This is a genomic window from Deinococcus sp. Arct2-2 (assembly GCF_004801315.1).
Taxonomy (GTDB): Bacteria; Deinococcota; Deinococci; order Deinococcales; family Deinococcaceae; genus Deinococcus.
In genome coordinates, this window is sequence record NZ_SSNW01000022.1 from 1 (window position 1) to 56409 (window position 56409).

A 56409-nucleotide genomic window follows, 5' to 3' on the forward strand; every position below is an offset into this window, starting at 1 on the left:
CTTTTCCGGACGGTGCTGTAGGGGGCGATGCCACTCACACTGGTGGCACGGTTCAGCAACGCGGTGACGATGCTGAGCGGTAGGCTGGAGGAGCGAGGCATAGACACTTCGCATGAAGGCCCATGAGACCGGGGAATTTCAATCCCCACCTCTTGGGCCTTCGTTGGTGTCGCCATAAATCCCTGCGTGGAAACTCTTGTTATCACCTCTTGGGTGAGCATTTGCACGCTTACGAGCAGCGTTTGCCTTTGCCCGCTGCCGAACCCCGCGAAATCGTGCGGTTTCTGATGGATCAGCACGGCCTCAAGCAAAGAGAATTGCCCGAAATCGGTTCGCAAGGCGTGGTCAGTGAAATCCTGAGCGGAAAACGCGCCCTGAATATGCGTCAGACACAGGCATTGGCGGGGCGCTTTGGGGTGGATGTCGCCGTGTTTCTGGCTACCCCGGCAACGTAAACACCAGCGTCGTTCCCTGTCCCGGTACGCTCTCCACGTCCAACTCACCGCCTGCCAACGCCACCCGTTCGCGTAGCCCGATGAGGCCCAAATGTCCGGCCTGAGCGCGGGCCTGTGCCTGATCTGGCGTGAAGCCTTGCCCGTCGTCGGTAATGGCGACGCGCACCCCATCCGGCGTGTACTGCACGCGTATGGCGGCACTGAGGGCGCGGGCGTGCTTGTCTACGTTGTTCAGGGCTTCTTGGGCCAATCGGAACACGGTCAGTTCGATGGTGGGCGGCAGGCGGCGGTCTTGCCCCGCGACTTCTAGGCGGGTATCGGTGACGGCCTGAGTTGCCAGCCATTCCAGCGCGGGCAGCAGCCCAAGGTCGTCTAGGACGCTGGGGCGCAGGTTGCGGGCAAAGCGGCGCACGCTTTCTATGGCGTTGTCGAGGTCGGCGCGAATATCGTCGGCGCGGGCGCGTTGCTCTCCGGTGAGGTCGCGGGCGAGGCGGGCCACGCGGCGGGTCGTAGCGGTCAGCACCTGCGCCGTATCGTCGTGCAGTTCGCGGCTGATGCGGCGGCGTTCTTCTTCTTGTGCCTGCGTAAACAGCGTCAGGTAAGTACGGAGTTCGCTTTGACGGCTGGTGGCCGCTTCCAGCGCCTGCCCGCGCCGGGTAATTTCGTCGGCCAGCGTTTGCAACTCGCTGAGGTCGCGGGCCACCATCAGCACCGAGGGCGCGGCAGCAGGTTGTCCGGGGGTTCGCACGGCGCTCAGACGCACTTCCAGCCGGATCGGGTGATCGGTGCCGCCCACCTCGATTTCGGCGCGGCCCCCCACGGCACGCACGCGGGCGGCGTCCAGCGCGGCGTGCAGGGCGGGGCGGGTGGCGGGGGTCGCCAACGTCAGCAGTGGTTGCCCGGTCAGTGGCCCCAGCAGCGGCCCCAAGAGTGCGGTGCTGGCGGGATTGGCGTAGGTAATCACGCCGCCCTCATCGGCAGACAGGATCAGGTCGTGTGCGCCCTCCGCGAGTTGACGGTAACGGGCTTCCTCGCGGGCCAGTGCCGACAGCAGGCGCTCGCGGGTCAGGGTGAGGGCGATCTGGTCGGCCACGCTGCGGGCCAGTTGCAGCACGCGGTCACTCGGCGGGTCGGTGCCGGGGTCGTCAGCGTACAAAAAACCCAGCACATCGTCCGCGCTCCGCAGAGGCACGATCAGGGCGCTTCCGGCCACGGGCAAGGCGTATTTGCGGGTCAGCGGGCGTGGCCCCCGGCCCAATTGCGCGGTCAGGCCCGCCAAGTCTGTGTCGTTGGGCGAGTGCAGATTGAAGGCGGCGCAGCGGCTGATGCTTCCTGCTTCACTGGTCAGGGCGATCAGGCCGCGTGTGGCGTTCATCGCCAGCACCGACAGACGCACCGCTTCACTTAGGGTGGCGTCCGACTGGTCTTCGGCCAGCAGGCGGCCCACGTTCAGCAGCACGGCGGCTTCTCGCTCGCGGCGCAGTTCTTCTTCGTACAGGCGGGCGTTGGCAATGGCAAGACTGGCCTGAGCCGCAAACACTTCGGCCAGCGCCAAATCGTCGGCGTCCAGCGGCAACGGCTCACGGAAATACAGCGTAAGAGCGCCAAAAATGCCCGCTCCCGTTTGCAGCGGCAGGCCCACCACGCCCCGGAACGGGTACGCCCCCTGCGCCAGCAGTTGCCGGGTATATCGGCTGCCTCCACCGAGGCCTCCGGTAATCGCGCCCTCGGTTTGGGGATCGGCGTGATCGCGGGGCAAGTCGCGGGCGGCCACCATCGCGCGGCGCTCTACCGCTCCGCCCGTCACGCCCGCCCCCACTTTGGCCCGCACCCGCAAGACGTATTCGCTGGGCAGGCCCACAGCATTACGAATAATCAGCGTTCGTCCATCGGGCAGCAGTTCCGAGACGCCCGCTGCATCGGCGCGGAACAGGGTCACGGCCCGCTCCAGCAGTTGCGCCAGCGTATCGGCCAGATGCAGGCTGCCCGCCAAGGCCGCGCCCGCTTCGCGCAGGGCTTCGGCGGCCTCGCGTTTGCGGGTTTCTATGCCGTACAAGCGGGCATTGTCTATGGCGAGGCTGGCTTGCTCGGCCAGCGCCAGCACCAATCGGGCGTCGTCTTCGGTGGCACTGGCTCCGGGCGTGCGGCTGTCGACGTACAGGAGTCCCAAGGGCCGCCCCCGCGCCGTGAGGGGGGCAATGACTGCAGCCACCGGATTCAGTTCCGCCAGCCCTGCCGCGAGGGGCGTGCCCGCATCCCGCCCGCGCTCGAAGCGGATGGCCTCGCCGCGCTGCACCAACCGCTCGAAGCTGACCGGGCCGACGCCGATGCCGCCCGAAAACTCGCCCTCGAAGCCGTGCGTAAAAATCTCTCCGGTGCGTGCGCCCGCTTCCCCAAATTCGCTGAACAGGCCCACGAAGGCCCGCCCGAACCCAAGGGCCAGCGCCGCGCTACGGGCCGTGACGGTCAGCACTTCCGGCAAATCGAGGCTTCCGCCGAGGCTGCGAACCAGACCTTCCACCGTTTCGGCCACACGCCCTCGCCCGCGCCGGGCTTCCCGCGCCTGCACGCCCTCCAGCGCCAGTGCCAGCAGCGGCGTCAGCCCCTGCAGACTCTCTACGCCCGCCGGGTCAGCGCCCACGAATTCCAGCACACCCGCCCCAAACGGCAAGCAGGCCAACATGCCTTCTTCCAGTACCACGCCGCCCGCCAATGCCCGCGCCGCCAAGGTTCCGTCGCTGAGGGCCAGCCCGCTCCCTTCTTCGGCCACTGGAATCAGCGAACCACCCGATACCGCCCACACCCGCACGCCGTGTGCCCGCACCGTGCGGCAAGCGTACTCGGCCAGCGCCGCGCCGTAAGTTTGCACGTCCAGCGCGGCACTCAGGCTGGGCGGAAAAGCAGGCAAAGCAGCAGGAGACGGCGCGGGGGCGGGCATGATGGCCCTGAGTGTAGATCAGACTTGCCCACCCTGAACCCCTCCTGAGTGCGTCCTCATCTGTTCATGAGAAAGGCGGGTTAGGATTTCTCATATGTTTGACCGCGATGACCGTCATTTCCCCGTAAAACGCCTCTTGCTGCTGGGCGCACTGATTGGCGCAGGCGCGTACTACCTGAGCCGCGAACAAAACCGCAAGGCGCTGGATCAAAAACTGGCCGATTTGGGTCTGAAAGACACCGTGCACGACATGGGCGATAGCGTCGCCAAAGGCTGGGAGAAGACCAAAGACGCCGCCCAGCACGCAGGCGACGTGATTGCCGACAAAGCCGGTGACGTGAAGGACGCCGCCGCTGGTGGTGCAGAGGCCGCCGCAGCCAAAGCCAAAGAAGTCGCGGGCGACGTGAAGGTGGCTGTGACCGGAGCCGCCGACAAGGCCAAGGATGCTGCCGCTGACGTAGCTGCCGACGCGAAAGACAAAGCAGGCGACGTGAAGGCCGCAGCAAGCAAAGCCGCCGACTCGGCCACCGATAAAGCTAACGACGTGAAAGCCGATGCCCAAAAAGAAGGTCAGAAGTTTGTGGACACGGCCAAAGACAAAGCAGGCGACGTGAAAGCCGACGCGGGCAAAGCCGTAGACGCTGCCAAAGACAAAGCGCAGGACGTGGCCGCAGGCGCTCAGAAGGCTGCTGACAACGCCCAGAACAAAGCCGCCGATGTGACCGCCGACGCCAAAGCCAAAGCGAACGAAGTCAAGGCCGATGTGAAGGGTGCAGTGCAGGACGCCAAGAAGGGCTAATCAGCCAGCAATTCAGTTGTCTACCCCCTCTGCTCCGTAGGTGAGTGGAGGGGTTTTATTTGTGGGCTGGGGAGGGCGAAGGGCAATCGCTGGCGCTCATTAACCCCCTCTACTGCGTAGCTCTGCGAGTCCCAACCTCCCCCCTCAAGGGTGAGGGGCTAACACCACCACACTGCCACCCCAGATCGTCCCCGCCCCTCTCCGTGTGAGGCCGTCATCCGCGCAGCGGGTGGGCCAATTCCAGTGTCAAGACGACTGGCAATTCCGCTTCAAATGGACGGGCTAGGCGAGTTTGGACGCGACAAGATCAATCCTCCTCAGCGGAGCGACCAACTCCCCTGCACCCTTTGGGGGCGGGGGCTGGGGGGTGGGGGAAAACGTGGGAGCAACTCCAAATCCCCTCACCTACAGCCTCGACAGCCACACACCGTAACCCCTGCCCCGCCCCCCTCCGGCCAACTTCGCTACACTGCGCCCATGACGCGCCGGAACACTCCAGACAGCGGCACGCAAACGCTAGACCGCACGACGACGCAGCGCCCGCGCCTTTACCGGGTCTTGCTCATCAATGACGATTACACCCCGATGGATTTCGTGGTGATGGTGCTGGAACGCTATTTCCGCAAGGGCGAGCAGGAAGCGCAGTTGGTCATGCTGGCCGTGCATCACAAGGGGCGCGGCGTGGCGGGCGTGTATACCCGCGAGGTGGTCGAAACGAAGGTGGCGCAGGTGACGGCCCACGCCCGGCAGGAAGGCTTTCCGCTGATGCTGGTGGCCGAGCCAGAGGGAGAAGAATAGTGATCGGAGATCATTTACAGATAACGATTGGCCGCGCCGCCGACTATGCGCGGGAAGCCGGGCACGAATACGTGACGCTGGAGCATCTGCTGCTGGCCCTCACCCACGACCCCGAAGGCCGCGAGGCGCTGCTGGCACTGGGCGCAAATGTGGAACGCCTGCGCGACACGCTGCAACAGACGCTAGATACCTTCGAGGTGCTTCCAGCCGACGAAACCGACCCAGATGACGGCCCTGATTTCACACTTGCTGTACACCGGGTGGTGCAGGGAGCGGTGCTGCAACTGCACGCCAGCGGCAAAGGCAAAGAGGCCGCCGATGGAGCGCGGGTGCTGGTGGAACTCCTGGAAGAGGAAGATTCGCCCGCCCGCGCCGCGCTGGAGGCTCAGGGGATTACGCGGCTGGATATGCTGGGCTACGTGTCACACGGCACAGCCAAGGTGGCAGGCCGCAGCCGCGAACGCCTGACCGCTGGTATAGACGGCCCCGCCGAAACTCCTGCCGAAGACGTACCCCTAGACCCGATGGAAGCCTTTACGACCGACCTGACCGCGCAGGCCCGCGCCGGAGAATTTGACCCGGTGGTTGGCCGCGACGCCGAATTGACGAGGGTGGTGCATGTGCTGGCGCGGCGTGGGAAGAATAATCCGGTGCTGGTGGGCGAACCCGGCGTGGGCAAAACGGCGCTGGCCGAAGGCTTGGCCCAGCGAATCGCCGACGGCCAAGCGCCCGGATTCCTGCGCGGCGCATCGGTGTACGCGCTGGATTTGGGAGCGCTACTGGCGGGCACGCGCTACCGGGGCGATTTCGAGCAACGGCTGAAAGGCGTGCTGGCCGCGCTGGACGGTCAAAACGCGGTGCTGTTTGTAGACGAGCTGCATACGGTGGTGGGGGCCGGAGCCACCGAGGGCGGCAGCATGGACGCCGCCAACCTTCTCAAACCTGCACTGGCACGCGGCAAACTGCGGCTGATGGGGGCCACCACGCCCGCCGAGTTGCGCCACCTCGAAAAAGATCGGGCGCTGTGGCGGCGCTTTCAGCCGGTAGATGTGCCGGAACCGTCCGAGGCCGACGCCATCGCCATTTTGCGGGGCCTCGCTCCCAAGTACGCCGCCCATCACAAAGTCACCTACACCGAAGCCGCGTTGGACGCTGCTGTGCGCCTGAGTGCGCGGCATCTGCGTGACCGCTTTTTGCCCGATAAGGCCATAGACGTGATTGATGAGGCGGGCGCGGCGCGGTCTTCGGTGGGCACGGGCGGCGAAATTGCCGAGGCCGACATAGAGGCGACGGTGGCGCGAATGGCCCGTGTGCCGGTGGGCGCGGTGAAGGCCGAAGAAGTGCAGTCGTTGGCGACGCTGGAAGCCGATTTGGGCAAGCGGGTGCTGGGGCAGGCGGCAGCCGTGACTGCCGTTGCCAGCGCCGTCAAACTGGCCCGCGCTGGCCTGCGCGATCCGCAAAAGCCGCAAGCCGCCTTCCTGTTTGCTGGCCCCACCGGAGTCGGCAAAACCGAGCTGGCCCGCGCCCTCGCGGAGCGCCTAGGCGTGCATCTGGCCCGCTTCGACATGAGCGAGTATCAGGAAGCGCATACGGTGGCCCGCCTGATCGGAGCGCCTCCCGGCTACGTGGGTTTCGATCAGGGCGGCCTGCTGACCGATGCCGTCGCCAAAAACCCTCATGCGGTGGTGCTGCTGGACGAGATAGAAAAGGCCCACCCCGACATCTACAACCTCTTTTTGCAACTGATGGATCACGGCACGCTGACCGACCACACGGGCAAAAAGGTAGACGGGCGCGGCCTGCTGCTGATCTTTACGACCAATGCCGGAGCCGCCGACGCCAGCCGACCCGGTTTAGGGTTTTCGCAAGTGTCCCGCACGGGCGAGAGTGCCGAAGCCGTGAAGCGCACCTTCAGCCCAGAATTCCGTAACCGCCTTGACGCCGTGCTGCACTTTTCGCCGCTGGCCCCCGAAATTATGGCCGGGGTGGTGGACAAGTTCCTGCGCGACCTGACCGCGCAACTGCTGGAGCGGAACGTGGCGATTACAGTCACGCCCGCCGCCCGCGCACTCTTGGCAAAATTGGGTTACGACCCGCAGATGGGCGCACGCCCGCTGGCCCGCGTGATTGAGCAGAAGCTGAAGCGCCCACTGGCCGACGAACTGTTGTTTGGACGCTTGAAGGGCGGCGGCAAAGTGACGGTGGGGGCGAGCGGCGAGACGCTGACCTTCAAGTGACATCAAGCATGAACCCTTCCTCGCTGTTGCTGCGGCCCGCGCTTCTGCCATGATGCGCCCGTGACCCTGCCGCCCTCCGCGCCTCTTCCTGCCCCCCAAGCTGTGTCCATTCGGGGCCGCCGCCCCCGCGACCTGCCCACGCTGCGGCGCTGGCTGACCGACCCGCAGGCGCAGTGGCGCGAGTGGGACGCGCCGTATTTTCACGCGGCCAGCACGACGGAAACGATGAATGCCTACGTAGACCAACTGGCGGTCACTCCCCCCCATCCCGATGAGCGCGTGATTGACGTGGGCGGCGTGTGCATCGGCATGGTCAACCGCTCTGAGGAAGCTCCGGCAGGCGGCGGCTGGTGGGATTTGGGCATTTTGGTGTACGACCCGGCCCACTGGGGGCGCGGCGTGGGCACGCGGGCGCTGGAGCTGTGGGTCACGGCCACTTTCGAGGAAACCAACGCGCATGTCGTCACTTTCACCACTTGGAGCGGCAACGAACGCATGATCCGGGCGGCTCTGCGGCTGGGCTTCCGGGAGGCGGGGCGGGTGCGGGAAGCGCGTGTAGTGCGCGGTCAACGCTACGACAGCGTGCGGCTGGACATGCTTTGTACCGACTGGGAGAAGGCTGACCGGGAAAGGGTCAAACGACATGAGCGCCAAGCCTGAGAAGCAGCCCCTGAACCCTGCTGGATATCTGGCGACGCAAGACCTGAAGGAGCGCGGCTGGACGGCGGCCCTGATTGCCAAATTTTTGGGCACACACGACGGCACGCGGCCCAACGGCCTGAAGATGGGCCGCCGCAAATTGCCCCCGGTGAAGCTGTACACCGAAGCGAGGGTAGAAGAAGCCGAGCGCGACGAAAACTTTTTGATCGGTCAGGCCCGCGCCGCCGATGCCCGCGAACGCGCCGAGAAAGCCAAAGCCGCCCGCACGCTGGCCCGCGCCGCATTGCTGGAAGCCGCCGCCACCTCTTACCGCCCCGTTATTCACCCCGAGCCGCTGAGGAAAGGCGCGGTGAAGATGGCCCGCGAGCCATATTTGCCCAAACTGGAGGAACTGCGGGCCAGATTAGAAGCCGAGATCGGCAAGGTCAGCGCTGGGGAATCGGCAACGCTCGCTGCCCTCTTGCGGGCAAGGTTGGATACCGCTTTGGCCGCCGCTTATGAATGGTATCCAGACCCAGCCGCCAAAAAACCGGAGACCGAATCCAGCAAAGCCAAAACGAGCAACGCTAAAGCAAGCGACTGGCGCAAGTGGGACTGGGACTGAATTTGGTCATTTCCATGCCCTGCGAGACGGGCCATCAAGAGCGTCCTAGCCGCCATTTGACTGCTACTCTCAAAAACCAGACGCCAACAAAAGCCAGTGGGCCGGAAGCAAAAGCCCCGGCCCACAGACACTTACAGCCAGTCTACTTCAGCAGTTCCAGCGCCTTCTTCACTTGGGCGTCGGCCACGATGTCTACGCTGGCTTCACCCTGAGTCGTGCTGCGAACTGGCCGCTTCGCCTCACCTGTGTAGGTAAATTTGCCTTCTTTATCGGCAGTCACGGTCACGGGCTTTCCGGCCACCGTCAGCGTGATCTTGCTGCCCGCCGCGATGCCGCCGCCGCTGAAGTTCAGGGGCGTGACAGAGCGGGTGTCTTTGACCAGGACATCCGGCGTGATGCCCTTTTTGTGAATCTCGCGGCCCAACGGCGTCAACCACGAACTGTTCACGATAGCGACTTTGCCGCCGTCTACCGTGGTGATCGGAATCTGGGCCACGCCTTTGCCAAAAGTCTGCTCGCCCAAGATGGTGGCCCGCTTTGCATCTTGCAAGGCTCCGCTGACGACTTCGCTGGCGCTGGCGCTGTTTTTGTTGACCAGCACGATCAATTTGCCCGTGTAGTCGCTGTTGCGCTTGGCCGCTTTGCCGTACACGGTGGTTTTGCCGCTCCGCTCGCGCAAACTCACGATGTTGCCCGTTTGCAGGAATTGATCGGCTACGTCTACTCCCGCACTGAGCAGGCCACCGCCGTTGTCGCGGAGGTCAAGGATCAACTTGGTCACGTTCTTCTTCTTCATATTGGCGACGGCAGCGGCAAATTGATCGCTGGCCTTCTCGTTGTAAAAGGTGTTCAGAGCGATGTACCCCACGTTTCCGGGCAGCATGGTTTCTTCCACACTGACGATCACAACGGGCTGGCGCTCCATCTTCACGTTGTAAGTTTTGCCGCCCCGCGCAAAGGTCACATTGACGAACGTGCCTTTGGTCCCACGTACCAACCGCACGATTTCATCGAGCTTGCTGTTCAGCACGTCTTTGTCACCGATCTTAACGAACACATCACCGATTTGGACGCCGTTGGCCGCCGCCGCGCCGTTTTTGTACACGTTGTCGATCTTGCCGCCCGTGCCGTCAGCGTTGGCGGCATTCAGCGTCACGCCGATGCCGTAAAACTCACCGCTGAGATTCTGCTGGTCTACGGCGTTGTTGGCGGGTTCGCTGTAGTAGGTGAACTCATCGTTCAGACTGCCGATTGCGCCGTTGATTGCGCCGCGTAGCAGTTTTTCTTGGTCTACGGGGTACAGGTAGTACTGGTTCAGGTCGCCGATGACCTGAAGCAGCGTCTTGCCTGTGGCCGTTTTGGTGAGGTCCGATTGCGTATAGCCGCCCAGTTGTGCGTAGGCGACGGCGGCAGTGGCAGCGAGCGTTCCGGCCACGAGCGTCAAGCGTTTTGCGTTCACAGGGTCAAGATAGTGCGTGCGGGTGAAGGGCGTTTGAGGCGGAAGTTACCACCTGACGCGCACTCATGAGGCCGCCTTCATGGTTCGGTGAAGAGGCTGGGTTATGCTGCACCGCGAGCATGACTCTATTCTTCCCTTTAACGCTGCCCAGCATCTTTGTTGCCGGGGAACGCACATGATCGATTTCAAACACGTGACCCTCGAATATCCCGTGACGCGCACGCTGGCCCTAGACGACGTGAGTATGCATGTCGGCAAAGGCGAATTCGTGTATCTGGTCGGCCATTCCGGGGCCGGAAAGAGCAGTTTTATGAATCTGGTGCTGAAGCGGGCGCTGCCCAGCAAGGGGGAAGTGCGTGTGGCCGGAGAGCCGCTGGCCCGCTACCGGGGGGGCCGCACCGCCCTGCTGCGCCGCCGCATGGGAACCGTATTTCAGGAAAACCTGTTGCTGCCGCACCTGAATGCCTACGACAATGTGGCGTTTGCCCTGCGCGTGACTGGGGTAGCGCAGCGGGAATGGCCTGCACGAGTCACGACGGCCCTGCGAACCGTAGGGTTGGAACACAAGAAGTACGCGCTGCCGCTGCAACTGTCTCAGGGCGAGCAACAGCGGGTGGCGATTGCCCGCGCCATCGTGTCCGATCCGCCGCTGCTGCTGGCCGACGAACCCACCGGAAACCTTGACCCCGACAACAGCCGAGAAGTGCTGAAGGTGCTGCAAAACGTGAACTTGCGCGGCACAACGGTGGTAGTCGCCACCCACGCCCGTGACCTCGTGGAAACCTTCCGGCACCGCACGCTGACGCTGCGGAAGGGCAAGCTGGTGCGCGATGATCCGTATGGCGGGTACGCGCTGTGACCTACCACTTCCGGCAAGCCTTAGTCGCCATGCGCGGCAACTTTACGGCCACCCTCGCCACCCTGATGACCATGACCCTGACCCTGCTGATGCTGGGCTTCGTGCTGCTGCTCACGCTGAACGTGAACCGCACGCTGGAGCAGTTGGAATCTCAGGTGGAAGTGGCGGCCTTTCTGAATGCGGGCACCGATGGCGCGGCCCTGCTGAAGCAGGTGCAGGGCTTTCCGCAGGTGCGCGAGGCCCGCTTGGTCAGCAGCGAGCAGGTGCTGGAAGAAATGACCCGCGACTCGCCGTATGCCCGCGACGCCGTATCGTTGGTGGGCAACCCATTTCCGACCACCGTGAGGATGAAAGTGGGCCGGGTCGAAGATTCGCGGGTGGTGGCCGCCGCTGTAGCGCGGTTGCCGGGCGTCGGTGACGTGGAATACGGCGCGGGCTACGTCGATCCCACCGTGCGGGCGCTGACCGCCATTCGCGCTGCCGGATACGGCTTGGTGGGGCTGCTGCTGCTCGGCACGCTCTTCAACATCCTGAATGCCGTGCGGGTCGCCATGTACGCCCGCCGCAACGAAATCAGTGTGATGCGCCTGCTGGGGGCCACACGCGGCTTTATTCGGATGCCGCATGTAATTGAAGGCGTGCTGCTGGGCGTGCTGGCCGGAGCAGTGGCGCTGGCCGTCCTGACGCCCGCCTACTTCGGCTTGGCCCGCCGCGTGCAACTGCTTGCGCCCGTGTTTCCGGTGGTCACCGACCCCGCCATTCTCGCGCCGATTTTGGGCGGCGTGGCGCTGCTAGGCATCACGATTGGCCTGCTGGGCAGTCTGTTTGCTTCTCGCCGCTATTTGCAGGAGTTGGAATAGTGCGGGTAGGACGGCGAGTTGCTCTGCTGTTGGTGTCGGCGGCGCTGTTGGCTGGGGCGCAAACCACTTCTGAGCGTCTAGAGCAGTTGCAGCGCGACCTTCAGCAGCAGCGGCGACTGAACGCAGCGCAGGCGCAGGAGCTAGAGCAGGTGCGGAACACGATTCAGAACCTGACCGTGCAGCAAAAGGCCACCCTGACGCGCCTAGATGGACTGGGCCGCAACGTGACGCAACTGGTGAACGAAGTAGCGACTGTGGCCGCCCGCACCCGACTGGCCGAGCAACTGCTGGCCGATACCACCGCCGCCAAAGGCCGCACCGAAACGCGGGTGTCGCGCCTGCAAGAAGACGTGCGCCAAATTCTGAATACCCTCTACCGCGAGCGGAGCGGGCGCTACCTGCAACTGCTGTCTCAGTCCCGCAGCCTGTCCGATTTGCTGATTCGGCTGAATTACAACAACATGGCGGGGAAATACAACGTCAAAATCATAGAAACGCTGCGCTCCGAAGTGGCCTCGCTGAAGCAGCAAGAGGCGCAGCAGGCCCAGCAGACCGCCGCCCTGAAGGACTTGCAGACGCAGCGGGCCGAGGTCTTGGCGAATTTGAAAGAGCGCCGCCAAGAGCAACAAACGCTGCTGGCAAGTCTGAGGAAATCCGAGCAGGGCCAGCGCACCATTGCGGTCCAAACTCAGGCCGAACAAGTGCTGACTGGGCGCACGATAGACAATTTGGTGGGCGCAGTGGTGCAGGAACGCGCCCGCATAGAGGCCGAACGCCAACGCCGCCTAGAAGAAGAACGCCAGCGCCGCTTGGCCGAGTTACGCCGGATTCGGGAAGCTCAGGAACGCGCCCGCATAGAAGCGGCACGCCTCGCCGCCGTGCGTGCTGCACAGGAACGAGCCGCCAGAATAGAAGCGGCACGCGTAGAAGCTGCACGAATTGAAGCGGCGCGTGTACAAGCTGAACGCCTCCGCGCTGCCCAAGCTCAGGCCGCCCGAACTCAGATTCTCCGCGAGCAGCAACAACGCGCCCAAGCCGAGCGTGACCGCCTTGCGCGGGAACAAGAAGCGCGTGCGTTGGCCCAACGCAACTCTGAAGCCACCCAAGGTGCCCGCCGCGCCGCTGTGCAGCAAGAGCAGGAGCGGCTGGCCCAGCAGCGCCAAGAAGCCGAAGCCGCACAGGAAAGAGTTGAGCAGGAGCTTGCGCCGCTGCCGCCTGCCAGTGGCCCCAGCGGATTTCCTTTGCCGGGCGGATCGGTGTCGCAGGGGTACGGGGCCAATGGAGCGCAGTGGGTGGTCCTCAGTGCGCCGGGAGGTACGCAAGCTGCCGCCACCGCTGCGGGCAACGTGATTGCGGCCACCTACTACAACAGCCTAGGCTGGGTCATTCTGGTGGATCACGGCACTACCGTCAGCGCCTACTTTGGGCTGCAAGACCCGCAAGTCAGCGTCGGCAACCGCGTAGCACAGGGCACGCCGCTAGGCGCAATCGGTGGCAGCCCTATTTTTGGCCCAGACCGGATGGCTTTTCAACTGAACAGAGTCAACGGGAGTACCCGTCAGCCGGTGAATCCGGGGTTCTAGGACGCCTTAGCTGTTGCCGCAGCCCTCCTTGCCGCGTTCATACTTGCCCCACCCGCCCCGGTCTGATACTCTTCCTCGGTGCGCTCCCGGTTGGCTGCTGACGGGCGTATGAACCCTGCCATCCTTGCAGGCGCTTTACCCTCAGTACATCTACTTTCAGAGGTTCTTCTCATGGTCAAGATTCGCCTTTCCCGCTTTGGTTCCACCCATAACCCTCACTACCGCATCGTTGTTACCGACGTTCGCCGTCCCCGTGACGGTGGCTACATCGAGAGCTTGGGCCACTACGACCCCCGCAAAACCAGCGAAACCTTCCTGAAGATCGACGCCGAACGCGCCGCCTACTGGATCGCCAACGGCGCTCAGCCTACCCAGACGGCCCGCCGCCTGCTGAAGTCTCAGGGCGTCAAGGTCGCGTAAACCGGCCCCTTCCGGTTTTAATCAAAGCTCCTTCGGGGGCTTTTTTTGTTGCCTGAGATGGTAGGGGCTTGGTCTAAGGGTCTAAGCGTCTGAGGGGAGGGCGATCGCTGGCGCTCACTCACCCCCTCTGCTTCGCAGCTCTACGAGTCCCCAACCCTCCCCCATAAAGAGGGAGGGAGCTAAAACCATGACACCGCCACCGCAGATCGTCCCCGCCCAACTCCGTGTGAGGCCGTCGTGCGTGCAACGCGCAGGCCAATTCCATGTTCGAGACGGCTGGCGATTCCGCTTCAAACGAACAATCTAGCCGAGTCGGGATGCGACAAGATCAATCCTCCCGAGCGGACTCGCAGAGCTGCGAAGCAGAGCGACCAACTCCCCTGACCCCTGTGGGGGCGGGGGCTGGGGGGTGGAGGAAAACGTAGGAGCCACTCAAAAACCCGAAACAAATTTTGCCGTTCAAACACTGGCCCCACCCGGCGCTTCCAACCTACCAAGCTCCCCACTCTGCCCCCAACACCCCACATTTACCCGTTCTAAGCGTGCAAAAAGCCTGATTCTCCAGCCAAATGCTGTAGACTGCCGCCCATGAAAACCGACCCCGTAGACCTGACGTTGTTTCTGGCACAGAGCGTGGTAGATCAACCCTCGCTGGTGCGGGTTGCCAAGCGTGGGCCGACAGTGGCGGTGCGCGTCGGCCCCGGCGAGGAAGGCCGGTTGATCGGGCGGCAAGGGCGCGTGATTCAGGCCATTCGGACGCTGGTACGGGCGGTCAGTGACCCCCGCGAGCGCCTAAACGTCGACCTAGACGCGCCGCGTAAGCAGCAGTAAACCTCTATCTCCAAACAAAAGTAGGCTGGATGACACACATGACACACACTGGGCGGCAGGTATGACCGCGCCCGCCGACACGACCCGGCTGGGGTACTTTTTGGGGCCACACGGCGTACAGGGCGGCATTAAGCTGTACGTACTGGGCGACGCGGGCCAAATTCTGAGCCTGCCCCGCGTCTACGTGGAGGGGCGTGGGTGGCTGAGGGTGCGCCGGGCCGACCCACTGGCTCCCGGCGTGGCGCTGCAACTGGCCGGGATAACCGACCGGGAAGGTGCGCAACCTCTGCGCGGCGCGAACGTGTACGCCGCCGATGCCGACCTGCCGGGGTTGGAAGCGGGCAGCTTTTATTATCACGACTTGCGCGGCCTCCCGTTGTTGGATGCGGCGGGCACGGTCTTGGGCAAGGTAAGCGATGTGATCGACGCTGGGCCGCAAGATTTGTTGGTGGTGCAGCATGGGGGCAAAGAATCGCTGTTGCCCCTGCAAGCGCCCTATGTGGACGTGCAGACCGAGGCGGGCCGCCCTGTGAGAGTCGTGCTGACTGACGACGCGCCCGCTGGCCTGCTGGACGATGACGCCGAAGAATCGCCCTGACCGTCTATGCTGACTTTCTCTTTTCTCACGCTGTTTCCTGAACTGCTGACCCCGTTTGCCAGTGAAGCGATTGTGGGCAAAGCGCGGGAACGTGGCCTGATCGATGTGCAGTTGGTAAATTTGCGCGACTTTGCGGGCAACCGTCACGCCAAAGTAGACGACACCCCGTATGGTGGCGGCGCAGGCATGGTCATTCGGGTGGATGTGGCCGAGCGTGCGGTGGCAAGCCTGCCCGACTTGGAGGCCGGGACTGATGAAGTCATTTTGTTCAGTCCGGCGGGACAGCCGTTTACACAGGCGGTGGCTGAGGAACTGAGCGGCAAGCGGCATCTGGTGTTCCTGTGCGGGCGCTACGAAGGCTTTGATGCACGGGTAGAAACACGGGTCACGCGGGAACTGAGCATCGGCGATTTTGTGATGATGGGTGGGGAAGCCGCCGCCGCCTGCGTGCTGGAAGCTGTCGCGCGGTTGGTTCCGGGGGTGCTGGGAGACGCCGATTCCCACCGCGCCGATTCCTTTTCCAGCGGTTTGCTGGATTACCCCGAATACACCCGCCCGCTAGACTGGGAAGGCGACGCCGTGCCCGATGTGCTGCGCGGCGGCAATCACGCGGCTATTGCCACTTGGCGCAGGCAAGAGGCGTTGGCCCGCACCCTCGCCCGCCGCCCCGATCTGCTGGCCTCGGCTGGCCTGACGCCCCAAGACACCGCCCACTTGCTGACGCTTGGCGTCTCTGCCGGGCAGTTGGCCGCTTGGAATGCGCCGCCCCCGCCCGTGCCCAAGCGCAAGCGGACAAGCCGGGCCACTCTTGAAGTGACTCCTGAGACCGTTCATGCTGAGGCCCAGAATCATGATCAGAACCATGACCCCACCCCTGAAAAGTAAGCTCTGCCGTAGCTGTTCTGTAGCTTCCGCACAAGTCATCACCCCCGTTCAGGGCGCAGGATAAACGCACCATGTCCGCGCCTCCGGTTGTCCCTCTTTTTCCCTTGCCAAACCTCGTGCTGTTTCCGGGGCAAGTGCTTCCCCTGTATGTCTTCGAAACACGCTACCGGGCGCTGCTGGTGCGCGTGCAGGAAACGGGCGAGCCGTTCGGCATCGTGCGGGTGCGTGAAACCAGCGACGAATCCAATCTCCCCTTTCACGAGCGGGTGTCTATGGTTGGCAGCTACGCCCACCTGATGCAGGCGCAGGGCCACGAAGACGGCACGAGCAGCATCATCGTGGTGGGCGGCGACCGGTTCCGCGTTCAGGACTTTGACCTGACCGAGCCGTTCCTGAGCGCCACCGTGGAAGACTGGCCGCTGGAACCTGACCCCCTCGGCCTGCCCGCCACCGAAGCAGTGGCCCGCCGCCTGCTGGCCGACCTGCTGAGGCTGCGGCCCAGCGACGCCGCCGCCATCCGCGACAATGCCCCCGACGAACCCTTGCTGCTGGCAAGTTTTGCCGCCGCCCTCCTGCCCCTCACGCCAGAACAGCGGGAAGAGGCGCTGGAAGGCAAGACCCTGCTCGACCGTCTGGACGTGCTGATTTCCACGGTTCCAGCCGGGGCGCGGGAACTGAATTAGGTCTGATACGGATACAAACGGCGCTGAGAGTCTTACACTCCAGCGCCGTTTTCATGGCCTTGAGATCAGGCTTAAAACACTACCGTCTTATTTCCGTAGACCAATACCCGGTCTTCTACGTGCGCTTTCACGGCGCGGGCCAGCACTTGCCGCTCTACATCTCGGCCCATTCGCATCAAAGAATCGGGCGTTTCGCGGTGCGTGACCGGAATCACGTCTTGGGCAATAATCGGCCCGGCGTCCAGTTCCTCGGTCACGTAATGGCTGGTGGCCCCGATCAGTTTCACACCCCGCTTGAAGGCGGCCCGGTATGGGTTCGCGCCGATGAAGGCAGGCAAGAAGGAATGGTGAATGTTGATGACGGGGCGGCCAAAGCCCCGCAAAAAGTCGCCGCTGAGAATCTGCATATAGCGCGCCAGCACGGCAAAGTCTGCCCCCGCCTCATGCATCAGGCGCACTTGCTCGGCCTCGGCCTCGGCTTTGTTCTCTTTGGTTACGGGCACCACATGAAACGGAATGCCGAACATATCAGCGTCGCGCCGCAAGTCCTCGTGGTTGGAAATGATCAGCGGAATTTCTATGTGCAGTTCGCCCCGGCGTTTGCGCCACAGCAAATCGAGGAAGCAGTGGTCGTAGCGGCTGACCAAAATCGCCATGCGCTTGGGCTGGGCCGTGTAATTCACGCGCCACCGCATTGCGAAGGGCTGGGCGATAACGCTTTCGAAGGCCCGCTCGAACGCGCCGCGCGCCAAATCGAGGCCGTCTAAATGAAATTCCATTCGCATAAAAAACTGGCCGCCGCTGGGGTCGGTGGTGTGCTGGTCGGAATGCAGGATATTCGCGCCGTGATTGAGCAAAAACTGCGACACGGCGGCTACGATGCCCTTGCGGTCTGGGCAGGCGATGGTCAGGGTGGCCGTATTGTTGGGGTCAAGGCGGGCGGGTTCGGATGCACCCGGAGCGGATTTGACAGAGTTGGAGGGGGTTGGGTCAAGCGGGGCCGTCATAGCCGAGCAGGATAGCACCGGGCCAGATGGTCAGCAGCGGGGCGGGGAGGCTGGGGGCTGGATGTTGAGGGGCGAAGACGCTCAAGTTGGAAGGTGAACCCCCCCGTTGCTGGCGCAACGCCCCCCCTTAAAGGTGGGGACAAAAGCTGTTGCGCTCCCCTTGAGGGGGGCTGGCTGCGCAGCAGACTGGGGGGTTGACACGCAATCGTCAGTATTGAATGCTTACCGCACAACCTTTCCGCCTCCCTACTTTGGCCCGATGCGGTAGGCTGGCCCGCGTGCAGAACAACCCAGAAGCGGCCCCACATGCAACCCTCTTGGCCTACGATCCGCGCCCACACGCCGAATTGTTGGTGGCCTACTGCCTGAATGTGCAGCCGAGCGAGCGCATTCTGATCGCAGGTGGCGTGGCTGGTCTGCCCCTCGTGCGCGAAGTGGCCCGCGCCGTACTGCGGGCAGGCGGGCGGCCAGCAGTGAGGATGGATTATCCGGGCCAAGACGACGACGTGGCGGCGCTGGCGGCTGACGGCGTGCTGGACGTACTTCATGCCGCAGAGTTGGCCGATATGGAGGGCATGGACGGCACCTTACGAATCCTGACGCCGGGGGCGGGCCATGTGGACGCCGTAGACGCCAGCCGACGCGCCCGCCTGACCGCTGCCCGCTCCGCTTTGGCCGCCGCCCGCGCCCGCAAAAAATGGAGCCTGACGCTGTATCCCACCGCGCACGCCGCCGCCCAAGCAGGCATGACCGAGGCCGATTTTGGGGCGTTTGTGATGCGGGCCATCTTCCTAGACCGCCCTGATCCGGTGGCCGCGTGGGGAGAGGTGCGCGAGCTTCAGGCCCGCTTGATCGAGCGATTGAGCCGCGCCGACACGGTAAAAATCGAGGCCCCCGGCACCGACTTGACCCTGCGCGTAGGCGGGCGAACATGGGCCAACAGCGACGGCAAACGCAACATGCCCAGCGGTGAAGTGTTTACCGGGCCACTAGAAGACAGCGCGAATGGATTTATTACGTTTGATGTGCCTGCCGAATATGCGGGCGTAATGGTGCGCGGTGCACGGCTGGAATTTCGGGACGGCGTGGTAGTAGATGCCCGCGCCGACGAAGGCGAAAGCACCTTGCTGGCAGCCCTGAATACCGATTCCGGCGCACGGAAGCTGGGCGAATTGGGCATCGGCTCCAACAGCGGCATTCAAACGCCCACAGGCAACATTTTGTTCGATGAAAAAATCGGCGGAACGGTGCATTTGGCGCTAGGCCGCTCTTATCCGGAAACGGGCGGCCTGAATGCCAGCGCGATTCACTGGGATTTGATTACCGATTTAAGGCAAGGCGGACGGATTTCGCTGGACGGCGAAGTGTGGCAGGAAAACGGGCGATTCTTGTAGAGAAATCAAAAGCTGTCCGGCCTGAATCCTAAGTATCAGATTCCGGCTGGACGGCTTAAAGCGTATTTGTAAAGGCTCAGCGGTTTTTCCAAGTGGCGTGTAAACAGCATTCGCTGCGCTCACTCCCCCCTCCCCAGCCCTCCCCCGCAAGGGGAGAGGGAGCAAGAGACCGATCATCACAGCATTCACAGCATCCTGAGAAGCTGAACGAACCCTTATAAACACTCTACTTATGCAACTGGCTCTTACGTTTACACCCGCGTCAAGTCTTTGGGCAGCGGCAAGAATTCAATTTCGGGGTGCTGCTCCTGCGTGTAGCTCAGGTCGTACTTAGACCGGAACAGCATGACCGGGCGGCCCTGATCGTCTTCCACGTGGCGGGCAAAACGGGCCACAGAGTGGGCATCTCCAGCCAACCAGCGCACCAACTGATAAGACGTGACGTTCATTTCCACGTCTACGGTGTATTCCTCCAGCAAGCGGGCCTGAAACACCTCAAATTGCAGCGGCCCCACTGCGCCCAAATACGGATCGCGTGCGCCGTCGGTGGGATAGAACACCTGCACCACGCCTTCTTCAGAAAGCTGCTGGAGACCCTTCATAAAGGCCTTGCGCTTGCCCACGTCGCGCAGGCCGATGGTGGCGAAGGTTTCGGGCGTAAAGCGCGGGAAGCTGGGCAGCACGACTTTGCCGTTCACGCTGATCACGTCGCCAATTTGGAACACGCCGGGGTTGACCAGCCCCACGATGTCGCCGGGATAGGCGTCCTCCACTTTTTCGCGGTCTTGGGCGAACAGCGTATGCGCCTGAGACAGCCTCAGCTTGCGCCCCGTGCGGGTATGGGTCACGTCCATCCCGCGCTCGAAATGCCCGCTCATGACGCGCATGTAGGCGGTGCGGTCTCGGTGCTGCTTGCTCATGTTGGCCTGCAATTTGAAGATAAATCCGGCAAACGGCGCTTCCGGCTCGCGCTCGCCCAGATTGGTGTCGGTGGGGCCGGGGGGCGGAGCGAGTTCCACAAAATTGCTGAGGAAGTGCTCGATGCCGAAATTGTTCATGGCACTGCCGAAAAAGACGGGGGTGAGTTCGCCGCTCAGGAACTCGGCGGCGTCAAATTCGGGCAGCGCGGCAGAGATGAGTTCCACATCGTGGCGCAGTTTGGCGGCCAAATCCGCACCCACCAAGCCCACCAATTTGGGATCGTCCAGCCCTGCCGTCTGCATAGGCGCACGCTGCTTGCCGCCCGCCGTGCGCTCGAAGGCCAGCACTTGTTTGGTTTGCAGGTCGTACACGCCCTTAAAGTCGGGGCCGTCGCCAATCGGCCACGTCAGCGGCACCACCGTAATTTTCAAAATGTTCTCGATCTGCTCCAAGAGTTCAAACGGGTCTTGGGCCGGGCGATCCATTTTGTTGACGAACGTCAGAATCGGAATGCCCCGGTTGCGGCACACCGCGAACAGCTTTTCGGTTTGCGTCTGCACGCCACGCGCTGCGTCCAGCACCATCAGGGCGCTGTCGGCGGCGGTCAGGGTGCGGTAGGTGTCCTCGCTGAAATCTTGGTGTCCGGGCGTGTCCAGCAAGTTGATGTGGCGGCCCGAAAACTCGAAGGTCAGCGCGGAACTCGAAATAGAAATGCCGCGCTGCTGCTCGATGCTCATCCAGTCGGACTTGGTATGAGAGCGGCCTTCTTTGGCGGTCACGCTCCCCGCTTCCAAAATTGCGCCTCCGTAGAGCAGCAGCTTTTCGGTGATGGTGGTTTTGCCCGCGTCGGGGTGAGAAATAATGGCAAAGGTGCGGCGGCGGGCAATCTCGGCGGTCAGGGTTTTGTCGGCCAACGCTGCGGCTTTTTCGGTGGCCGTCGGTTCGGCAATCGTTTCTAAGATGGCTTGCTCTGGTACGGTGGCCCCGTCCTGCACGTCGGGCTGGGTGGGAAGACTGGTCATACGAACTCCTGCGGGCCTGAGTTGGAGCGGCCCGGATGATGAATTGTGGCTGTGGACTAGAGGCTCACGGGGCGCGCCTTCAGTTCACGCTGGGACTGTACTGGTAACGAACTGTGCTACTCATCACCTGTATCAATCATAAACCGCGCCGATCACATTCCGAGGTTGCCCAAACAACGGGCCAACTCTCCATTTCCGCTGCACAGTCCTTCTTCGCTTCTGGCTTCGCTCGGTTCATCTGAAACTAAACGGCGAGGTCACTAGGTTGGCGTTAGGCGGCGCGTCATCCACACAGTATACCGCGCCGTTCCGCAGCTTTCACCCTGCCCGCCGCCTTCTTTATCTGGGTGGCCTGACATGATCCGGCGGTGCAGCCTCCTGCGGCTGACACGGCGCTGAACAATGCCTGATCTTCTGAAATCAGGCCGGAAGATGAACAAGCTAGACGCCTAAGCACTGCGGCCCTAAATATCATTGAAACATCTCACTGACAGATCAATTTCCCATTTGAGGAGACACCATGAACTCCACACGCCTGTCCACCCGCGCTCCACTCACCACCTGCGCCCTTATCATGTTGGCTCTCGTCTCCGGTGGCCAAACGCAAACCAGCCCGAATGTCATGAATGTGGCGACCAGTCCCAATGGCTCTACGGCTGCCGACATGTTCCGCGACCTCGGACGGGTCTGTACCTCAGCGGCCTTCTTGCGCCAGCGGCAGACTTCAGGCAGCGTAGAAAACATCGAGCTTTTATTGGAGAACAAAGTCGCGCTGGCCTTCGTGCAGCTTGATGTTCTCAAGGCCCGTGACCAGATTGACCAAGACCCCCGCGCCAAAGACCTGCGGGTGCTGTTGCCACTGAATTTCGATGAGATTCACTTGATCGTCAAACGCCCCAGCAAAGACGTATTTGGCCGGGTGAAGGGCATCGCCGCTTTTAGTGGCTTAAAAGGAAAGCGGGTAGGCGCATGGGGCGGCAGCGTCATCACGGCTCAAATCTTGAAAGCCAAAGCGAAAAACGACTACACCATTGTCTCTCTGAATGACCGCGCAGCAGCCTTAGGCGCGCTGAATGCGGGCCAAATAGACGCTGTACTCGCGGTGGTGGGCCAGCCTGCCGACTGGGTCAACACCCTAAATCCCGCCGTGTTCACCCTCGCGCCGCTCGATATTCCGCAGGGCAGCCTGAACGGCTTTTACCGTCCTGCTCGGCTCCTGTACCCGAAACTTGGCGTGGCTACCAATACCTACAGCGTGCAGCGCCTCCTCATTACTCGCAATTTTAAAACCCCTGAACGCAGAATGCCGCTGCTGGCCTACCAAAAATGCGCCCTCGCCAAGCTGACCACCTTGCAGGAAACCGAAGGAATGCATCCCAAATGGAACGACGTGACCTTCAAGGAAAGAGACTGGCCTCTGTTTAAATAAACTCGAGTTTGTATGAACTTCGAGCCAATCTGGGGGGGTAAGTGGCTTCTTCAGGCTTCCGCGTCGGCGGGATCAATGCCGCACCACAGCATTAAGGTGACACGCAATCCAGCCACATCCAACAAATTCATAGCTGCCAAAATCGCCGCCGTTACCTTCTCGCGGTCAGACGGGTCGAGATAGAATCCGTTTTCTTCCAAGATATTGAGCATGACTTGTAGGGCGGTGCGCTTGTTGCCGTCGCTGAAGCCATGATCGCGGGCCAATGTGTAGCCAATAGCTGCCAATTTGGTAAAAAAAGTGGGGTAAGCGTCTTCGCCAAAGGCACTGTCTACGGCTGTGGCGGCGGCGCTTTCGATCACACTTTCGTGGGCAATACCCACCCGACCCGGAGACGTTTGCAAAATGCGGTCATGGGCGGCATAGATGAATGCAGGCGTAGGGTAATCCTGCCCTCTGTGACCGTAAAAATACTTTTTTGAAGGCCCCACGCTCAAAGGGTGGCGAGGAGATCAAGAATCTTTTTGTCGGCGCGGATTTCCTGCTCCATCCACGCCTCGATTTCGGCGTCCGTCTGTTCGGGGCGGGCTTCCGGCTTGATTTCTCTCAGCGTCCGGAATACGCGGGGCTGGTCGTCGTTCTGATTTTTGTCAGTCTGTACAGTCATCTTTTCCCCTCCCCACCCTGCGGCGCTCCCCTTCACTATGCCACAGCCTACGCTCCCAGCTTTCTGACCACCCACACACTCTCCAGTGTCAATTCGGCCCCATTCTTTCGGATGATGTACACATATGAGAAGCGTGTTAGCGTAGCTCATGACCCCATCCGTGCGCTTGCCCAGCGCCATTATTGCGACTGCTATCGCCTCTATCGCCTTTTTTGCCACCGGATTTGTGGTCGTGCGCGGGCTGGCCGACGTAAAAAATGCCAGCGACGTGATCAATGTGACGGGCAGTGCCAAACGCAACATTACCAGCGATTTGGCGGGGTGGACATTCACGGTTCGCAGCAGCGATGACGGCAATCTGCAAACGGCTTACAAGAATTTTCAGGGGGCGCAACCTGCCCTAGAGGCGTTTTTGCGGGCGCAAACCTTTTCTACAGCCGAACTGAGGCGCGAGCCGGTGAATGCGGGGCCACAAAACTACACGGTCATAGAAGACGTGAACGGGGAAAACGCGGAAGTGGAGCGCACCCGCTATGTGGTCAGCCAGACTTACCGCGTACAGTCCAGCAACATTGCCAAGCTGCAAACTGCGGTGGGTGCGGCGACGGCGGCCTTTGTAAATGCCAGCACAGGCGGCGTGAGTATCGAAAGCGGCGACGTGCAATACCTGTACACCAAGCTGAGTGACGTGCGCGTGCAACTGCTGGAAGAAGCCAGCAAAGACGCCCAGCGCCGCGCACAGGCCATTGCCCAGAGCGCCGGAAACTCCATCGGGGCCGTGAAGAATGCCCGCGTGGGGGTGTTCCAGATTACGCCCCGTTTTGAAACCAGCGTAGAAGACACGGGCAGCTACGACACCACAGCGTTAGAGAAAGACGTGACAGCGGTGGTGGAAATAGACTTTGTGGTGAAGTGAAAGACCGTCTGAGGGTCTAAGAAAGGCATTCGCTGACGCTCACTCACCGCCTGTTTAAGCCCAAGAACCGGACTGACTCTGCACCTTAGACCCTCGACCTTTAGACCTCCCCACCCACCGCCCCAAACGCTGACAACGCCGCCTCCAACGTCCCCAACCGCGCCGCGATCAGCGTTTGGGGATTTGTGTTGTAGCCGCCCGCCATGACCAGCCCCAGCGGAATGCCGCGTAGGGCGGCCCAGCGGCACACGCGTTCATCCCGTTCGCGCACCCCGGCAGGCGTGAGGGCAAGGCGGCCCAACTGATCGCCTTCTAGCACATCGGCCCCAGCGAGGTAACAGATAAAATCGGGGGCGAAGGCGTGCAGCGCGGGGAATACTGAATCCTGTACTGCTGCCAAATACACCGCGTCACCTGTGCCGTCTGGCAGGGCCACGTCCAGCCCACTGACCTCCTTCTGAAAGGGGTAATTGTTGGCTCCATGCACGCTGACGGTGAACACGCGGGGTTCGGCGGCAAAGATGGAGGCCGTGCCGTTGCCCTGATGCACGTCCAAATCGACGATAGCGATGCGTTGGGCGCGGTGTTCGTCAAGTAGCCATTGGGCGCTGATCGCCACGTCGTTGAGGAAAGAAAACCCCTCGGCGTGGGCGCGGTAGGCGTGGTGCGTGCCGCCGCCCAGATTGATGCCGAGGCCCAAAGCCAAAGCGTCCTGCGTGGCCGCCAAGGTTGCGCCGCTGCTGGCTAAGCCGCGCTCTACAACGGCAGGAGACCAAGCAAATCCCAGCGCCCGTTCTTCCGCCCGCGAAACCTCTCCAGCCCGCCAGCGGCGCAGATAATCGGCGTCGTGGACACGCTCGGCCAATTTCCAGTCCAGCACCGGGGCATCCAACAGCGGCAGCCTCTCCCCTGCTCCGGCCAGCAACGTTTCACGGAATTCGGCGGGCAAGAACTGACGGCGTGGCGGCGGGCCAGCGGTAAAGGACGCACCCAGAAAGGCAGTGAATGCGCGGTAGGGATGTAGAGCAGTGTGTGGAATAGGGGACACTGAATCCAGCCTATCCTGCGGGCATGGCCGTGACCCTGCGCCCCTTGCGAGCCGGCGACGAGCAGGCCGCCGTGCGCTGGGCCGCCGATTCAGAGTTTTGCCTTGCCGCAGGCTGGACGCCCCACCTTGCCCCGCGTGTCGTGCAGACCCACTGGAAGCGCCTGATTGCCGGAGCCGGGCCGGACTTTTTGCGGCTGGGAATCGAGGAAAACGCAGAACTTGTGGGATACGTAGACCTTGCCAATAAGCAGGCGCATACGGCAGAACTGGGCGTGGCGATTGGCGAGCGGGCGCAGTGGGGGCGTGGGCTGGCGCATCAGGCGTGCAGATTAGTGCTAGCACACGCATTCGGCCCGCTTGGACTACAGACGGTCACGGCACAGGTTCACGCGCCCAATCTCCGTTCTCATCGGCTGATGCTGGGGCTGGGATTTACCGCATCGGGGCGGGCTGAGCCGGAACTGTACCGGGGGGAGTGGGTGGAGGTGGTGTGTTACCTGCTAGGGCGGGAGAGTTTTTTAGGCTGTGGGTGAACCCCCCCCGTTGCTAGCGCAACGACCCCCCTTAGAGGGGAGGACAAGGGCTGTTGCGCTCCCCTCTAAGGGGGGGCTGGCTGCGGACTGGTACAGCCGCGAAGCGGAGCAGACTGGGGGGTTCACCCTGAATCTCACCCCTAGCCGTTCGGATAGGCCGCCGCCCCCACCATTTGCCCGGCGCGGTTTTGGGCCGCTGGACGCATGCTATGGGCATGACGAATTTCAATGACATGAGCAAGATTTCGGAAAGCTTAGCGGACGCCGCGCAAACGGCGGGACAATATGTAGTGACAGTGTTGGGTGGACGCCCAGTCAGCGGCACGGTAGTTGCCGATGGGCAGGTGTTGACGGCAGCGCATGTACTGCACAGCGATGAAGTGACGGTTCGCACGGCAGATGGCCGCGAACTGGCTGCCACCGTTGCGGGGCGTGACCCGGCCACCGATTTGGCGTTGCTGCGGGTAGAAGGGCTGAATATGCCCGCGATTGCTGCAAGCAATGGAGCGCGGGTAGGCGAATTGCTGCTGGCGGTGGGCCGCCCCATGCACGGCCTACAGGTCACGTTGGGCCTGATGGAACGCGCCGAAGCGCCTCAGCGTGGGCCGATGCGCGGCTGGCTGGAGGCCGGAGCCGCTCCTTTTCGCGGCGTGACCGGGGGCGCACTCGTAGACGCTCGGGGCGGCTTGGTGGGCATCCTGAATGCGGGCATCAGCCGGGGAACCCTACTGGCCGTTCCCGCAGCCCGCGCCCTCCGGGTAGCCGAGTTGCTGAATACGGCGGGGCGCGTGCCTCGTGGGTATTTGGGACTGGCAACTCAGCCCGTTCACTTTCCTGAACAACAGCAAGCAGAAACGGGCAATGAGAGCGCCGCAGATGCACCCAAACCCGAAGGCAAAACTGAAGAGCGCGGCGAACATGGCCCACGCCGGGGAGCCGGACGGAGCGAGCGCGGCGGCCCCATGTGGGATGGACGAGGAGACGGCAGGCGCGAAGCCATGCGAGAAGCACGCGGCTGGAATGGGCGCGGTGGCCCCGGCTGGGGTGGCCCGCACGGTGGACGGGGCCGAGTTGGTCTGACGGTGGTGCAGGTAGAAACAGGCAGCCCCGCCGCCAATGCAGGACTCTTGGTGGGTGACGTGCTGCTGGCCCTCGACGGTCAGGCCGTGCGGCATCCCGGCGAATTGCTGGAGCGGGTGCGCGAGCGGGCCGGGGAAACCCTAGCCGTGCGTGTGCTGCGCGGCGGCCAAGAAACCGACGTGACCGTCACTGTCGGAGAACGCTGAGCTTCTTGCCCCCGCCCGTGCGCGTAGCATCAGGCATGACTGAACCTGCCGTCCCAAGCCACTTGCTGCCCTCGGTGCGGGTGGCGGTGCGTTCCGGGATGCTGCGGGCGGGGGTAGAAAGCCTGCTGGGGGCGGCGGGCGTACTTGTCGTTCTGAATGGAGAGGCCGACGTGCTGATCGTGGACGATGCGTGGCTGGCTGACCCCGACGCGCTGGCCGACGCCTTGGCCGACTCCGGAGCAATCGTGGCGATGGGCAGTGGCAACTGGGCCAACCTTCTTCCCGAACTGACGGGCGGCGGCTGGGCAATCCTGAGTGCCGACGCCACGCCCGCCGAACTGTTGGCCGGAGTGCTGGGCGCGGCGGCAGGTTTGGTGGTGCTGCCGCCCGCGCTATTTCAGGCCGCAGAGCTTGACTCAGAAGACACCGACACCCCGCCTTCCGACGTGACCCTGACCCCCCGCGAACACGACGTGTTGGTGCTGCTGGCAGAAGGCCTCAGCAACAAGCGGGCGGCGCGGGAACTGGGCGTCACCGAAAGCACCATCAAGTTTCATGTGCAGGCGGTGTACTCGAAATTGGGCGTGCAAAGCCGCGCCGGAGCCGTGGCACGCGGCATCGGGCTGGGGCTGGTCAGTGTGTGAGTTGTGGATTGGGAGTATTGGGCTTGGCGACACTCGGAGTTGGAAGGCGAACCCCCCGGTTGCTAACGCAACGCCCCCCTTGAGGGGAGGATTCGACAGCTTTTGCGCTCCCCTCAAGGGGGGCTGGCTGCAAAGCAGACTGGGGGGTTCACCCACAACCGCAATACACAAAAATTCAGCTCCATTCCTCTCGTTTATCACAAGAAGAATGGGGCTGCATCTCTGCTTACCAGTTCCTACCTGTTTACGCTGCCCATATCTGCGTACCGTTCCCCGCTGGCCGCACCAACTGGGAATACGGCGTCTATGGCGGCCAAATCGTCGGCGCTCAGGTGAACATCCACTGCACCGAGGTTGTCTTCGAGGTACTTCACACGTTTGGTGCCGGGAATGGGCACGAGGTCTTGGCCCTGCGCCAGCACCCACGCCAGCGCCAGTTGCGAGGGCGTGCAGCCTTTTTGGGCCGCCAAGCGCTCCACATGCCGCACCAAATCCAGATTTTTCTGGAAGTGTTCGCCTTGAAAGCGGGGGCTGTGGCGGCGGAAATCATCGGGCGCAAAGTCGTCGGGGGTTTGGAGTTGACCGGTGAGAAAGCCGCGTCCCAGTGGGCTGTACGGCACGAAGCCAATGCCCAATTCGCGGCACACGTCCAGCACGCCGTTTTGTTCGGGGTCACGCGTCCACAGGCTGTATTCGCTTTGCACGGCGGTAATGGGATGTACGGCGTGGGCGCGGCGCAGCGTGTCGGCGCTGGCTTCCGACAGGCCGATACAGCGCACTTTGCCCTGCTGCACCAGACTTGCCATTGCGCCCACCGTGTCCTCTATGGGCATGTTGGGGTCGACGCGGTGCAAGTAATACAGGTCGATATAGTCGGTGTTCAGGCGCTTGAGGCTAGCTTCGGCGGCGTGCTGCACGTATTCCGGCCTGCCACTGATGCCGCGCGTTTGGGTGGCAGGATCGCGCTGAATGCCGAACTTGGTCGCCAGCACCACGCGCTCACGCTTTCCGGCCAGCCAGCGGCCCAAGAGTTCCTCATTGGTATAGGGGCCGTACATGTCGGCGGTCTCGAAAAACGTGACGCCCAGTTCTAGGGCGCGGTCAAGCGTGCGGATATTTTCGGCGTCGTCAGCATAGCCGTAAAATTCGCTCATGCCCATACAGCCGAGGCCGAGCGCCGACACTCTGAGAGAACCGAGTTGGCGGGTGGGGAGTTGCGTAGAGTGCGCTATCATGGAAACTCCTTTGGTGCAGGCGGGGCGGGAAAAGAATGACAGACAGGCAAGGCTACTCCCCCGCTTGGGTAGAGGACATAGACCAATCGTTTAGCGAGGGCCAAGGCTTTACGGCGTTTGAAGAAGGTTCGCGCCGGTTCAGAATTAAGGTTCCATGTCACACATCGACAGCACTCCCATCAACCGTCCTGCGGATCACGCGCCACCTCTACCCGCAGCAGCGACGTGAGCAGCAACACACACAGCAGCAAGTGGGGCAGCGCCCCAAATATGAGACCTATGGGAATGGTCAGGAGCAGCACGGCAGCCAAACCGAGGCGCACCCAGCCGGGGCCGATGCCCACGATTCGGCGGTAGATCACGTCGCCCAGCAGGTACAGGCCGAGGCCGAAGGTCAGGTTCCAAATGCCGATGGTGTCCGGATGCCCGGTGGGATGGTAATGCTCCAGGAATGACTTCTAGAACTTGACCCTGCTGAAGCGAGGGACGAGCACACTGGAGAGCATCATGGGGAAACAACGGAACACCTGGACGACCGACGTCAAAGAAGCCACCTAACTGAGCGTCTTGCGCGGAGAGTTGGGGGTAGCAGAAGCGGCCCGACAGCATGACGTCAACGAGAGTTTGATCCACAGTTGGAAAGCTCAGTTCTTGGAAGCGGGCCGTGCCCGCCTCGCCGGAGATCGTCCGGATCAAGGGGTGAGTCTGTTGGAGCGGGAGAACGACCGACTGAAGCGCATTGTGGCGGAGAAGGAATTGGAGCTTGATATCGCGCGAAAAGTGCGGCGGCTCTGACGATGGACGACCTCATGGTCCTTCGGCAGAGCCATCCCCAGCTCAGCTTGCGGCGCTTGGCCCACTACGCTGAGATCCCGTATTGGCGGCTGCGCGACCATCAGCACAGCGAGCCGACTCGCTGTGCGCGCCAGCAGCACCGGGATGAGCTGTACGAGCAGGTGCGCCAGACAGCGTTGTTGCACCCGACTTCGGGCTACCGCTTGCTCTATCAGGACTTGAAAGCTCAAGGCCAAGCCATTGGCTTACACCAGATTCGAGTGGCGCTCGGTGAACTGCAACTGCATCCCCCGCAGCCTCGGAACACAAGGAACCCTTCTCCCACAGTGTCCAGTCCTCAGGACTGGCCCGAAGGACGCCGGGTGCAGATTGACGCCACACGCCTCTCACTCCCAGATGGCGTCTGCTGGATTTACTTTGTTCTAGACGTCATTTCACGCGTGGTTCTGGCCAGCCGGGTCGTGCGGAGTCTGTCCATGCACCTTGCCAAGCTCACGCTGGACGAAGCGGTCGCTGTCCTGCGGGCCGAGGGCTACGCGGAGACGATCCTCGTGCACAGTGACGGCGGCAGCGACTTTACCAGTGAGGTCTTCCAACAGGGGTGTTTGAAGTACGGCAGCTGGGTGCGCTCCAAGGTCTCCCAGCCCGGCGGCACCGGAATCCTGGAAAGACTCAACCGAACCTATAAATATCAATTTGCTTTCCGCCACGACTGGCAGTCCATGGCTGAGGTTCGCGCCGCCATGCCAGAATTTCACCGCTGGTACAACCACCAGCGCCGTCACTCGGCGCTGGGCTACGCCACGCCTTGGTCTACACTTACCTCATCGGCGAACGCTCGCAACGCCGCTTGAAGAATTTCTTGGAGCACTACCGATGGGCCACTCCAACCTTCAGGCCCGCCGCGATCAGGATGATGCCCGTAATCATGACAAAGTGGCCGTACCCGTAGCCCATAACCGCCATCCGTGTGCGCTGAGCGGGACTAGCCTGCAAAAAAGCATGTTCGGCACGCACATCGTCGCGGTGAAAATAAGTCCACCACAGCATGGCCGCCAGCGTCAGGGCCAGCACGCAGAAGGTCAACAGCGGGGCAGTCAAGGCCAATTTGCCCGCCCCACTGCCCACCGCCACGATGCTTTCTCCCAGCGCAATGATGAGCAACAGGCCTTGCCGCTCCGCAAAATGCCGGGGCTGAGTTGAAAGCCGTACTGGCGGGTTTGCACGCTGCTGAACATGAGCGTGGCGACGGCGGCCACCCACAGGGGCCAGTCGTAGGGCGGGTGGACAAAGGCCGCCGCCAGCACGAACACCACCGCGCCGAAGTTGTAAGGCGCGACCAACCAAATGGCCCGCGCACTGCTATTTTTGGATGTTCTGAAGAGCAGCACGTGAATAGTCGTGACCGTCAACAGGCCCAGCGCGTAAGGCAGGCCCCCCGCATCGAAGACAGTGGGAATGCTGAGCGCCATAATAAAAAATCCCGCCATTGCGGCAAAAGTCAGGCGGCGTCGGCTTTCTCCACCCAGTTCTATGTTGCCGCCCAACCACAGATAGCCGTTATAAATCCAGATCAGGGTCATAAAGACCAGTAACGCCTTGCCGTAGTCGGCGGGGCCGTGTGGGTGCGTTACCAAGCTGGTCAGTTGCGTGAGAGCGAAGACGAAGACCAGATCGAAGAATAGTTCGATAGTACCGACGCGCTGCACGGGCGCTTCAGTGATTAAAGTGACGGGAACTAGAGACGGGGTAGTCATTATTTCTAGAGTACAAGCAGACTGAATATTCTCCGCTAGGCTGATGTATGCGCGAAGGGTTCAGACTGGCTGTGTTTGGCGACGTTCACGGCAATTTGCCTGCTCTGACGGCGGCACTGACCGATATGGCGCGGCGCGGGGCAGACGCCTATATCTGTTTGGGAGACGTGGCGATGGACGGCGCGTGGCCTGCCGAATGCATCCGGCGAATTGCGGCGCTGGGTTGCCCGGTGGTACGCGGCAACGCCGACAGAATGCTGCTGGAAGAAGCCACAGCCTTTGCCCCACGCGGCTTCCCCGATGAAGAGAAACTGCACGCGATAGGCGAATGGGCCAGAACGCAACTGGGCCGCGCCGAACTGGATTTGCTCCAGACCTACACCGCCCGCGCCGAGTGGCCTGATCTGCTCTGTTTTCATGGCAGCCCAGAGCGCGACAACGAAGAATTGACGATGCATACGCCAGAAGCGCGACTGGAAGAACTGCGGGCCGAATTTGGGCATCAGGCCGTGTGGATCGGTGGGCATACGCATCAGCCGTTACACCGTGAGTTAGACGGCTGGGTGCTGCTGAATCCCGGTAGTGTGGGCCTTCCCTTCGAAAAACGCAGGAACAAGTACGTGAATTTGGCGCGGGCTGAATACCTGCTGCTGAAGCGTACAACGGCGGGCTGGCATCCGACTTTTCACCGAGTCGCCTACGACGTGGCCGATGTGAGGCGCGGCATCCTGAGCCGGAAGCTGCCGCACGCGCACTGGCTGGCGCGGGAATGGGTAGACGGCACCGTGGGGGATGAACTGTTAGACGGCTAAGCACCTTGAAGCTGCATCCGCCAAACTTGGTAGGCTAGGCCCGATGAGTCTTCACCTGAACGCCCAACCCGGCCAAATTGCCGAAACCGTCTTACTCCCCGGCGATCCGCTGCGTGCCCAGCACATTGCCGAAACGTTTTTTGAAAACCCCGTGCAGCACAACACCGTGCGCGGCATGTTGGGCTACACCGGAACCTACAAAGGCCAACCTGTGAGTGTGCAGGGCACGGGCATGGGCATCGCCAGTTCCATGATCTACGTACACGAACTGATCACGGGCTACGGCTGCAAAAACCTGATTCGCGTGGGCACGGCGGGCAGCTATCAGCCGCATGTGCATGTGCGCGATCTGGTATTGGCTCAAGCCGCCTGCACCGATTCCAACATCAACAACATACGCTTTGGGGCCAAGAACTTTGCGCCGATTGCCGATTTCAGCTTGCTGCTGCGGGCCTACCAAATCGCGCAGGAACGCGGGTTTGCCACGCACGTCGGCAACATCATGAGCAGCGACACGTTTTATCAAGACGAGTTTCAGCAGTTTCAGCAATGGGCCGATTTTGGCGTGCTGGCCGTAGAAATGGAAGCCGCCGGACTGTACACGCTGGCCGCCAAGCACGGCGTGCGGGCGCTGACCATCCTGACCATCAGCGACCACCTGATTACGCATGAGGAAACCACCGCCGACGAACGCCAACTGAGCTTCAACGCCATGATCGAAGTGGCGCTGGACGCCGCACTGGGGCTGGAAACGGAAGGCAGGACAGGCTAAGGTTTCAGGTAGGAAAGGGGTCACGAATTACCTTTATCCCCTCTTAGCAGTTCCAAAAAGAAAGGCCCCGAACGCACCGTGTAGCTCAGCGTTCAGGGCCTTTTTCCATCCCAACTGTCTTCCCTCAATCAGTTCAGAAACTCATCGGGGTCGGCGGAGAAGGTGAAATGGGTCAGGATGCTGTAGCCCAGCGCCGTCGCCGCGTCGTTACGGTTGCCGAGCGTGAGCATGATGGCTTTGGCGAGCGTATCGTAACGGTTGAGGGTAGTGGCCCACGTTTTGGGGTCAAACATCACGTAATCTTCGTTGGGGCCGGGCTTGTAGGCACGCTGAAGCTTGAGATAATTGGCGTGATCAGCCTTGGCCTCGGCAATCACGCGGGCGTAATGCTGGCCTGTGGGCGCACCCAAGGCGCTGCGGGCCAGCGCCCCGAGACTGCCCAGTTGTTCTTCTAAAAACGGATACATGCGCGGAACCTGATGAACGTACATCGTGCCGCCGCCTGCCCGGATTCCGGCCAATTGGCCCTCTATGGCCCGCATTTCGCGGTATTGCCTGCGTAAAGTTTGCAATCTGGCCCGCAGTTGCGGCTGCGTCGCCAAATCCTTGTCCAGCTTGGCGGCGCGGCACTGCGCCCAGTTGTAGCTGGATTCGTCCTGATCGACTTCGCTCCAGTTGGTGATGGTCAGCAGATCGTAGGTGGCCGAATCGACGGCGTTGGCAAGGGTGCAGTTGGCGGCGGTCTGCGCCTGTGCAGGAGCGGCGGCAAACATTAGCAGGGCGGCAACCAGCAATCCACTTTTGGGGAGCATAGGAGAAGTCTAGAGTAGAAGTCTAGAGTAAGTGTGCAGCAGCCGGGTCAGCCGAAAGTTGATCGCCCTAAGCGCCAACGCTGGCAAAACCCGCCTTGCTGAATGCTATTTTTGCTCTGTCCAGCTGAGGAGTCTGATCTCTCCAGCCTTCCCCAAGTCTTCTCACCCCAAGCGGCGCATCCGGGCTATAAAAAACCCGTCTATGCCGTGTTCGGGCACAGTCAGCACGCCTGCTCCGGCGGGCACGGTGGGCAAATGCAGCTCGGGCAAACGCTCCGCCACAAAGTCCGAGTGGGCGGCCAAAAACCCGGCTATAACATCCTGCCCTTCTTCTGGCATGACCGAGCAGACCGAATACACCAGCACCCCACCCGGCGCGACAACGGCGGCGGCTTGGGGCAGCATCCGGGCTTGCAGGGCCGCCATTTGCGCTACAGCTTGCCCGGTCAGGCGCAGCTTGATTTCGGGGTGAGAGCGCAGGGTGCCGCTGCCCGTGCAGGGCGCATCAAGCAGCACCAGTGCAGCGGGCGGCAGGTCTAGCGGCATGGTCAGGTCATGCGTCACAAATTCGGCGCTGAGGCCGAGGCGTTCCAAGTTGGTGCGGGCCGCGTCGTGCTTGTGCGGCATCACATCTACGCTGGTCACGTTGGCCCCGCGTGCCGCCAACATCGCCGCCTTAATACCCATGCCGCCCGCCAAATCCAGCACGCGCACGCCGTCCACATCGCCCAGCGCGTCTACGCAGGCCAGACTGGCCGGGTTGATCGGTTGCGCCTCGCCCTGCATATACGCCGCCGATTCGCGCAGGGGGCGGGCCAACGCCACGCGCCGCACGCTGTTGGGGCCGGGAAACACTTCGCTGCCTTCCTCTTCCAGCAGCCTCTCCCCCGCTTCCGAGAGGCTCAGCCAGAGGGGTTGCGGCGTGAGCAGGTCGGCCATCACGGCCTCTGCATGGGTGCCAAACGCCGACTTGTAGACCTGAATCAGCCACGCGGGAAGGGCGGCGCGGGTTCCCTCAGTTTCGGGTGGGAGGGCCACGCGGCGCAGCACGGCATTCACCAAGGCAGGAGGCGCAAAGCGGGCCTCGCGTGCCAGATTCACGTATTCACTGACTACCGCGTGCGCGGGCGTGCCCAGAATCAGTTTTTCAAACGCTCCGGCCAGCAACAACGCCCTTACTTTGGGATGCGTTTCTTCCGACAGCATCGGCGTCAGTACCGCTTGCAGGGTGGGCGCGTACCGCAGAGAGCCGTACACGATATGGGTGGCAAGGCCGGAATCTCGTCCGGGTAATTTGGCCCCTTGTAAGGCCGAATCCAGCGCAGAGGCGGCGTAAGATTCGCCCGCCAGCACGCGCAGCAGCACCCGCACAGCCAGCTCACGGGCGGGGTTGGCTTGGTCAGGGCGCGGGCGGAATTTGTCTGCCTTGGACACCGAATCTGCCCGAGAAACCGGGCGATCCTCTGACGTAGGAGTATCAGCACTTGCTTTGCTGGGTTGAGGACGGCGGGAACGGATCATCGGGCCAGCATACGGCGAAACGGGCCGGCCGAAGGAGCATGGCCGGAACAGAGGGCGGGCGACGAATGGCCTCCAGACCATTGGGAACAGACGATTTTTCTGGCGAACGTCAAAATTGTATCCACTCCAACAAAAACCGTTTTCTCTGACGACAACGTGAAATAAAGGCTAACCCGAGGTCAGGACGTGTTCTTGTCAAGTGACAAGGCGGCACCTATAATAGAGGGCGAACATCCCCGTTCATTCCCCCTTCAGTGCTGCGTGAGATTTTGGCTCGCGCAAATGACGTCCCGCGACAAGCTGGAGTACCCACGTTGCTGGAGCAATCTGAAGTCGGCGGCTCTGTTCCGTTGTTTATCCGTAAGGTTTTACTGGAAGCGGTTCACCGCCGATCCACTCAAGGAGCATTATGAAGAAAGCTTTGACCCTGTTGTCTCTCGCCCTGCTGGGCAGCGCCCTCACCTCTCAGGCCAGCGCCGCCACCCTGACGGTCTGGACTCACTTCGGTGGCCCCGAACTGGCATGGCTCAAGTCTCAGGCCGCCGACTTCACCAAGAAGACCGGAACCCAGATTTCCCTCGTCAGCGTGCCCTTCGACAACATTCCCGACAAGTTCATTCAGAGTGCGCCCAAGGGTCAAGGCCCCGACGTGGTTGTGACGCTGCCCCAAGACCGCTTGGGCCAGTTGGCCGCTGCCGGAGTCGTGGAGCCGATGGACAAGTACGTGACCAGCCGCGTGGATTTTGACAAGACCGCGCTGACCGCCATGACCTACAAGGGCAAACTGTTCGGCCTGCCCATGTTCGCGGAAAGCGTGGCGCTGGTGTACAACAAGAAGCTCATCGCCAGCGCACCTACCACTTGGCCCGCCTTCCTTGCTGCCGCCCAAAAGAACACGGGCAACGGCAAGTTCGGCTTCCTCGCCGACCTGAGCAACGCCTACATGAACTACGGCATTGTCAGTGCTTACGGCGGCTACGTGTTCAAGAACACGAGCGGCACGCTGAATCCTAAAGACATCGGCCTCGCCAACGCCGGAGCCGAAAAAGCCAGCGGGTTCCTGAACGACCTGCGCTACAAGTACAACCTCGTGCCCGAAGGCGTAGACGGCGGCGCAGCCAAGAGCGCGTTCGTAGACGGACGCCTCGCCATGTTGCTCACCGGCCCTTGGGACATCGGCGACATCAAGAAAGCAGGGATCGACTACGGCATCGCCGCCTTCCCCACCCCTCCCGGCGCAACCGGCAAGTGGAGTCCCTTTGTAGGCGTGCAGGGCACCATGCTGAACGCTTACGGCAAGCAGAAAGTCGCCGCCGCGCAGTTTGCCAAGCAGATTTCTTCCAGCACCGCGCAGGTCAGCTTCAACCAAGCCGGGGGACGCATTCCGGTCAGCCTGAGCGCCCGCACCAAGCTGAAGGCCGACCCCGTCGTGGCAGGCTTCGGCAAGACCATCAGCATGGGCACGCCTATGCCCAACATCGTGGAAATGGGGAGCGTCTGGGGGCCTTGGAGCGCCGCAATCGCCCAAAGCGTGCAGAAGCCCAACCAGAACTACTCGCAGATTCTGGACAAGGCCGTTTCCGAAATCAACAGCAACATCAAGTAACCGCAGCAGCTTTGTAGAAAAACGGATGGGCCTTCATCGCCTGTCCGTTTTTCTTTGGCCCAGCGGAGTCAGGCCAACCCGCGCAAACGATTACAGCCCATAGCTGACTAGATCAATGGTTTATGTCTTTGTGAACGTGGTTGCAGTCATTTCAGATGACGCCCACAATGGGACGAACTCAAATTAATGTTCTTTACAGGAGGCTTAGAGACCGATGACCACGACCCTGCCCCTTCCTGCCAAACGCACCTCTGTTCCGCCCGAAGGAACGCGCGGTGTCTTGATGGCTATTCTGGTGCTGGCGCTGGTGCTGGGCGGTGCGGCCCTGATCGGCTGGCTGCTGGCTGGCCTCACGGCCCGCGCCCTGCCCTCTGCCCCGCCGTACATGATTCTGGTGTACACGGTGGCTGCCCTGCTGGTGCTGATGCCCATTACCGGGCGGCTGGTGCCGTGGATCGCCAATTGGTACTACCTGTTTCCGGCGCTGGTGTTCCTCATCGCCTTCACGGTGCTGCCCATCATCCTGACCGTGAATTACGCGTTTACCAACTACAGCGGCCAAAACAGCGGCAATCCGGATTCGGGTGTGCGGACGGCGGCAACCCTAAGTGCTGACCGCACAGTGGTCACGCTGAGCGAGACGCCGGAGGCCGATTCGGTGCAGGCATACCTACGCTGCAAGGTGGCGACTTGTAAGGGCGATACGTTGGTCTTGCTGGATGCAGACGCTTCGTCGCCTGTGCGTGCGCGGATTGCCAGCGTTGCGGGTACGGCAGTGACGCTTTCTGCCCCCGTCGCGGCCGGATTCGCGCTGTCCGACGTGACCCGTATCAACCGGATCGAGCGCATCGGCCTCGCCAATTTCCAAGAAATTTTTGCCAAGGCCAGCAGTGCGCTGTGGCCCGTCTTTTTGTGGACGGTCATCTTCGCCTTTTCAACGGTGGTCATCAACGGTCTGGCGGGCCTGATTCTGGGGATCCTGCTGTACAACAAGCGCCTCAAGGGACGCAATATCTACCGCACCTTGCTGTTTTTGCCTTGGGCGATTCCCGCCGTCATCAGCGTGCAAATGTGGGTGGCGCTGTTCAATCAACAGTTCGGCATCGTGAATAAGGCGCTGGGCCTGTTGGGCATCATCGCCGTGCCGTGGCTCAACGATCCGCTGTGGGCCAAAGTGTCTATTTTGTTGGTGAACCTCTGGCTGGGCTTCCCTTACATGATGACGGCCACCATCAGCGCACTCGCCACCATCAACGAAGACTTGTACGAGGCCGCCAGCATCGACGGCGCGAGCCGCTGGCAGCAAATCCAGTCCATTACGCTGCCCCTGCTCCGTACTGCATTTACCCCTATTTTGCTGTCCGGGTTTGCGTTCAACTTCAACAACTTCGGCATCATCTATCTGCTTACGGCAGGCGGCCCGGCGCAAGAAGGCCGCGAAAGCACGGCACAGAGTACCGATATTTTGCTGTCGTGGGGCTACAACACCGCGTTTGCTAGCGCAGGTGGGCAGAATTATTCGTTGGCGAGTGCCATTGCCCTGATCATCTTTTTCCTGACGCTCGCCATTAGCTTGGTGAATTTCAAGGCCGCTGGCGTGTTCGAGGAGGCCCGCAAATGACCGCTGTTCCTACCCCCCAACAGCTTCCGCCGGGCGGTTACGTACACAAGGAGCCGAGCGCCCTCCGCCGCGCCGCGCCTTGGCTGGTGGCCGCCGCCGTCATCACCGGGTTCGTGGTATTGGGCTACTTTTTAGCCCGCAACATGGCCGACAATCAAAAGAGCTTCACGATCTACTTTGTCGAGCGCGGCTGGATTCGCTTCTTACTGTTCCTGCTGGCCGCCAGCGGTGTGTTGGCCCTGACCAGCCTGATCGGGCAGCGCATCGGCATGGCCCGCACCGGGCGCAAAATCAGTTATTCGGCGGTATTGGGCGACCAACTGACGCACCTGTTTCTCATTTTGGTGGTGCTGGTAGCGGTTTATCCGTTGCTGTACGTGCTGATTGCCGCCTTCGATCCGCGCAACAGTCTGTTTGCCTTTCCCAACTTCTCCGATCCCAACATCTTGTACCGCACAGGTCTCTTACCCAATTTGCAAGTACTCAGCTTTGAAAATTACGCCGCATTGTTTGAGGGTGTGACTATTCCGGGCTGGCAATTGGCGTTGGCAGTGGTAGTGGGCGCGGCCCTGACTGCGCTGCTGATTCTGGCGCTGATGGGCCGATTCGGGCGCGAAAGCGAGGGCATTACCAAGGCCCGCACATGGGCGATGCGCAGCCTGATCGCGGCGTTAGCCCTGCTGGTCATGTTTATGGTGCCTTCGCAGTTTACGGGCCAAAGCAACGAGAGCAAATTCCTGCTGTCGGTTCGCAATACGCTGTTGGTCTCGGGGGTCACGGGCTTTTTGGCAATAGTCCTGAGTACTACCGCAGGCTACGCGATGGCCCGCCTGCGCTTTCCGGGCCGCTTTCAAATGCTGCTGTTTTTCATCTTCATTCAGATGTTCCCCGTGTTTTTGGCACTGGTGGCCGTCTACACCCTGATGGTGATTCTGGGACTCGTCAACACCTTCACGGGCCTGATTCTGGCCTACTCGGGCGGCGCAATCGCCTTCAATACTTGGATTTTTAAGGGCTACGTGGAAAGCCTGCCCGAATCGTTGGAAGAGGCCGCAATGGTAGACGGCGCGACCCGCTGGCAGACGTTTATTCAGGTGGTCTTGCCCTTATCGGGCGGCATTTTGGTCTTCATTTTCCTGAACCAGTTCATCGGCACTTACGCCGAATTCATCCTCGCCAGCATCCTGATGACGGGCGTAGATCAGTGGACGGTGGGCGTCATGCTCCGCAGCTTTACCACCGGGCAATTCAGTACCAAGTGGGGCATCTTTTCCGCCGCCGCTACGTTGGGCGCGTTGCCGATTATCGCGCTGTTCTACGGCTTCCAAGGCTACTTCGTGGGCGGTACGGTGTCGGGCGGCGTGAAGGAGTAACAAGCCGCTCGGGTCATCCAAGCCAAACCAAAGAGAGCAGGCTCCCCGCCAACTTGGGAGCCTGCTCTCTTTGGTTTGAGAAATCGGTGCGCTTAGGCTTTGGCCGTCAGGCGGTCAATGGTGGCACGCACCGAAATGGGGAACTCGGTGTCGAAATCCAGCGTCAAGAACGACATTTCGGGGTAGCGGCGCAGGGTCTCCGAAGAGGGCGTTTCCTCGGTGATCTGCTGCCAGCCGACAGCCAACGCGTACACGTGCACGATGATTTTGAGGGTCAGGTCAGGCTCGAAAGGCATCTGGGCAATGACTTCTTGCAGCATCCGGCGCACGTCGCGCTTGAAGTTCAGGGTCAGTTCGGGGCGCACATTGCGCTCCAAGACGGTGCCCAGCAAGATCAGCAAACGGCGCAGAGCTTCGTAGCCCTTAGAAGCGTCAATGATCACGTCGGCCACATCGGTAGCGGTCTTGGGCTGGCGCTCGCCCAACATGCCGGTCAGGTGGGCCAACCACTCCTGCAAATGCTCGGTCAGCAGGGCCAAAAACAACTCTTCTTTGGTATCGAAGTACAGGTACAGGGTGCCTTTGGCAAGTTTGGCCTCACGCGCTACCTGATTCATGCTCAGGTCGGCGTAGGGCGTATTCGTCCACAGGCGTTCGGCGGCACGGAGGATATCGTCGCGGCGCTGAGATTTCTCTTCAGGGCTACGCGCACGGGCGGGACGGGGAGTATCGCTGACCACGAGTCAGACCTTATCCCTTTAACTATCCACTTGGCTGTGAACTCATTCACGGTTCACAGGAACACGTGTTCAATTATATGTAATGCCATAAAGCAAAAAACATACCCTCACAGCCCGTGTGCTATTCAAAACGGCCATGAGAATTATGTGCTCAATCGTTCAGCGTAGAGCAAAATGACGTTGAGGCGCTTGTAGAGCTAGAATGTCGGAACTGGGCCAAAATGTAAAGGCGGTTGCTTACGCACCGTGTCGGATGCCTCACACCCCTCAGACCCCCCCAATTGGGGGCAGTGGCACCATCTGTCGGGGGTAAGAGTCACGCCAGTCCACAGGCCCGTTGAAGCAGCAGATGCAGTTCGTCGCGGCCCAAGCGGCGAGGCACGAGGGCCAACTGTGCGGGCAAGGTACTAAGGCCCGGAATGGTGGGCAAATAGCGGAACTCTGGGCGGGCGATCAGGTCGCGGTTGGCGGTCAGGGCCACCACGAAATGCAGTTGCAGTTCAAAGTGAGCGTTCAGTTCGGCCCGCAGCGGATCGGCGTCGCCCGACAGCAGGGCCAGCAGCGCCGGATGGGTTTCGAAGCCGTCTTCGAGTTGGCTCAGCAAGCGGGCGGTATCGAGAAAGAGAGCCGCTCCCGGCAACGCATACCCAACGATTCGGCGGCGGCACAAGTCAGGCGAATCGCCGCGCACCACGCTGATTTCCCGGCCTGCTCGAAGCGCACCGCCCAGCAATCCCCACAGGCGGCCCAAGCTGGAGTAGCGGGCCAATTCCACGTATCCGGCGGGTTTGGCAGGCAGCGGGCGAGTGGGCCGGTCTGCGGCAGGCAGCGTCATCGGGCCGCCGTCAACAGCATAGGGAAGTTGTCCTTCCGGGCAACGTCGTTCAGCGTTTCTCGAACGGCTCTGAGCGGCCTAATTTTGGGCTGTAGGCCATACATCATGACACCAAAAAGTATTTCGGAGATTGCTTCAACCAGAGGCGATTTGAGGAACATAACCCATGCTAGAGGCGCGTGCTTCACTCCTCTGCTGGTCTCTAAAGGATGGATAAACAGCCGCGCCGCCCAATCGCGGGAAATAAAACTTTGTACCGAGTACAAAATGTGTCACACTGTGGTCATGACCTCTCCTGCCAAGGATGCGACAGCCCCTAACCCTATGGATTTGCTGGCCCAGATCGACCTTCAGGCGTTGGGAAAACTGAGCGGACGCGTAGACCTACCCGCCCTATTGAACGCCGCCTCGCGCATGAGCGACAGCCAACTGAAGGGCTTGACGCGCATGCTGGCGGGCGACACGGGCAAAAAGGCTGCACTGCCCACTGCTGACGGCGACTTTTACGGCCTGATGGACACCCTGACGGACGCTGAGCGCGAAGTAGCCGCCCAGACCAAAGCGTTTATGCACACGCACGTCGCGCCGATCATGAACGAGTACTGGAGCCGCGACGAGTTCCCCAAACATCTGATTCCTGAACTGAAAAAGCTGGATTTGCTGCGCCGAATCTGGAACGAGGACGGCACGCGCAAGCCCAATGCTACGGTGATCGAGGGCCTCGTGACGCTGGAAGCCTGCAAAGTGGACGTGAGCACCGCTGTATTTTTCGGCGTGCATGCGGGCCTTGCCTTTGCCTCCATCGCGCTGGGCGGCAGCGCCGAGCAAAAAGCCGAGTGGCTGCCCAAAATGATGGATTTCGAGGCCATCGGCGCGTTTGGTCTGACCGAACCGGAAGGCGGTTCTCAGGTAAGCCAAGGCATGCGCACCACCTGCAAACGCGACGGAGACGGCTGGATTTTGAACGGCGAGAAGAAGTGGATCGGCAACTCCACCTTTAGTGACCTGACCGTGATCTGGGCACGCGATGAGGACACGCAGGAAGTGCGCGGCTTTATCGTGCGGGCCGGAACGCCGGGCTTCAGCGTGAAGAAGATTGAAGGCAAAATCGCCCTTCGAATCGTAGAGAACGGGCATATCACCCTAGAAAATTGCCGGATTGAGGAACGTGACCGCCTGCAAGCCGTGCAGGGCTGGCGCACCACCGCCGACGTGCTGAAGCTGACCCGCGCGGGCGTGGCGTGGCAGGGCGTGGGCTGCGCGATGGGCGCTTACGAACTGGCCCTGACCTACAGCCAAACTCGCAAACAGTTCGGCAAACGCATCGGCGAATTCCAACTGATTCAGAATCACCTCGTGCATATGTTGGGCAACGTGACCAGCATGTTTACGCTGTGCCTGCGCCTGTCCTATATGGCCGACCGGGGCGAGATGAACGACGAACACGCCGCGCTTGCCAAGGTGTTTACCGCCGCCCGCTGCCGCGAAACGGTGGCTTTTGCCCGCGAAACCTTTGGCGGCAACGGTATCTTGCTGGAGCACGGCGTCGCCAAGCACTTTGCCGACACCGAAGCGATTTACAGCTATGAAGGCACAAACGAAATTAATACGCTGGTGGTAGGACGGGCGATTACGGGCCTCAGTGCATTTGTTTGAGAGCAGGATATGAAGTGTAGGCAGTGGGTTGCAAGCCGAAATGACGGCTGAACGTGGATTGTGGAAACGGCGAAAAGCCCAGACCACGATCCACGTTCTACCTTCTGCTCTCCCCCATCCGCCGCACCCCGTCCCGAATCGCTTCCGGCGACAAATGGGCATAGCCGAGCAGCACGGCAGGCGGGCGTTGCTGAACGGCCAGCGGCGCAGCGGGCGTGAGGGCCACATCGGCGCGGCGGGCGAGGGCCAGTGCGCCTGCTTCGGTCAGGTGAGGCGGCAGCGTGACATGCACGTGCAGGCCAGCGCGGGCGGGGGTGGGGTTCCAGCCGGGAAGATGGGCCGCCAACGCGTCTAGCAGGGTGTCGTGGCGGTGGCGAATATTTTGGCGGGCGCGGCGCAGGTGGCGGGCGTAGGCTCCAGAAGACAGGATGTCGGCCAGTGCGAGGGCGTCCAGCACGCCGGGAGCGCGGTCTGTGAGGGGGCGGGTTCCGGCCAGCACACGCACCACATCGGGCGGGGCCACCAGATAACCGCTACGGGTCACTGGGGCAAGGCTTTTGCTGAAGCTGCCCAATAGCAACACGCGGTCAGGTGCGAGGCCCTGCATCACGGCGGGGGGCCGCGCCGTGTGGTGCAGGTCGGCGGCGTAATCGTCTTCCAGAATAAAGGCTCCGCAGGCCCGCGCCCACGCGATGACCGCTTGACTTCGGGCGGCAGGGAGGGCAGCGGTGGTGGGGTACTGACAGCCGGGGGTCACGTACAGCAGCGTGGCATGCGCGGGCAACCCAGCCGGATCAATTCCCTGCTCATCAACGGGCACGGGCAGCAGCGTGGCTCCGGTGGCGGCGAGTGCGGCCCGCGCTCCCGGATAGGTGGGGTCTTCGGTGGCGGCCACCCGGCCAACTTCTAGAAACACGCGGGCGAGGGCGTCCAGTGCCCATTGCGTCCCGCCTGTCAGCATCAGCATGTCGGGCGTGACCCGTGCGCCGCGTTCGGCATTCAGGTAGGCGGCAAGGGCGCGGCGGGTTTCCAGCGGCCCCAATTCACTCAAACCCGGCTCATTCAAACCCGGTTCTTGCAGTGCATCTGAAGGCAAGCCCAATTGACCCGAACTGGCCTGCCCCGCCCGCCGTGCCAAAGCCAACGCCCACGCACCCGCCGGGTACAAGTCGGGGACAGGTTGGCCCACGCGAAAATCTACCGCGTACACGCCCCCAGCATCGGTGATTCGGCCAGCAAGGGCGCGCGTGGCCCACGCGCTCAGCGGCAACGGGGACTGCACGGCAGGAGCCACAGCAGGAGCGGGCGGCACGGCCACACGGGTTCCAGATCGCTCGCCCGCACTCACGTATCCTTCGGCCCCAAGCTGCGCCAGCGCGTCTACCAACGTATTGCGCGAGACGCCCAACTGTGCGGCCAGAGCGCGGTGTCCGGGCAGCCGTGCGTCCTGCACCAATACGCCGCGCTGCACGGCGTCGCGCAAGGTACGGGCCACGCGGGCATGCAGCACTTCACCGGGCAGGGGGGGCAGCAACTCGGGAATGAGGGTCAAGCCCGCTCAAATTCCCGCGTCAGCCACGCCACTTGGCCGCCTTCTGCCGTAAGCGCCTGCCCCGCCACCTCTAAAAAGCGTTCGCGTGCGGCCTCGGCTTCGGCCTGCGTAACGCTGTGCGCGGCGGGATCGGCCAGCAAGGAACGAATCAGCGGAAACACGGGCGTATCGGCATGAATTGTGCCGCCTACGGTCACATCGGCCCGCCACTTCAGCAGATAATCCAGCGCATACGGCCCCGGCTCCAGCACGCAGCCACCGGGATACGGAATGCGCTTGGGGGCGGGGAAAACAACGGAAGCGGCTTGGGTCATGGGGATAGGATGCACCCAGAAGGGCGGGGCCGCAAGCGCAGTTGCTTCAATCCGTCCACCCCACGATCAGCGCGAGTTCCAGCCATTTCCAGACCACATCGGCGTGGGCAAAGCCAGATTCGCGCAGCCACGCCACCTGATCCCACGCGGGCGCAAGCTGGTTGCTGGGGTCTTCTTTGCCGCCCATGAGGTCTAGAAAGCGGGCATGTTCGCGGTCATCCACGCTGGCGACATGTTCCAAGTTCAGCAGGATGCCGCCGGGATTCAGCAGGCCGCGCAACTCAGCGTACAGCTCGCGCTTTCTGGCATCGGGCAAATGGTGGATGGCAAAGCCGCTGATGATGGCGTCGAACGTGCCCAGCGGGGGCAAGGGTTGGCTCAGGTCATGCGCTACGTACTCCACCGGAGCGAGCCAACTGCGGGCACGGGCAGCTTCCAGCATGGCCGGAGAATGATCGAGCAGCACGCCTTCTGCCTCCGGAAAGCGGGTGTGGGCCAGTGCCAGCAATCGGCCATCGCCGCAGCCGACATCTAGCACCCGGCGCGTGTGGGCGGGCAGGAAATCTAGGAGCAACCGCTCGCCTACATCGCGCTGAGGAATAACGTCTTGCATGGCGAGGTAAGCGGCGGCATAAGCAGTATCACGGTATTCGGTCATAGTCTTTCTCCTCAAGCTTACCTTCACTGATAAATGACTGTTAAGCAAGTAGTCCTACATTGCATAGAGAGCGGGTAACGGAATTGTATAGATACTGTTGAAACGCACTTATACGGATTCCGATTAATTCTGACACACAGGCCACCAGTGGAAGAGGGTGTGTTGGGTGATGAGGTCAGGTTGAGTTTCGAGCCACGCACACTGCTGCCCGACAACAGTTTCCAAAGCGGCGAGGCTCTCCGGACAGGTATTAGCGAGGGTGGCATCGGTGAGCTGCCAGATGCGTTCGACGGGTTGCCGTTCTGGGGCGTAGGGGGGGAGGCGCACAATCTCGATGCCTTGGGGCTGTCCCTGCGGAGCAGGGACATGAAAGCCACCATTGTCTTCGACGACCAGGACGTGATTCTCTTGGCTCGCCCCACCACTCTGAGCAAAGGCGGCCATGACCAGCCCATAGGCCTGCTGATTGAGCGTTGGCATGATCCAGAAGACGTGAGTTCGGGTTAAGCCACGAGCTTCAAGGGGCCTGCTTGCGGGATGAGCGAGGGCTTCTTGGGCTGACGGGAATAGGCAATCAGTCCACACACAAGGTTGATCATGAAATTGACGGGGCTGCGGTGACGGGAAGGCTCGATCTGACTGATATTTTTCAGTTGATCAATGACGAACTCGATGATGGCTCTCTTCCTCAGGAAGAGAGCGTCTTCGCTCAGGACGGGGACAGCGCACTTCATGTTCTTGCGGAGCCGGGTGTGTAACGCCACCTGGTGCTCATTCAGGAGTTCGGTGACCAGTGCCTGGGAGATATACCCGCGATCTGCGAACAGCTTCCCAAACAGGGAAAACAGGTCGTGTTGGCCACACTCGCGCAGAGCGACGCGATCATCTCCATTGCCTGGTGTGAGGCCCACCCAGAGCAGCTCACCCGTGTCGCTGCAGATCAAGTGCAGCTTGAAGCCGTAGAACCAGCCCATGGAGGTCTTGCCTCAGGCGGCGTCCTCTTTGAACACCCGATGGGTGGTCATCCGCTTGAGCCGACAGACTTCCAACGTGGTGGAGTCAACGAAAGAAATCCCGGTACACGCACCGAAGCTGCGATAGAGATACATCACCAGATGCAGCAGTGCCCGTGGCATCAACTCCACGAAACGAGAAGAGGTCGGCGCTTTTGGAAAGTCTATTTGTCCATGTTGCAGGATGTCTGTCGTGTAGTACGCCTTGAACTGGCGATAGCTCGACGGATGGAAGGCGATGAGGATTGTCATGATTTCGCTGAGATGGAGTCCAGTGGGACGATTGCGGATCGGGCGGGCGTACAGGGCCTGCTCCGGGAGAGCAGGTCTGGTGAGCGACACTTGAACTGGTGGGAGAGCTTGGCAGAAGTCGTCGACGTCGCAAAACAATTCAAGTATGGTCATAGTGGCTCCTGAGTAGGTGTGCAAACCAATCATCTCAGTGAGCCTCAACTCTTGCCAATTTTTCGTCTTTTAGCGTAATGAAAAGCGATATTACGCCAATAGGCTTAACCCGAACTCACGTCAGAAGCGACTTTCGCCGGTTTCTGGGTTGACAAAGGCGTACACGTAGAGCCATTCGTAGCGGGGGTGAACCGGGCAAATGAACGGCTGCCCGGTGGGTGCCCACGCGGTTCGAAGGATGGGCTTGAGGCCCAGACGATGTTCGTCCATCGCCCACAGCGAGACCCGAGGAAGGAGACGCTCCGCCGTGCGGAGCGTCTCCCCTAGCTCTTTGTTGTAAACGCTTCTTTCGCTGCCGGATCGCCTTTCACATGCTGTGGGCGGGGTTTTTGTGGGGAAAAACCAGCGGCACGCATGAATTCATAGGTGCGGCCCAGATACACCTCTTTGCCAAACTGCTCTTTAATCCACTCTTGAAGCCGCTTGCCTTCCCACACGACACCCTGCTCAACATCTGCGTGCAACTGAGCTGCAAGCACTTGCTGCTCATCAGCGGTCAAGACGCGTGGCGCACCCCGATTGTCCCGCCGTCCATCTTGCAAGCCCTTCAGACCCAAGCGGTGGTATCGGTCAATCACGTAGCGAGCCGAGCGCACCCCATATGTGGTGATGTCCATGACATCACCTTCACTTCGACCTTCCGCCAGCAGCGCGAAGAATTGCGCCCGTCGTCGCTCCACCGCACAAGTACTCGCGCGGTAAATCGCCCAGAACTCGTCAGCCTGATGCTGAAACTGAATCGGAGAATAGAACTTGTTGATTCTCCCAGTCTGGCATCTTTATTCGGAGTCCGTATTATAGGGTTTGAAAAAGGCAACAAACAAGTAGGGGCGAAAGCCTACGTCTTCGCCCCTTTTGAATTTTCTTTCTTATTCGACGCTAGGATTAACCAACACTGGGATAACTGACGCTCTGCTTAGCCGACGCTGGGGCTGCCCATCGCGTTCAGTACGGCGCGGGTGAAGGTTTTGGTGTCGGCCTTGCCGCCCAGATCGGGTGTGGGATGCTCGCGGAGAGCGAGGGCTACGGCGCGGTCAATCTGGTTGGCGGCGTCGCTGCGCTTGAGGCCGTGCCGCAGCAACATTCCGGCGCTCATGATGGCGGCGGCGGGGTTGGCAATGCCCTTTCCGGCAATGTCGGGGGCGCTGCCGTGAATCGGCTCGAACAGGCCCGCGCCGTCGCCTAGGCTGGCGCTGGGCATCAGGCCGAGGCTGCCGGGAATCACAGCGGCGAGGTCAGACAGGATGTCACCAAACAGGTTTTCGGTGACGATCACGTCGTAGCGGCTGGGGTCGGATACGATCAGCATGGCGACGCTGTCCACATATTCGTGGTTCAGGTGGATGTTACGGTAATCGCGGTCACGCAGGGCGGTCACATCGCGCCGCCACAATTCGCTGACTTCCAGCACATTGGCTTTGTCTACGCTGGTCACGCGGCCCCGGCGCTGTTCGGCGGCCCAGAACGCCACTTTCGCCACGCGCTCCACTTCGGCAGTGGTGTAGCGCATGGTGTTGTAGGCGGTGTCGCCCTCAATTTTGCGGTCTTGGTCGAAGTACACGCCGCCCAACAGTTCGCGCACGATCAGAATGTCCACGCCCCGCGCCAATTCAGGCTTGAGTGGACTCAGATGCTCCAGCCCCGGCTGCACGCGCACGGGCCGCAAGTTGGCGTAGCAGCCCAACAGTTTCCGCAGCGCCAGCAGGCCACTTTCGGGGCGCATAGGGCGGGGCAGCAGGTTCCACGGGCTGTTGTGTGCGCCGCCCACCGTTCCAAGCAACACTGCGTCGGCGTCGGCCAGCGCGTCACGGGTGATTTGGGGCAGCGGGTCGCCGTATTGGTCGTAGGCTCCACCCCCAATCGCGTGTTCCTCAAAGGTCACATCGGGGGCCACTTCGCGCAGCACTTCTACGGCGGCAGCGGTGACTTCGGGGCCGATGCCGTCGCCGGGCAAGATCACAACTTTAGGCACGGTGGGCCTCCTGTTCGGCAACTTGGCCGGGGTGTCCGTGTCCCGCTTCGGTGCTGGCCGCGTTCAACGTCTCGGCTTCCAGCGCGGCTTGATCGTGGTCGCGCATGTATTCCAGCCAGCCGCCCGCTTTTTGCACGTCCAGCGCAAACTGCGCTACCGGCACGAAAGTCAGCTTCTGACCGGTGCGGAGGTTGGCAATCGTGCCGCCCACCAAATCCAAATCGGCCTCGTCGCCGTCCTGAAAGGCTTCCACGATTCCGGCACATTCCAGCGCCAAAAAGCCGTTGTTGATGGAGTTGCGGTAATAGATGCGGGCAAAGTTGGGGGCAATGACGGCCCCGATGCCTGCGCCACGCAAGGCCCAGACCGCGTGTTCCCGGCTGGAACCGCAGCCGAAATCCGCGCCCGCCACGATGATGTCGCCCGGCTGCACCCGCGCCGCAAAGGTCTTGTCGTAATCCTCCATCGCGTAGGGGGCCAGTTCGGCCTCTACGTCGGTGGTCAGGTGGCGGGCCGGAATAATCTCGTCGGTGTTGATGTGGTCGCGTCCGAAGACATGAACTTTGGGCATGGGGGTTCCTTTTTGGGTGGGATTGGGGATGAGGGGTGGAGGAAGTCTAAGGGTCTGAGGGGCGAGGGTCTAAGGTGCTGAGGCTGGGGCGTTGGAAGGTGGCAAGGCAATCGCTTTGCTCACTCACCCCCTCCCCAACCCTCCCCCCTCAAGGGAGAGGGAGCAAAACCAGTTAAAAGCCGTTTCTTAGTCCCTTAAACCCTAGACCCTTAGACCGCCGCGAACGCCAACCTAGTTCAGAGGCCGAACCGCACTCAACTCAGCGGGCAATTCTTCGGCGTACAGGTCGTGCCAAGTCTCCCCGTCAAAGGTCAGTTCGGATTCTATAAACGCCTGCGCCAACGGGTCAGCGTCGGTCAGAGCATCTACAGGAATATCGAGGCGCACGGCAGTCGGCACAGGCAGAGTTTCCACTTCGTTCAGGTCGGGGTACTCGTCGGCAAAGAGTTCGAGGAGCAAATTTTCTGTCCAGTCGGCCCAGCGTTCGGGGTGGCCCGCGCCTGTGGCCTGCACCAAGTCGGCGCGAATCCGGTCTGCTTGGTCAGCGGGCACGTCGTCCTCTGCCCATTCCACGCGGCCATCGGCAAACACGGTCACGGTCACGGTTTCTACGTCCAAAAACTGGCTGAGTTCGGGGGGCAGGGAGTCGCCCAGCGGCGCGGCGTCGGGGTCATAGGTGATCCACTCTTCGCCGTCGGGCGAGTAGCCAGAGCCTGCGGGGTCTATGTGCAGTTCCAACCCGCCCACTTGGGCAAACGGCGTGCCAATCGGCGAAAGCAGCAGCGCAGGCTCCCGCAACTCGAACAGGCTGCGCTTCAGCACGGGCGCGGTGGGTTCGTCTTCGTCCACCTGTTCGGCGTGCAAATCGGCCCACTCCTCAGGGGTTTGGCCGTGCCACTCACTCGCTATTTCTTCCAGCACTTCCAGCCATTCCTCCGGCGGTTCGGGGTCAATGGTCACGCGGCCCTGCTGCCCATCTTCGCCCTGTGCCTGCTCTATGCGGAAGGTGCTGACCACTTTGCCCAGCCCGCCCGACGCCGGATGCTGCATCAGGAAATTCAGCGCCCGGCGGGGATCGGTGTTGGCCGGAAACGACTCCCAGCGCACGCCATCGGCAGAATGCGTTTGCTGGCGCAGGTGCAGCACGCCGCCTTCCAGCGGAATGTGGGTGTAGGTGTTGGCGTCTTCGGGTACAGCGGTTCCCAGTGCCAGTTCGCCCACAAAGCGGCGGTGCGGCGGCACGGGAATAGCCTGCACATCCTCGGCGGTTTCCAGCAGTCGCTCGGGGCGGCCCGCCATCACATACGACGTGCGGTAGGCGCTGTCCCACAGCGGCCCGGTGGGTTGCGTTTGGCGCAGGGCATCCACGATCATGACTTGCAGCGCGGCTTCCTGCGGCCCCCGGTTCAGGGTCACGTTGCCGCTGGTGTCCATATCGGCCTCGAAGGGATGCACGGTGGGCATCAGGCCCAATTGTTTGCGGCGTTTAGCGTCTCCCATAAGTTAGTCCTTTGACGCCAGCAGCAGCGTCCCAAATCCAGCCATCAACATGCCTACCACCCGGTCAAGGGTTCGCTTGGCCCTCATATAGCCCGCTTGCAAAGGCGCAGTGGACATGCCCAAAGCCACCAACACAAACCACAACATGCTCAAGCTCAAAATAACAGCGAACACACCTAGCCGGAGGCCCACCGAACTGTGGGCTGGCATGACGCTAGAAAACACGCTGCCAAAAAAGATGGCGGCTTTAGGGTTGGCAAGGTTGGTGAGCAGGCCGGAGCGGTAGGCTTTCCAGTCGCCCAGCGGCGTGATTATCGGAGAATGTCGAGCGGTTGGCCCAAAGCTGGAGCGCCACAGGTTGTAAGCCATATACAGCAAATACACTCCGCCTGCCACCCGAATCACGCCGTGAATCCACGCGAAATTTTGGAACAAGACGCCGATGCCCAGCAAAGCCAACAGCGCCCACGCCGCGATACCTGTCACGACGCCTGCCCCTGCGAATAAAGCTGCCCGCCGCGAACGGGCCACCGCCATTTGACTCACCAGCAGCACGTCTGGCCCCGGCACCACCAACACCACAATATGCAGCAAAGCCACTGTCAATAGCGTATCCATCAGCGGGCGTCCATCAGTCTGCCGCGTTGCTGCCGTCGGCGTTGTAGGCGCGGGGATCGGCAATGAATCCGGCGACGGCACTGGCGGCCACCGTTGCAGGGCTGGCCAAATAAATCTGCGCGGTAGGATCGCCCATTCGGCCTACGAAGTTGCGGTTGGTAGAGCTGATGCATACATCGTCTGGCCCCAGAACGCCGGAATGCATGCCGAGGCACGCGCCGCAACTGGGGTAGCTGACGCTTGCGCCCGCGTCCACGAAAATTTCCATCAGGCCTTCTTGCGCGGCCTGTTTCCAGATGGCCTGCGTGGCCGGAACCACGATCATCTGCACGCCTTCGGCCACTTTGCGGCCCTTGAGGATGCGGGCCACATCGCGCAGGTCGCCAATGCGCCCGTTGGTGCAACTGCCCACGTAGGCATGAGTGACAGCAATCTTGTCAACGCCCGCTACGCGCCCGTTGCTGGGAATGTGGGGATAGGCGACGGTGGGTTCGACTTTGCTGGCGTCGATGTCGATCACGACTTTGTAGTTGGCGTCGGGGTCGGAGGTGTATTCGGTGTAGCTGCCGGGTTCTATGCCGCGTGCCGAGAGGTAGGCGCGGGTGGTGTCGTCCACAGCCACGATGCCGGTTTTGCCGCCTGCCTCAATCGCCATGTTGGTCAGCGTAAAGCGGCCTTCCATGTCCAGTCGGTCAATGGTGTCGCCTACCCATTCCATCACCATGTAGTTCGCACCGTCGGCCCCAATTCGCTTGATGACTTCCAGCACGATGTCTTTAGGGGTTACGCCGGGTTGAATGTCGCCGGTCACGCGGATCAGCATGGTTTCGGGAATCTTGAACCACACACGGCCCGCGTAGATGGCCCCGGCCAAGTCAGTACTGCCCACGCCTGTAGCAAACATGCCCAGTGCGCCCGCGTTGCAGGTATGAGAATCGCCGCTGACCAGCGTTTGCCCCGGCTTCACCAGCCCGGTGTTTTCCAGCACTACATGGGCGATACCGCCGCGCCCCACGTCATAAAAGTGTTCGATGCCCTTTTCTTTGACCCACGACTTGAGCTTTTGGTACATCTTGGCGGCCTTGATATTCATGGCGGGGACGCTGTGATCGGGAATAGCGACAATCTTGCTGGGGTCGAAGACTTTATCCATGCCGCGCTCTTCCAGCATCCGCAGGGCGGCGGGCGTCGTGATCTCGTGGCAAAGCACCCAGTCGGTGGTGCATTCGGTCAGTTGCCCCGGTACGACGTGTGCGTGTCCACTGTGAGCCGCCAAAATCTTTTCCGAAATCGTCATTCCCATATGTATTCCCCCAGTTGGTGTTTTCTGACTCTACACAAGCACAAAAGACCCCCGGAACGGTGAGGTTTCCGGGGGCTACAGGTGAACGCAAGGGCCAGCGCTCAACGCCCCCAGCGAAGAAGAAGCCCCAGATGGGCGGCCCCGTTCATCGTTAGTGCGCTCGGCATAGCCAGAGTGTACCGCCGCGCCGGGATCGGAGCAAGGCAGGTGGGATAGACGGCTTGGGCCACAGTCCTTCTGCTCTGTCTGACGACGCCTTAATCCTTGTTAAGAAGCCTCAATCTTGCACACGCCCTCCTCATGCACACGTTAGAATCCTGAGCGTATATGAAGATTCTTAAAAACTTTAAATTGTCGGGCGCGATGCTCGGCCTAACCGTTTTGCTGACCGCTTGCCCCGGCGACATCACACCAACCCCCACGTTTGACCTCAAGGTTGCTTTGGCTGGCGTGTCTTCTGCGCCTGTTACGGTCACCAACACGACTACTGGCGCAGAACTGTTTAAGGGCACGCTGGACGCTAGCAAGACTTTTGCAGGCTTGACGGCCAACGACGTGCTGAAGGTGGAAGGCGGCAACGTTGCTGGCTACACCACACCCGTTGCCCAGACCGTTACGTTGGATGCCAGCAAAACGGTGACGCTGACGTATGCCAAGCCCACGCCTGCCCCAAATTATGACCTGACGGTCAACCTGAGCGGCGTGTCTAGTGCGCCTGTCACTGTGACTAACACGGCCACCAACGCAGAAGTCTTCAAGGGAACATTGAACGCCAGCAAGACTTTTACGGGCCTTCCCGCCAATAGTGTTCTGAAGGTGGAAGGCGGTGCAGTGGACGGTTACATCACGCCCGCTGCCCAGACCATCACACTGGATGCCAACAAAACAGTGGGCCTGACCTACACCAAGCCCGCGCCAGCACCGACTTTTGATCTGACGGTCAACCTTGGCGGCATACCGAGCGCACCCGTAACGGTCACCAACACGGCCACCAACGCAGAAGTCTTCAAGGGAACACTCGACGCCAGCAAAACCTTTACGGGCCTTGCCGCAAACAGTGTCCTGAAGGTTGAAGGCGGTGCAGTTGCCGATTTTGCAGCCCCCGCTGCTCAAACAGTGACGCTGGATGCCAGCAAATCTGTATCGCTGACCTACACGGCATTGGCGGGTACGGCATTGGACGCGGCAAGAGTCAAGGGCACGATTCCGGGCTGGACTGCTGGCACAGGCAAAATTGCATTTGAGCTTTCTAATGGGCGGACAACTGTTGACGGCAACCCGGCTGACATTTCTGCCGGTGGCACGTTGAAGGCGACATTGCCAACGCCTGTTTCCCTTGCCCCCTTTTTGGACAGATGTACCCTCAGCGCCGGAACAACAGGGAGTGACTTTCGGTCAGAATTTGCTCGTCCCATTGCCCTCAACTCGGCAGGCAGCGTGTTGGGAGAAATCACAGAAACGACAAGCATTGGAATTCCCGTCACACGGGTTTACGCTCAAACTGCAACCACCCTGAAGGGTACCGCCTTTTGTGGCAGCGCTCGGATCGATCTCGATTTCACAGTCAATGTGGGCTGGAATGCTTTGAGCATCGTCCGAACTGAGAGCGGGAGCACGACGCTCTTCACCATCAGAAACATTCCCAGCGATGCAAGAATTCAACTGGGATTTGTAGCCGAGAAACCCTCTATATTTTTAAACCCTACAGATTACAGCGAAATCATCTTACGGGCAGGCACCTCGGTAACGCGGCAAATTACCTTGACTCCTAGGGGGGCTGTCTCAGGAATCATCGACCTCAGCACCAGCCTACCGGGCGTCAAAGTTACGCCCGCAACCATCAATCTGGGTGGCACCAATGCACTCTCAGCCCAATCCACCGAGGGTCTTGGCCTCATCCTGCAGGCAGTCAGGCCACAGGCATTGACCACTACCGTCACTTTTAGCCTCACGGAGCAGGCGACAGATTATTCCGGGCCGCTGGCATTAATTGCTTCTCAGGGGGGAACTGAGCTGGGCAGAACGCAATTGCCCGCCATCATTCGTCTTCCTTCTGTCAATGTTTATGTAGCCAATTTTATGAGTGGTGTGGATGCTTATCAGGGGGGCACTGCGTCCATATCTGTCAACGTCAGCCCGCAAGAAGGATTTAGTGGCAATGTAACGCTTAGCCTTACTGATTTGCCTGCAGGAGTAACGGCCTCTCCTGTAACAGTCAACGTCAGTGCCAATGCAACCACCACTGTGGCTATTCCTATGCAGGTTGCGGCTGACGCCCCATTAGGCACAACTCAGGTCAAAGTAACAGGCGATAAAGTTCCTGTTAACAACAATGGTATGCCCAACGTGTTCCAGTTGTCGATCAAGCCTGCCCGGACTTCATTGGGTATCTTGTCTTATAACACTCTTGCCCCGGCAAGTAATGGAGTTTGGGTCATCAGTGGTTATAACTATGCTAACGGCGGATTTCAGGCCACTTTGCGCCGGATTGCTAATGGGCAAAATGTGAAAGAGGTGACATTGGGCGATGTTTCCAACTTCTTGTTGGCAATACCGGGTGGAGATGTCTACGCTATAGGAACCGACTTCCGTAACAACAACATTATTTACCGTGTCAAGGATGACGGCACCTCTAGCGCTCTAACGACAACGACTACCGCAGGCATGAGCAATGGTGTGGTGGACGATCAGGGACGAATCTGGTTTGTCGCCACTTTGGACGGTAGCACCGGCGCGTCCACTTACGGACTGTTTCAATGGAATCCAGTTACAGGGGCACGAACTTTGGTAGACGGCAGCCGGACTTACACCCCCAATAATCGGCTCGTCGTCAGTAACAACGGACTGTATGTCTTGTACGGGCCTGAGTACAACGGCACCCCGATCCTTATCAATACCTCCACGTCAGCTACCAGTCCTGTTGCCAATCCTTCAGGCAACAGCATTGGCAGCGCAGCAGTTTCCAATACCGGGCAAGTCTGGTACTCCAGCAATGGTGGTCTCACTCGCATCAACAGCGACGGCACAGCAACGACGTTTACCGTGAGTGGCGGTTCTGTCTCGCGGATCACCGGCTTTGATCAGAACAACGCCAACACCTTATGGGCCACTGGGTACAACAGCATTATCAAAGTAGATGCTGTATCCGGCACCACAAGTCTGATTCCTACTGACAGTATCGAGAGGAGTGTTGTCAATACCAAGGGTGGGGTGTCAATCCTCGCCAGCGGACGTCCTAAGAGTGGCGGCTTAGAGTACTTCTTAAGCGTCCTCCCTTAAATCTGATCTTTTTCTAAAAGAACGCCCCGCCTACTCAATCGGCGGGGCGTTCCTGTCTCTACTCTGCCGCCACCAATTCAAATCCACCCTTCT

The 56409-nt window shown here is 61.2% G+C and carries 56 protein-coding genes and 1 pseudogene (1 of these 57 only partly in view); 30 read left to right on the plus strand and 27 right to left on the minus strand.

Annotated elements, in window-relative coordinates:
- Nucleotides 1-209: 209 nt before the first annotated feature.
- Nucleotides 210-455, plus strand: a complete 246-nt coding sequence (locus E7T06_RS10785; RefSeq protein ID WP_136365805.1) for a hypothetical protein — start codon at nt 210-212, stop codon at nt 453-455.
- On the opposite strand, the gene E7T06_RS10790 is transcribed toward E7T06_RS10785, so the two are convergent.
- Nucleotides 439-3393 (minus strand): GAF domain-containing protein, encoded by a 2955-nt coding sequence (locus E7T06_RS10790; protein ID WP_136365806.1) that lies wholly within the window; start codon nt 3391-3393, stop codon nt 439-441. The two genes, E7T06_RS10785 and E7T06_RS10790, sit on opposite strands and share 17 nt — an antisense overlap.
- A gap of 94 nt (nt 3394-3487) precedes the next feature.
- Here E7T06_RS10790 and E7T06_RS10795 point away from each other — a divergent pair, with 94 nt between their 5' ends.
- The 5 genes from E7T06_RS10795 (at nt 3488) to E7T06_RS10815 (ending at nt 8491) form a co-directional block, all read left to right on the plus strand.
- Entirely contained in the window at nt 3488-4192 is a 705-nt protein-coding gene (locus E7T06_RS10795) for a desiccation-associated late embryogenesis abundant protein (RefSeq protein WP_136365807.1), read from the plus strand.
- 477 nt (nt 4193-4669) lie between these two features.
- Nucleotides 4670-4990, plus strand: coding sequence for an ATP-dependent Clp protease adapter ClpS (gene clpS / locus E7T06_RS10800; protein WP_136365808.1), 321 nt, complete (start codon nt 4670-4672; stop codon nt 4988-4990).
- A complete protein-coding gene (locus E7T06_RS10805; protein WP_136365809.1) occupies nt 4990-7227 on the plus strand; it encodes an AAA family ATPase in 2238 nt (745 codons plus the stop codon). Before clpS ends, E7T06_RS10805 begins: the two co-directional genes overlap by 1 nt.
- 60 nt (nt 7228-7287) lie before the next feature.
- Nucleotides 7288-7887 (plus strand): GNAT family protein, encoded by a 600-nt coding sequence (locus E7T06_RS10810; RefSeq protein WP_136365810.1) that lies wholly within the window; start codon nt 7288-7290, stop codon nt 7885-7887.
- Nucleotides 7871-8491 (plus strand): hypothetical protein, encoded by a 621-nt coding sequence (locus E7T06_RS10815; protein ID WP_136365811.1) that lies wholly within the window; start codon nt 7871-7873, stop codon nt 8489-8491. Before E7T06_RS10810 ends, E7T06_RS10815 begins: the two co-directional genes overlap by 17 nt.
- Before the next feature lie 142 nt (nt 8492-8633).
- Here E7T06_RS10815 and E7T06_RS10820 read toward each other — a convergent pair whose 3' ends face one another.
- Nucleotides 8634-9950 carry a S41 family peptidase gene (locus E7T06_RS10820; RefSeq protein WP_136365812.1) on the minus strand — a complete coding sequence of 439 codons (1317 nt, stop codon included), beginning with the start codon at nt 9948-9950 and terminating at the stop codon, nt 8634-8636.
- Between the two features lie 175 nt (nt 9951-10125).
- Between E7T06_RS10820 and ftsE the strand changes: the two genes are divergently transcribed.
- The 8 genes from ftsE to E7T06_RS10860 all read left to right on the plus strand — a co-directional run bounded on the left by ftsE (nt 10126) and on the right by E7T06_RS10860 (nt 16669).
- A complete protein-coding gene (ftsE, locus tag E7T06_RS10825) occupies nt 10126-10809 on the plus strand; it encodes a cell division ATP-binding protein FtsE (protein ID WP_136365813.1) in 684 nt (227 codons plus the stop codon).
- Nucleotides 10806-11669 carry an ABC transporter permease gene (locus E7T06_RS10830; RefSeq protein ID WP_136365814.1) on the plus strand — a complete coding sequence of 288 codons (864 nt, stop codon included), beginning with the start codon at nt 10806-10808 and terminating at the stop codon, nt 11667-11669. Before ftsE ends, E7T06_RS10830 begins: the two co-directional genes overlap by 4 nt.
- Entirely contained in the window at nt 11669-13252 is a 1584-nt protein-coding gene (locus E7T06_RS10835) for a M23 family metallopeptidase (protein ID WP_136365815.1), read from the plus strand. Before E7T06_RS10830 ends, E7T06_RS10835 begins: the two co-directional genes overlap by 1 nt.
- A gap of 171 nt (nt 13253-13423) precedes the next feature.
- Nucleotides 13424-13672, plus strand: coding sequence for a 30S ribosomal protein S16 (gene rpsP / locus E7T06_RS10840; RefSeq protein ID WP_019008679.1), 249 nt, complete (start codon nt 13424-13426; stop codon nt 13670-13672).
- A gap of 588 nt (nt 13673-14260) precedes the next feature.
- Nucleotides 14261-14503 (plus strand): KH domain-containing protein, encoded by a 243-nt coding sequence (locus E7T06_RS10845; RefSeq protein WP_168733480.1) that lies wholly within the window; start codon nt 14261-14263, stop codon nt 14501-14503.
- Between the two features lie 61 nt (nt 14504-14564).
- Complete coding sequence (gene rimM, locus E7T06_RS10850) at nt 14565-15101, plus strand: ribosome maturation factor RimM (RefSeq protein ID WP_136365817.1); 537 nt, start codon at nt 14565-14567, stop codon at nt 15099-15101.
- 6 nt (nt 15102-15107) lie between these two features.
- On the plus strand, nt 15108-15986 hold the full coding sequence (gene trmD / locus E7T06_RS10855) for a tRNA (guanosine(37)-N1)-methyltransferase TrmD (protein ID WP_240740970.1): 879 nt from the start codon (nt 15108-15110) through the stop codon (nt 15984-15986).
- Nucleotides 15987-16057: 71 nt separating this feature from the next.
- Nucleotides 16058-16669 (plus strand): LON peptidase substrate-binding domain-containing protein, encoded by a 612-nt coding sequence (locus E7T06_RS10860; RefSeq protein WP_136365818.1) that lies wholly within the window; start codon nt 16058-16060, stop codon nt 16667-16669.
- A 71-nt stretch (nt 16670-16740) separates the two neighbouring features.
- Here the strand turns inward: E7T06_RS10860 and purU are convergent, their stop codons facing one another.
- On the minus strand, nt 16741-17676 hold the full coding sequence (gene purU / locus E7T06_RS10865) for a formyltetrahydrofolate deformylase (protein WP_168733481.1): 936 nt from the start codon (nt 17674-17676) through the stop codon (nt 16741-16743).
- Between the two features lie 278 nt (nt 17677-17954).
- On the opposite strand from purU, the gene E7T06_RS10870 reads away from it, so the two are divergent.
- The gene (locus E7T06_RS10870) at nt 17955-19070 is read left to right on the plus strand and encodes an aminopeptidase (protein WP_240740971.1); all 1116 of its coding nucleotides are present in this window, start codon (nt 17955-17957) and stop codon (nt 19068-19070) included.
- A 251-nt stretch (nt 19071-19321) separates the two neighbouring features.
- On the opposite strand, the gene E7T06_RS10875 is transcribed toward E7T06_RS10870, so the two are convergent.
- The gene (locus E7T06_RS10875) at nt 19322-21013 is read right to left on the minus strand and encodes a peptide chain release factor 3 (protein WP_240740972.1); all 1692 of its coding nucleotides are present in this window, start codon (nt 21011-21013) and stop codon (nt 19322-19324) included.
- Nucleotides 21014-21533: 520 nt separating this feature from the next.
- Here E7T06_RS10875 and E7T06_RS10880 point away from each other — a divergent pair.
- Nucleotides 21534-22442, plus strand: a complete 909-nt coding sequence (locus E7T06_RS10880; protein ID WP_136365820.1) for a TAXI family TRAP transporter solute-binding subunit — start codon at nt 21534-21536, stop codon at nt 22440-22442.
- Nucleotides 22443-22492: 50 nt separating this feature from the next.
- Here the strand turns inward: E7T06_RS10880 and E7T06_RS10885 are convergent, their stop codons facing one another.
- A complete protein-coding gene (locus E7T06_RS10885) occupies nt 22493-22933 on the minus strand; it encodes a type II toxin-antitoxin system death-on-curing family toxin (protein ID WP_168733482.1) in 441 nt (146 codons plus the stop codon).
- A gap of 2 nt (nt 22934-22935) precedes the next feature.
- Nucleotides 22936-23109: a hypothetical protein gene (locus tag E7T06_RS21215; protein ID WP_168733483.1), complete on the minus strand. Its 174-nt coding sequence runs from the start codon at nt 23107-23109 to the stop codon at nt 22936-22938.
- 148 nt (nt 23110-23257) lie between these two features.
- Here E7T06_RS21215 and E7T06_RS10890 point away from each other — a divergent pair, with 148 nt between their 5' ends.
- Nucleotides 23258-24025 carry an SIMPL domain-containing protein gene (locus E7T06_RS10890; protein ID WP_136365822.1) on the plus strand — a complete coding sequence of 256 codons (768 nt, stop codon included), beginning with the start codon at nt 23258-23260 and terminating at the stop codon, nt 24023-24025.
- Nucleotides 24026-24125: 100 nt separating this feature from the next.
- Here the strand turns inward: E7T06_RS10890 and E7T06_RS10895 are convergent, their stop codons facing one another.
- Nucleotides 24126-25073, minus strand: coding sequence for a histone deacetylase (locus E7T06_RS10895; RefSeq protein ID WP_240740973.1), 948 nt, complete (start codon nt 25071-25073; stop codon nt 24126-24128).
- Nucleotides 25074-25096: 23 nt separating this feature from the next.
- Here E7T06_RS10895 and E7T06_RS10900 point away from each other — a divergent pair, with 23 nt between their 5' ends.
- The 3 genes from E7T06_RS10900 to E7T06_RS10910 all read left to right on the plus strand — a co-directional run bounded on the left by E7T06_RS10900 (nt 25097) and on the right by E7T06_RS10910 (nt 27536).
- Complete coding sequence (locus E7T06_RS10900; RefSeq protein ID WP_136365823.1) at nt 25097-25606, plus strand: GNAT family protein; 510 nt, start codon at nt 25097-25099, stop codon at nt 25604-25606.
- Between the two features lie 215 nt (nt 25607-25821).
- The gene (locus E7T06_RS10905) at nt 25822-26892 is read left to right on the plus strand and encodes a trypsin-like peptidase domain-containing protein (RefSeq protein ID WP_240740974.1); all 1071 of its coding nucleotides are present in this window, start codon (nt 25822-25824) and stop codon (nt 26890-26892) included.
- Nucleotides 26893-26927: 35 nt separating this feature from the next.
- Complete coding sequence (locus E7T06_RS10910; protein WP_136365825.1) at nt 26928-27536, plus strand: response regulator transcription factor; 609 nt, start codon at nt 26928-26930, stop codon at nt 27534-27536.
- Between the two features lie 236 nt (nt 27537-27772).
- Here the strand turns inward: E7T06_RS10910 and E7T06_RS10915 are convergent, their stop codons facing one another.
- Both E7T06_RS10915 and E7T06_RS10920 read right to left on the minus strand, forming a co-directional pair.
- Nucleotides 27773-28771, minus strand: coding sequence for an aldo/keto reductase (locus E7T06_RS10915; protein WP_136365826.1), 999 nt, complete (start codon nt 28769-28771; stop codon nt 27773-27775).
- A gap of 179 nt (nt 28772-28950) precedes the next feature.
- Nucleotides 28951-29133 carry a hypothetical protein gene (locus E7T06_RS10920; protein WP_205750891.1) on the minus strand — a complete coding sequence of 61 codons (183 nt, stop codon included), beginning with the start codon at nt 29131-29133 and terminating at the stop codon, nt 28951-28953.
- A gap of 217 nt (nt 29134-29350) precedes the next feature.
- Here E7T06_RS10920 and E7T06_RS10925 point away from each other — a divergent pair, with 217 nt between their 5' ends.
- Together E7T06_RS10925 and E7T06_RS21760 are read left to right on the plus strand one after the other, a co-directional pair.
- Complete coding sequence (locus E7T06_RS10925) at nt 29351-29566, plus strand: transposase (RefSeq protein WP_240740984.1); 216 nt, start codon at nt 29351-29353, stop codon at nt 29564-29566.
- Between the two features lie 2 nt (nt 29567-29568).
- Nucleotides 29569-30420, plus strand: coding sequence for an integrase core domain-containing protein (locus E7T06_RS21760; RefSeq protein WP_240740985.1), 852 nt, complete (start codon nt 29569-29571; stop codon nt 30418-30420).
- 16 nt (nt 30421-30436) lie between these two features.
- Here the strand turns inward: E7T06_RS21760 and E7T06_RS22205 are convergent, their stop codons facing one another.
- Both E7T06_RS22205 and E7T06_RS10940 read right to left on the minus strand, forming a co-directional pair.
- Nucleotides 30437-30730 (minus strand): low temperature requirement protein A, encoded by a 294-nt coding sequence (locus E7T06_RS22205; protein WP_346763203.1) that lies wholly within the window; start codon nt 30728-30730, stop codon nt 30437-30439.
- The gene (locus E7T06_RS10940; RefSeq protein ID WP_136365828.1) at nt 30664-31323 is read right to left on the minus strand and encodes a low temperature requirement protein A; all 660 of its coding nucleotides are present in this window, start codon (nt 31321-31323) and stop codon (nt 30664-30666) included. Before E7T06_RS10940 ends, E7T06_RS22205 begins: the two co-directional genes overlap by 67 nt.
- Before the next feature lie 47 nt (nt 31324-31370).
- Here E7T06_RS10940 and E7T06_RS10945 point away from each other — a divergent pair, with 47 nt between their 5' ends.
- Together E7T06_RS10945 and deoD are read left to right on the plus strand one after the other, a co-directional pair.
- On the plus strand, nt 31371-32135 hold the full coding sequence (locus E7T06_RS10945; RefSeq protein WP_136365829.1) for a metallophosphoesterase family protein: 765 nt from the start codon (nt 31371-31373) through the stop codon (nt 32133-32135).
- Nucleotides 32136-32178: 43 nt separating this feature from the next.
- Complete coding sequence (gene deoD / locus E7T06_RS10950; protein ID WP_136365830.1) at nt 32179-32907, plus strand: purine-nucleoside phosphorylase; 729 nt, start codon at nt 32179-32181, stop codon at nt 32905-32907.
- A gap of 128 nt (nt 32908-33035) precedes the next feature.
- Here the strand turns inward: deoD and E7T06_RS10955 are convergent, their stop codons facing one another.
- Nucleotides 33036-33719, minus strand: coding sequence for a hypothetical protein (locus E7T06_RS10955; protein ID WP_136365831.1), 684 nt, complete (start codon nt 33717-33719; stop codon nt 33036-33038).
- Between the two features lie 162 nt (nt 33720-33881).
- Nucleotides 33882-35240 carry an RsmB/NOP family class I SAM-dependent RNA methyltransferase gene (locus E7T06_RS10960; RefSeq protein WP_136365832.1) on the minus strand — a complete coding sequence of 453 codons (1359 nt, stop codon included), beginning with the start codon at nt 35238-35240 and terminating at the stop codon, nt 33882-33884.
- A 409-nt stretch (nt 35241-35649) separates the two neighbouring features.
- Between E7T06_RS10960 and E7T06_RS10965 the strand changes: the two genes are divergently transcribed.
- The 3 genes from E7T06_RS10965 to E7T06_RS10975 all read left to right on the plus strand — a co-directional run bounded on the left by E7T06_RS10965 (nt 35650) and on the right by E7T06_RS10975 (nt 39840).
- Entirely contained in the window at nt 35650-36846 is a 1197-nt protein-coding gene (locus E7T06_RS10965; RefSeq protein WP_136365833.1) for a maltose ABC transporter substrate-binding protein, read from the plus strand.
- Nucleotides 36847-37060: 214 nt separating this feature from the next.
- Nucleotides 37061-38467, plus strand: coding sequence for an ABC transporter permease subunit (locus tag E7T06_RS10970; protein ID WP_136365834.1), 1407 nt, complete (start codon nt 37061-37063; stop codon nt 38465-38467).
- Nucleotides 38464-39840 carry a sugar ABC transporter permease gene (locus E7T06_RS10975; RefSeq protein ID WP_136365835.1) on the plus strand — a complete coding sequence of 459 codons (1377 nt, stop codon included), beginning with the start codon at nt 38464-38466 and terminating at the stop codon, nt 39838-39840. The genes E7T06_RS10970 and E7T06_RS10975 overlap by 4 nt, the downstream gene beginning before the upstream one ends.
- Before the next feature lie 92 nt (nt 39841-39932).
- On the opposite strand, the gene E7T06_RS10980 is transcribed toward E7T06_RS10975, so the two are convergent.
- Entirely contained in the window at nt 39933-40580 is a 648-nt protein-coding gene (locus E7T06_RS10980) for a TetR/AcrR family transcriptional regulator (RefSeq protein WP_136365836.1), read from the minus strand.
- Nucleotides 40581-40896: 316 nt separating this feature from the next.
- Nucleotides 40897-41415, minus strand: a complete 519-nt coding sequence (locus E7T06_RS10985; RefSeq protein ID WP_136365837.1) for a hypothetical protein — start codon at nt 41413-41415, stop codon at nt 40897-40899.
- A gap of 285 nt (nt 41416-41700) precedes the next feature.
- On the opposite strand from E7T06_RS10985, the gene E7T06_RS10990 reads away from it, so the two are divergent.
- Nucleotides 41701-43071, plus strand: coding sequence for an acyl-CoA dehydrogenase family protein (locus tag E7T06_RS10990; RefSeq protein WP_168733484.1), 1371 nt, complete (start codon nt 41701-41703; stop codon nt 43069-43071).
- A 97-nt stretch (nt 43072-43168) separates the two neighbouring features.
- Here E7T06_RS10990 and E7T06_RS10995 read toward each other — a convergent pair whose 3' ends face one another.
- The 6 genes and pseudogenes from E7T06_RS10995 to E7T06_RS21225 all read right to left on the minus strand — a co-directional run bounded on the left by E7T06_RS10995 (nt 43169) and on the right by E7T06_RS21225 (nt 47283).
- Entirely contained in the window at nt 43169-44623 is a 1455-nt protein-coding gene (locus E7T06_RS10995; RefSeq protein ID WP_136365838.1) for a PLP-dependent aminotransferase family protein, read from the minus strand.
- Nucleotides 44620-44937, minus strand: coding sequence for a hypothetical protein (locus E7T06_RS11000; protein ID WP_136365839.1), 318 nt, complete (start codon nt 44935-44937; stop codon nt 44620-44622). Before E7T06_RS11000 ends, E7T06_RS10995 begins: the two co-directional genes overlap by 4 nt.
- A gap of 46 nt (nt 44938-44983) precedes the next feature.
- Complete coding sequence (locus E7T06_RS11005; protein WP_136365840.1) at nt 44984-45595, minus strand: class I SAM-dependent methyltransferase; 612 nt, start codon at nt 45593-45595, stop codon at nt 44984-44986.
- A 123-nt stretch (nt 45596-45718) separates the two neighbouring features.
- Nucleotides 45719-46075 carry a hypothetical protein gene (locus E7T06_RS11010; protein WP_136365841.1) on the minus strand — a complete coding sequence of 119 codons (357 nt, stop codon included), beginning with the start codon at nt 46073-46075 and terminating at the stop codon, nt 45719-45721.
- A 23-nt stretch (nt 46076-46098) separates the two neighbouring features.
- A pseudogene (locus tag E7T06_RS22210) lies at nt 46099-47046 on the minus strand (IS982 family transposase).
- An 87-nt stretch (nt 47047-47133) separates the two neighbouring features.
- A complete protein-coding gene (locus E7T06_RS21225; protein WP_168733485.1) occupies nt 47134-47283 on the minus strand; it encodes a hypothetical protein in 150 nt (49 codons plus the stop codon).
- 101 nt (nt 47284-47384) lie between these two features.
- Here E7T06_RS21225 and E7T06_RS21765 point away from each other — a divergent pair, with 101 nt between their 5' ends.
- A complete protein-coding gene (locus E7T06_RS21765) occupies nt 47385-47981 on the plus strand; it encodes a hypothetical protein (RefSeq protein WP_240740986.1) in 597 nt (198 codons plus the stop codon).
- 8 nt (nt 47982-47989) lie between these two features.
- On the opposite strand, the gene leuB is transcribed toward E7T06_RS21765, so the two are convergent.
- The 5 genes from leuB to E7T06_RS11045 form a co-directional block, all read right to left on the minus strand.
- Nucleotides 47990-49045, minus strand: a complete 1056-nt coding sequence (gene leuB / locus E7T06_RS11025; protein WP_136365843.1) for a 3-isopropylmalate dehydrogenase — start codon at nt 49043-49045, stop codon at nt 47990-47992.
- Nucleotides 49038-49616: a 3-isopropylmalate dehydratase small subunit gene (locus E7T06_RS11030; protein WP_136365844.1), complete on the minus strand. Its 579-nt coding sequence runs from the start codon at nt 49614-49616 to the stop codon at nt 49038-49040. Before E7T06_RS11030 ends, leuB begins: the two co-directional genes overlap by 8 nt.
- Nucleotides 49617-49847: 231 nt before the next feature.
- Nucleotides 49848-51116 carry a hypothetical protein gene (locus E7T06_RS11035; protein WP_136365845.1) on the minus strand — a complete coding sequence of 423 codons (1269 nt, stop codon included), beginning with the start codon at nt 51114-51116 and terminating at the stop codon, nt 49848-49850.
- A gap of 3 nt (nt 51117-51119) precedes the next feature.
- Entirely contained in the window at nt 51120-51734 is a 615-nt protein-coding gene (locus tag E7T06_RS11040; RefSeq protein ID WP_136365846.1) for a LysE family transporter, read from the minus strand.
- A 13-nt stretch (nt 51735-51747) separates the two neighbouring features.
- On the minus strand, nt 51748-53037 hold the full coding sequence (locus E7T06_RS11045; RefSeq protein ID WP_136365847.1) for a 3-isopropylmalate dehydratase large subunit: 1290 nt from the start codon (nt 53035-53037) through the stop codon (nt 51748-51750).
- Nucleotides 53038-53364: 327 nt separating this feature from the next.
- On the opposite strand from E7T06_RS11045, the gene E7T06_RS11050 reads away from it, so the two are divergent.
- Nucleotides 53365-56316: a hypothetical protein gene (locus E7T06_RS11050; protein WP_136365848.1), complete on the plus strand. Its 2952-nt coding sequence runs from the start codon at nt 53365-53367 to the stop codon at nt 56314-56316.
- A 58-nt stretch (nt 56317-56374) separates the two neighbouring features.
- Here E7T06_RS11050 and E7T06_RS11055 read toward each other — a convergent pair whose 3' ends face one another.
- Nucleotides 56375-56409 carry the 3' end of an MBL fold metallo-hydrolase gene (locus tag E7T06_RS11055; RefSeq protein ID WP_136365849.1) on the minus strand. 835 nt of this gene lie beyond the right edge of the window, so 35 of the gene's 870 nt are visible here — the last part of the coding sequence; its start codon lies off the right edge, out of view; it ends in the stop codon at nt 56375-56377.

Coding starts and splice junctions, on each gene's coding strand:
- E7T06_RS11040 (WP_136365846.1), bottom strand. CDS start 51,734: ATGGATACGCTATTGACAGTGGCTTTGCTGCATATTGTGGTGTTGGTG.
- E7T06_RS10975 (WP_136365835.1), top strand. CDS start 38,464: ATGACCGCTGTTCCTACCCCCCAACAGCTTCCGCCGGGCGGTTACGTA.
- E7T06_RS11005 (WP_136365840.1), bottom strand. CDS start 45,595: ATGACCGAATACCGTGATACTGCTTATGCCGCCGCTTACCTCGCCATG.
- E7T06_RS10915 (WP_136365826.1), bottom strand. CDS start 28,771: ATGATAGCGCACTCTACGCAACTCCCCACCCGCCAACTCGGTTCTCTC.
- E7T06_RS11000 (WP_136365839.1), bottom strand. CDS start 44,937: ATGACCCAAGCCGCTTCCGTTGTTTTCCCCGCCCCCAAGCGCATTCCG.
- E7T06_RS11050 (WP_136365848.1), top strand. CDS start 53,365: ATGAAGATTCTTAAAAACTTTAAATTGTCGGGCGCGATGCTCGGCCTA.
- E7T06_RS21760 (WP_240740985.1), top strand. CDS start 29,569: ATGGACGACCTCATGGTCCTTCGGCAGAGCCATCCCCAGCTCAGCTTG.
- E7T06_RS10960 (WP_136365832.1), bottom strand. CDS start 35,240: ATGATCCGTTCCCGCCGTCCTCAACCCAGCAAAGCAAGTGCTGATACT.
- E7T06_RS11045 (WP_136365847.1), bottom strand. CDS start 53,037: ATGGGAATGACGATTTCGGAAAAGATTTTGGCGGCTCACAGTGGACAC.
- E7T06_RS10880 (WP_136365820.1), top strand. CDS start 21,534: ATGAACTCCACACGCCTGTCCACCCGCGCTCCACTCACCACCTGCGCC.
- E7T06_RS10955 (WP_136365831.1), bottom strand. CDS start 33,719: ATGCTCCCCAAAAGTGGATTGCTGGTTGCCGCCCTGCTAATGTTTGCC.
- E7T06_RS10815 (WP_136365811.1), top strand. CDS start 7,871: ATGAGCGCCAAGCCTGAGAAGCAGCCCCTGAACCCTGCTGGATATCTG.
- E7T06_RS10985 (WP_136365837.1), bottom strand. CDS start 41,415: ATGACGCTGCCTGCCGCAGACCGGCCCACTCGCCCGCTGCCTGCCAAA.
- E7T06_RS11035 (WP_136365845.1), bottom strand. CDS start 51,116: ATGGGAGACGCTAAACGCCGCAAACAATTGGGCCTGATGCCCACCGTG.
- E7T06_RS21215 (WP_168733483.1), bottom strand. CDS start 23,109: ATGACTGTACAGACTGACAAAAATCAGAACGACGACCAGCCCCGCGTA.
- E7T06_RS10860 (WP_136365818.1), top strand. CDS start 16,058: ATGTCCGCGCCTCCGGTTGTCCCTCTTTTTCCCTTGCCAAACCTCGTG.
- E7T06_RS21225 (WP_168733485.1), bottom strand. CDS start 47,283: ATGGACGAACATCGTCTGGGCCTCAAGCCCATCCTTCGAACCGCGTGG.
- clpS (WP_136365808.1), top strand. CDS start 4,670: ATGACGCGCCGGAACACTCCAGACAGCGGCACGCAAACGCTAGACCGC.
- rimM (WP_136365817.1), top strand. CDS start 14,565: ATGACCGCGCCCGCCGACACGACCCGGCTGGGGTACTTTTTGGGGCCA.
- deoD (WP_136365830.1), top strand. CDS start 32,179: ATGAGTCTTCACCTGAACGCCCAACCCGGCCAAATTGCCGAAACCGTC.
- E7T06_RS10905 (WP_240740974.1), top strand. CDS start 25,822: ATGACGAATTTCAATGACATGAGCAAGATTTCGGAAAGCTTAGCGGAC.
- ftsE (WP_136365813.1), top strand. CDS start 10,126: ATGATCGATTTCAAACACGTGACCCTCGAATATCCCGTGACGCGCACG.
- E7T06_RS10945 (WP_136365829.1), top strand. CDS start 31,371: ATGCGCGAAGGGTTCAGACTGGCTGTGTTTGGCGACGTTCACGGCAAT.
- rpsP (WP_019008679.1), top strand. CDS start 13,424: ATGGTCAAGATTCGCCTTTCCCGCTTTGGTTCCACCCATAACCCTCAC.
- E7T06_RS10940 (WP_136365828.1), bottom strand. CDS start 31,323: ATGACTACCCCGTCTCTAGTTCCCGTCACTTTAATCACTGAAGCGCCC.
- purU (WP_168733481.1), bottom strand. CDS start 17,676: ATGACGGCCCCGCTTGACCCAACCCCCTCCAACTCTGTCAAATCCGCT.
- E7T06_RS10890 (WP_136365822.1), top strand. CDS start 23,258: ATGACCCCATCCGTGCGCTTGCCCAGCGCCATTATTGCGACTGCTATC.
- E7T06_RS10845 (WP_168733480.1), top strand. CDS start 14,261: ATGAAAACCGACCCCGTAGACCTGACGTTGTTTCTGGCACAGAGCGTG.
- E7T06_RS10970 (WP_136365834.1), top strand. CDS start 37,061: ATGACCACGACCCTGCCCCTTCCTGCCAAACGCACCTCTGTTCCGCCC.
- E7T06_RS10965 (WP_136365833.1), top strand. CDS start 35,650: ATGAAGAAAGCTTTGACCCTGTTGTCTCTCGCCCTGCTGGGCAGCGCC.
- trmD (WP_240740970.1), top strand. CDS start 15,108: ATGCTGACTTTCTCTTTTCTCACGCTGTTTCCTGAACTGCTGACCCCG.
- E7T06_RS10790 (WP_136365806.1), bottom strand. CDS start 3,393: ATGCCCGCCCCCGCGCCGTCTCCTGCTGCTTTGCCTGCTTTTCCGCCC.
- E7T06_RS10990 (WP_168733484.1), top strand. CDS start 41,701: ATGACCTCTCCTGCCAAGGATGCGACAGCCCCTAACCCTATGGATTTG.
- E7T06_RS10875 (WP_240740972.1), bottom strand. CDS start 21,013: ATGACCAGTCTTCCCACCCAGCCCGACGTGCAGGACGGGGCCACCGTA.
- E7T06_RS10910 (WP_136365825.1), top strand. CDS start 26,928: ATGACTGAACCTGCCGTCCCAAGCCACTTGCTGCCCTCGGTGCGGGTG.
- E7T06_RS21765 (WP_240740986.1), top strand. CDS start 47,385: ATGCTGTGGGCGGGGTTTTTGTGGGGAAAAACCAGCGGCACGCATGAA.
- E7T06_RS11030 (WP_136365844.1), bottom strand. CDS start 49,616: ATGCCCAAAGTTCATGTCTTCGGACGCGACCACATCAACACCGACGAG.
- E7T06_RS10795 (WP_136365807.1), top strand. CDS start 3,488: ATGTTTGACCGCGATGACCGTCATTTCCCCGTAAAACGCCTCTTGCTG.
- E7T06_RS11010 (WP_136365841.1), bottom strand. CDS start 46,075: ATGCCAACGCTCAATCAGCAGGCCTATGGGCTGGTCATGGCCGCCTTT.
- E7T06_RS10900 (WP_136365823.1), top strand. CDS start 25,097: ATGGCCGTGACCCTGCGCCCCTTGCGAGCCGGCGACGAGCAGGCCGCC.